Origin of the sequence: Paenibacillus sp. UNC451MF, from assembly GCF_000686845.1 — a bacterium.
Classification (GTDB): Bacteria; Bacillota; Bacilli; order Paenibacillales; family NBRC-103111; genus Paenibacillus_S.
Window position 1 is genome coordinate 346,029 of record NZ_JMLS01000004.1, and the last position, 53,754, is coordinate 399,782.

Annotated in this window: 46 protein-coding genes (1 of these 46 cut by a window edge); 8 read left to right on the forward strand and 38 right to left on the reverse strand. The window is 44.6% G+C overall.

Features of this window, described 5'->3' with window-relative positions; all coding sequences use genetic code 11:
* The 18 genes from BP97_RS0109085 to BP97_RS0109170 all read right to left on the reverse strand — a co-directional run.
* On the reverse strand, positions 1–68 hold the beginning of the coding sequence (locus BP97_RS0109085) for a cache domain-containing sensor histidine kinase (protein ID WP_028548827.1). Its footprint begins 1,696 nt before the window's first position; only the first 68 of its 1,764 coding nucleotides appear in the window; the start codon lies at positions 66–68; its stop codon lies beyond the left edge, outside the window.
* Positions 65–1,675: a response regulator transcription factor gene (locus BP97_RS0109090; RefSeq protein ID WP_028548828.1), complete on the reverse strand. Its 1,611-nt coding sequence runs from the start codon at positions 1,673–1,675 to the stop codon at positions 65–67. The genes BP97_RS0109085 and BP97_RS0109090 overlap by 4 nt, the downstream gene beginning before the upstream one ends.
* A 185-nt stretch (positions 1,676–1,860) precedes the next feature.
* Positions 1,861–2,892: an ABC transporter substrate-binding protein gene (locus tag BP97_RS0109095; RefSeq protein ID WP_028548829.1), complete on the reverse strand. Its 1,032-nt coding sequence runs from the start codon at positions 2,890–2,892 to the stop codon at positions 1,861–1,863.
* A gap of 70 nt (positions 2,893–2,962) precedes the next feature.
* A complete protein-coding gene (locus BP97_RS0109100; RefSeq protein WP_028548830.1) occupies positions 2,963–3,955 on the reverse strand; it encodes an ABC transporter permease in 993 nt (330 codons plus the stop codon).
* Between the two features lie 11 nt (positions 3,956–3,966).
* Positions 3,967–5,469 (reverse strand): sugar ABC transporter ATP-binding protein, encoded by a 1,503-nt coding sequence (locus BP97_RS0109105; RefSeq protein ID WP_028548831.1) that lies wholly within the window; start codon positions 5,467–5,469, stop codon positions 3,967–3,969.
* 193 nt (positions 5,470–5,662) lie between these two features.
* The gene (locus BP97_RS0109110; protein WP_028548832.1) at positions 5,663–6,379 is read right to left on the reverse strand and encodes a glycerophosphodiester phosphodiesterase; all 717 of its coding nucleotides are present in this window, start codon (positions 6,377–6,379) and stop codon (positions 5,663–5,665) included.
* A 14-nt stretch (positions 6,380–6,393) separates the two neighbouring features.
* Positions 6,394–7,524 carry a hypothetical protein gene (locus BP97_RS0109115; RefSeq protein ID WP_051620462.1) on the reverse strand — a complete coding sequence of 377 codons (1,131 nt, stop codon included), beginning with the start codon at positions 7,522–7,524 and terminating at the stop codon, positions 6,394–6,396.
* A 42-nt stretch (positions 7,525–7,566) separates the two neighbouring features.
* Positions 7,567–8,397, reverse strand: coding sequence for a carbohydrate ABC transporter permease (locus BP97_RS0109120; protein WP_028548834.1), 831 nt, complete (start codon positions 8,395–8,397; stop codon positions 7,567–7,569).
* 11 nt (positions 8,398–8,408) lie between these two features.
* The gene (locus tag BP97_RS0109125) at positions 8,409–9,299 is read right to left on the reverse strand and encodes a carbohydrate ABC transporter permease (RefSeq protein ID WP_051620477.1); all 891 of its coding nucleotides are present in this window, start codon (positions 9,297–9,299) and stop codon (positions 8,409–8,411) included.
* Positions 9,300–9,379: 80 nt separating this feature from the next.
* Positions 9,380–10,693 carry an ABC transporter substrate-binding protein gene (locus tag BP97_RS0109130; RefSeq protein WP_028548836.1) on the reverse strand — a complete coding sequence of 438 codons (1,314 nt, stop codon included), beginning with the start codon at positions 10,691–10,693 and terminating at the stop codon, positions 9,380–9,382.
* A gap of 363 nt (positions 10,694–11,056) precedes the next feature.
* Positions 11,057–11,818, reverse strand: coding sequence for an MgtC/SapB family protein (locus tag BP97_RS0109135; protein WP_028548837.1), 762 nt, complete (start codon positions 11,816–11,818; stop codon positions 11,057–11,059).
* 16 nt (positions 11,819–11,834) lie between these two features.
* A complete protein-coding gene (locus BP97_RS0109140) occupies positions 11,835–13,529 on the reverse strand; it encodes a glycerol-3-phosphate dehydrogenase/oxidase (RefSeq protein ID WP_028548838.1) in 1,695 nt (564 codons plus the stop codon).
* Between the two features lie 166 nt (positions 13,530–13,695).
* The gene (locus BP97_RS0109145; RefSeq protein ID WP_028548839.1) at positions 13,696–14,250 is read right to left on the reverse strand and encodes a glycerol-3-phosphate responsive antiterminator; all 555 of its coding nucleotides are present in this window, start codon (positions 14,248–14,250) and stop codon (positions 13,696–13,698) included.
* Positions 14,251–14,295: 45 nt separating this feature from the next.
* A complete protein-coding gene (locus BP97_RS0109150) occupies positions 14,296–15,066 on the reverse strand; it encodes an HAD-IIA family hydrolase (protein WP_028548840.1) in 771 nt (256 codons plus the stop codon).
* Between the two features lie 243 nt (positions 15,067–15,309).
* The gene (locus BP97_RS35705) at positions 15,310–16,320 is read right to left on the reverse strand and encodes a serine hydrolase domain-containing protein (protein ID WP_051620463.1); all 1,011 of its coding nucleotides are present in this window, start codon (positions 16,318–16,320) and stop codon (positions 15,310–15,312) included.
* A 5-nt stretch (positions 16,321–16,325) separates the two neighbouring features.
* Entirely contained in the window at positions 16,326–17,516 is a 1,191-nt protein-coding gene (gene alr / locus BP97_RS35710; protein ID WP_051620464.1) for an alanine racemase, read from the reverse strand.
* 42 nt (positions 17,517–17,558) lie between these two features.
* Positions 17,559–18,671, reverse strand: a complete 1,113-nt coding sequence (ald, locus tag BP97_RS0109165; protein WP_028548841.1) for an alanine dehydrogenase — start codon at positions 18,669–18,671, stop codon at positions 17,559–17,561.
* A 115-nt stretch (positions 18,672–18,786) separates the two neighbouring features.
* Positions 18,787–20,028 (reverse strand): PucR family transcriptional regulator, encoded by a 1,242-nt coding sequence (locus tag BP97_RS0109170; RefSeq protein WP_028548842.1) that lies wholly within the window; start codon positions 20,026–20,028, stop codon positions 18,787–18,789.
* A 190-nt stretch (positions 20,029–20,218) separates the two neighbouring features.
* Here BP97_RS0109170 and BP97_RS0109175 point away from each other — a divergent pair, with 190 nt between their 5' ends.
* Positions 20,219–20,956: a metallophosphoesterase family protein gene (locus BP97_RS0109175; RefSeq protein WP_028548843.1), complete on the forward strand. Its 738-nt coding sequence runs from the start codon at positions 20,219–20,221 to the stop codon at positions 20,954–20,956.
* A gap of 119 nt (positions 20,957–21,075) precedes the next feature.
* Here the strand turns inward: BP97_RS0109175 and BP97_RS0109180 are convergent, their stop codons facing one another.
* The 3 genes from BP97_RS0109180 to BP97_RS0109190 form a co-directional block, all read right to left on the reverse strand.
* Entirely contained in the window at positions 21,076–21,372 is a 297-nt protein-coding gene (locus tag BP97_RS0109180; RefSeq protein ID WP_051620465.1) for a hypothetical protein, read from the reverse strand.
* Positions 21,373–21,591: 219 nt separating this feature from the next.
* Positions 21,592–23,400 carry a glycoside hydrolase family 35 protein gene (locus tag BP97_RS0109185; RefSeq protein WP_028548845.1) on the reverse strand — a complete coding sequence of 603 codons (1,809 nt, stop codon included), beginning with the start codon at positions 23,398–23,400 and terminating at the stop codon, positions 21,592–21,594.
* 14 nt (positions 23,401–23,414) lie between these two features.
* On the reverse strand, positions 23,415–25,871 hold the full coding sequence (locus BP97_RS0109190) for a S9 family peptidase (RefSeq protein ID WP_028548846.1): 2,457 nt from the start codon (positions 25,869–25,871) through the stop codon (positions 23,415–23,417).
* A gap of 166 nt (positions 25,872–26,037) precedes the next feature.
* Here BP97_RS0109190 and BP97_RS35715 point away from each other — a divergent pair, with 166 nt between their 5' ends.
* Both BP97_RS35715 and BP97_RS0109200 read left to right on the forward strand, forming a co-directional pair.
* Positions 26,038–26,508: a MarR family winged helix-turn-helix transcriptional regulator gene (locus tag BP97_RS35715; protein ID WP_036745653.1), complete on the forward strand. Its 471-nt coding sequence runs from the start codon at positions 26,038–26,040 to the stop codon at positions 26,506–26,508.
* Positions 26,509–26,531: 23 nt separating this feature from the next.
* Entirely contained in the window at positions 26,532–27,791 is a 1,260-nt protein-coding gene (locus BP97_RS0109200; protein ID WP_028548847.1) for an MFS transporter, read from the forward strand.
* Between the two features lie 62 nt (positions 27,792–27,853).
* On the opposite strand, the gene BP97_RS0109205 is transcribed toward BP97_RS0109200, so the two are convergent.
* The 5 genes from BP97_RS0109205 to BP97_RS0109225 form a co-directional block, all read right to left on the reverse strand.
* Complete coding sequence (locus BP97_RS0109205) at positions 27,854–28,303, reverse strand: OsmC family protein (protein WP_028548848.1); 450 nt, start codon at positions 28,301–28,303, stop codon at positions 27,854–27,856.
* A 27-nt stretch (positions 28,304–28,330) separates the two neighbouring features.
* Positions 28,331–29,077 carry an ABC transporter permease gene (locus BP97_RS0109210; protein WP_028548849.1) on the reverse strand — a complete coding sequence of 249 codons (747 nt, stop codon included), beginning with the start codon at positions 29,075–29,077 and terminating at the stop codon, positions 28,331–28,333.
* A gap of 42 nt (positions 29,078–29,119) precedes the next feature.
* On the reverse strand, positions 29,120–30,133 hold the full coding sequence (locus tag BP97_RS0109215) for an ABC transporter substrate-binding protein (RefSeq protein WP_028548850.1): 1,014 nt from the start codon (positions 30,131–30,133) through the stop codon (positions 29,120–29,122).
* Positions 30,133–30,933, reverse strand: a complete 801-nt coding sequence (locus BP97_RS0109220; RefSeq protein ID WP_156043178.1) for an ABC transporter ATP-binding protein — start codon at positions 30,931–30,933, stop codon at positions 30,133–30,135. The genes BP97_RS0109215 and BP97_RS0109220 overlap by 1 nt, the downstream gene beginning before the upstream one ends.
* 189 nt (positions 30,934–31,122) lie before the next feature.
* A complete protein-coding gene (locus tag BP97_RS0109225) occupies positions 31,123–32,640 on the reverse strand; it encodes a LysM peptidoglycan-binding domain-containing protein (RefSeq protein WP_156043179.1) in 1,518 nt (505 codons plus the stop codon).
* A 199-nt stretch (positions 32,641–32,839) separates the two neighbouring features.
* On the opposite strand from BP97_RS0109225, the gene BP97_RS35720 reads away from it, so the two are divergent.
* A complete protein-coding gene (locus BP97_RS35720; protein ID WP_051620466.1) occupies positions 32,840–34,111 on the forward strand; it encodes an alpha-L-fucosidase in 1,272 nt (423 codons plus the stop codon).
* A 91-nt stretch (positions 34,112–34,202) separates the two neighbouring features.
* On the opposite strand, the gene BP97_RS0109235 is transcribed toward BP97_RS35720, so the two are convergent.
* The 7 genes from BP97_RS0109235 to BP97_RS35735 form a co-directional block, all read right to left on the reverse strand.
* The gene (locus BP97_RS0109235; protein ID WP_028548853.1) at positions 34,203–35,207 is read right to left on the reverse strand and encodes a nucleotidyltransferase domain-containing protein; all 1,005 of its coding nucleotides are present in this window, start codon (positions 35,205–35,207) and stop codon (positions 34,203–34,205) included.
* A 213-nt stretch (positions 35,208–35,420) separates the two neighbouring features.
* Positions 35,421–36,377, reverse strand: coding sequence for a D-2-hydroxyacid dehydrogenase family protein (locus BP97_RS0109240; RefSeq protein ID WP_028548854.1), 957 nt, complete (start codon positions 36,375–36,377; stop codon positions 35,421–35,423).
* 569 nt (positions 36,378–36,946) lie between these two features.
* Entirely contained in the window at positions 36,947–37,303 is a 357-nt protein-coding gene (locus BP97_RS35725; protein WP_231506255.1) for an NUDIX hydrolase, read from the reverse strand.
* Positions 37,304–37,570: 267 nt separating this feature from the next.
* Positions 37,571–38,464 (reverse strand): MORN repeat-containing protein, encoded by an 894-nt coding sequence (locus BP97_RS38755; RefSeq protein ID WP_051620467.1) that lies wholly within the window; start codon positions 38,462–38,464, stop codon positions 37,571–37,573.
* A gap of 320 nt (positions 38,465–38,784) precedes the next feature.
* Positions 38,785–39,897: an ATP-binding protein gene (locus tag BP97_RS0109265; RefSeq protein WP_331281305.1), complete on the reverse strand. Its 1,113-nt coding sequence runs from the start codon at positions 39,895–39,897 to the stop codon at positions 38,785–38,787.
* Positions 39,898–40,044: 147 nt separating this feature from the next.
* Entirely contained in the window at positions 40,045–41,604 is a 1,560-nt protein-coding gene (gene spoVB, locus BP97_RS0109270; RefSeq protein ID WP_028548857.1) for a stage V sporulation protein B, read from the reverse strand.
* A 159-nt stretch (positions 41,605–41,763) separates the two neighbouring features.
* Entirely contained in the window at positions 41,764–43,941 is a 2,178-nt protein-coding gene (locus BP97_RS35735) for a glycosyl hydrolase family 95 catalytic domain-containing protein (RefSeq protein WP_051620468.1), read from the reverse strand.
* A gap of 205 nt (positions 43,942–44,146) precedes the next feature.
* Here BP97_RS35735 and BP97_RS0109280 point away from each other — a divergent pair, with 205 nt between their 5' ends.
* Both BP97_RS0109280 and BP97_RS0109285 read left to right on the forward strand, forming a co-directional pair.
* Positions 44,147–44,557, forward strand: coding sequence for a MarR family winged helix-turn-helix transcriptional regulator (locus BP97_RS0109280; RefSeq protein ID WP_028548858.1), 411 nt, complete (start codon positions 44,147–44,149; stop codon positions 44,555–44,557).
* A 103-nt stretch (positions 44,558–44,660) separates the two neighbouring features.
* The gene (locus BP97_RS0109285) at positions 44,661–45,500 is read left to right on the forward strand and encodes an SDR family oxidoreductase (RefSeq protein ID WP_028548859.1); all 840 of its coding nucleotides are present in this window, start codon (positions 44,661–44,663) and stop codon (positions 45,498–45,500) included.
* 45 nt (positions 45,501–45,545) lie between these two features.
* Here the strand turns inward: BP97_RS0109285 and BP97_RS0109290 are convergent, their stop codons facing one another.
* From BP97_RS0109290 to BP97_RS0109305, 4 genes are all read right to left on the reverse strand, one after another.
* Positions 45,546–46,529 (reverse strand): nucleotidyltransferase family protein, encoded by a 984-nt coding sequence (locus tag BP97_RS0109290; RefSeq protein WP_028548860.1) that lies wholly within the window; start codon positions 46,527–46,529, stop codon positions 45,546–45,548.
* Entirely contained in the window at positions 46,516–47,322 is an 807-nt protein-coding gene (locus tag BP97_RS35740; protein WP_331281306.1) for an SDR family oxidoreductase, read from the reverse strand. The genes BP97_RS0109290 and BP97_RS35740 overlap by 14 nt, the downstream gene beginning before the upstream one ends.
* Positions 47,323–47,760: 438 nt before the next feature.
* Positions 47,761–48,402: a Type 1 glutamine amidotransferase-like domain-containing protein gene (locus tag BP97_RS0109300; RefSeq protein WP_028548861.1), complete on the reverse strand. Its 642-nt coding sequence runs from the start codon at positions 48,400–48,402 to the stop codon at positions 47,761–47,763.
* The gene (locus BP97_RS0109305) at positions 48,399–48,926 is read right to left on the reverse strand and encodes a DUF6886 family protein (RefSeq protein ID WP_028548862.1); all 528 of its coding nucleotides are present in this window, start codon (positions 48,924–48,926) and stop codon (positions 48,399–48,401) included. The genes BP97_RS0109300 and BP97_RS0109305 overlap by 4 nt, the downstream gene beginning before the upstream one ends.
* A 220-nt stretch (positions 48,927–49,146) precedes the next feature.
* Here BP97_RS0109305 and BP97_RS35745 point away from each other — a divergent pair, with 220 nt between their 5' ends.
* Positions 49,147–50,193: a ParB/RepB/Spo0J family partition protein gene (locus BP97_RS35745; protein ID WP_036745654.1), complete on the forward strand. Its 1,047-nt coding sequence runs from the start codon at positions 49,147–49,149 to the stop codon at positions 50,191–50,193.
* A 312-nt stretch (positions 50,194–50,505) separates the two neighbouring features.
* On the opposite strand, the gene BP97_RS0109315 is transcribed toward BP97_RS35745, so the two are convergent.
* Positions 50,506–51,552, reverse strand: coding sequence for a hypothetical protein (locus BP97_RS0109315; RefSeq protein WP_028548863.1), 1,047 nt, complete (start codon positions 51,550–51,552; stop codon positions 50,506–50,508).
* 286 nt (positions 51,553–51,838) lie between these two features.
* Between BP97_RS0109315 and BP97_RS35750 the strand changes: the two genes are divergently transcribed.
* A complete protein-coding gene (locus BP97_RS35750) occupies positions 51,839–53,572 on the forward strand; it encodes a hypothetical protein (protein ID WP_051620469.1) in 1,734 nt (577 codons plus the stop codon).
* The last annotated feature ends 182 nt before the right edge of the window (positions 53,573–53,754 follow it).

Sequence of the window (53,754 nt, forward strand, 5' to 3'; positions counted from 1 at the left end):
AGGCAGGAAAAAGCGAGGGCAATATTCGTATGAATACTCTTAAACCGAAACAAACGGCGAAAAGTCATATGCTGCCGCTCCCTTTCCTGGCTCGATATTCCTTGGGCGTCATTCCAGTATTTCGCTTGAAGATGACGCTGAAATATTGCGGGTCGCTGTAGCCTACTCTAGCGGCGATGTCATAGGTCTTCAGCTGGGTAATGCTGAGCAGCTCTTTCGCTTTCTCCAGTCGGGTTCGAGTTAAATATTCAACGAAGGTTTCTCCGGTATGGAGCTTGAACTGAGCACTGAAATAACTCATGCTCATATAAATATGATTGCATACATGCTGAAGAGAAAAGCTCTCGTCGTTGTAATGGTCCCGGATAAAGGTTTCGGCTTGCTTCATCTGCGATTGGGTCACATCCGTTCTTTTAGCGGCAAGATAGCATATGATCTGCTCACACTGATGCTCGAGCCACGTTTGTACCTCATTCAATGTTTTCATAGATGTAAGCTTGGAAAACGGGTTGTCCGCGAACAGATCTGAATGGTCGAATCCAGCCTCCGATACCATGTTCATTAAAGCCACTAACAGCTTGTAAAAGGTTCCATAGCATTGATCGATCGAAGACACCGACTTGCGTAGATCGTCGATTCCTTCCTTTAAATATTGTGCTGCCTTCGGTACGCTTCCTGTCTTCATTGCAGATAACAGCTTCTTCTCCCACTCATTGTACTTAATACTGTTGAAGCTTTTGCCGAATTCAAGGTCGCTGATAGAAATAATCTGGCTCTTGCCGAGCAGAAACCGGTAATCCAATGCTGAGTTTGCTTCTTGAAACGATTGAGATAACTGCTGCAGCTCGGGATACGTTCTGCCAATCCCCATAGAAAAAGACATATTCAGCACCTTTTCCACACTATGCTTGGCATGACCGGTCAACTTCTGTACGATTAGCGGAATCAATCCAGGATCTCCTGAATAGAGAATGGCGATTTTCTCGTCTCGCGTCCGAAATACGATACCTCCCTCCTGCTCAAATATTTCCTGAATAATATTAAAAGCCGCAAAACGCAGCAGCTCTATTTCTGACTCTTGATCTTCATACGAATCCCGCTTAAAATCATCGATGTCTCCTACAATGGCCGTATAGGCAGGACCTGGCAGTGAGAGGCAAAAATATCGAAATTTCCGTTCGATTTCTTCCTTCTTCATCCGTGAAACGGCCATGCGCTCGAGAAAGCGTTCCTTCAGCAAGGGCAAGCTTTGGTTAAGCTGGAGCTTCAGCTGACTGAGGTCTTCTCTTTTTGCTCGTGCATCATCGAGCTCCTGCTTCATTTTCAATAAAAAGGCTGTGAATTCCTGTGAGTTAACCGGCTTCAGCAAGTAATCCTTCACCTTTAGCTTAATCGCCTGCTTGGCATATTCAAAATCCTCGTAGCCCGTTACAATGACTACGACTACGTCCCGATATTGCTCAGCAATTCGTTCGGCAAGTTCCAGACCATCCATAAACGGCATACAAATGTCCGTAATGACAATGTCCGGCTGCAGCTGCTCCATTGATTCCAGTGCATCACGTCCATTGACGAAATCGCCAACCAATTCAAATCCGCAGGAGGTCCAGTTCGTTTTGCGCTTGATCCCTTCCCTAACCTCATCTTCATCGTCAATAAGGATGATTTTATACATTCGGATGCGCTACCTCTCTTTAGTCTGCTTCTGCCAGAAAAAGGCTTGTTACTTCATTGTATACAGACCTCGATTCGCTCAGCAACAAAAAAGTTCCAATTCGGAGAAACGAAGGAAGAGAGGCTGCCCCTTGCGGAACAGCCCCTTCTATTATTTGAACAATGCATCCTGAGTGTAGGGTCCGATCAATTATAAAGCAATGGTTTGATTTGATCCGAATCAATATTTGTCTTATCGTACCAGTGGAAGCCCGTATCGATATTTTTCTTCACACTTTCTCCCTTAATAGCTTGAACCGCAGCTTTTACAGACCAATAGCCAATACCGATAGGGTCCTGAGTAATAGCGCCGGCCATTTTGCCACTGCGGATCGCATCGATCTGCTGCTTGCCTGAATCGTATCCAATGATGACGATTTTCCCTTCTTTTTTCAGCTCAGTCACTCCATTCAGCACCCCGATGGCTGATCCTTCGTTAGCACCGAAGAATCCTTTGACATTCGGATGTGCCTGAATAATCGCTTTGGTCAAATCGGTCGATTTCAGCTGGTCTCCGCCGCCGTATTGAATGTCGACAATTTTGATTTTCGGATATTTCTCTTTGATCTGATTGACAAAGCCGTCCCTTCTATCAATCCCTGTACGGCTTGTTTGGTCATGTACAACCAAAGCAATTTCACCCTCATTGCCGATTAGCGAAGCCATCTTATCAGCTGCCAATGCAGCAGCCGCTTTATTATCTGTGGCTGCGGTCGTAACCGGGATATCACTATCCACCCCGGAGTCGAAGCCTACGACAGGGATGTTGGCTGCCTTTGCTTTTTGCAGTAGAGGAAGCGCTGCTTTACTGTCTAAAGCGGCGAAAGCGATCGCTTTCGGATTTTTGCCTAGTGCGGCCTGGAGCATCTCAATCTGTTTGTCTACCTGAGTTTCGGTTTCCGGTCCTTCGAAGGTAATTTCAACCTGAAACTCCTTGGCTGCTTTCTCAGCCCCTTGCTTGACCGCCTGCCAGAACTGATGCTGAAACCCTTTGGAAATAAGGGGAATGTACACTTTATCCGATTTCTTAGGATCTGGTGCAGGTGTAGCTGCTGTTGTATTATCTTTCGGTTTCTCGGTCGGTGCTGAGGCAGGCGTATTTGTACCGCAAGCTCCGAGTAATGTAGTAGTCAGCAGCATGAGGGCCGCCGTAAGGATCAGCTTTTTTCCTTTTTTCATACTCATTTCTCCCCTTACTATTAAATGGATTGTATGTGACTCCATGACTGGAGACGATACCGATATCAAGTCATTTTTTACGGCGCCTCAAAATGTCCGCATACACGGCCAACATAACGACCAATCCTACAATGACCGTCTGCCATTCCTGTGGAACCGATAAAATACGCAGTCCATTCGTTAATACACTCATGATTAGAGCGCCGATTACGGTTCCCAAAATGGACCCATGCCCACCGCTCAGCGATGTTCCTCCTATCACTACGGCTGCAATCGCTTCCAATTCATAGCCTTGCCCCAGAGCCGGTTGGGCTGAGTTTAAACGTGATGCCATCATAATTCCCGCAATCCCACTGAATACCCCTGTCAGCGTGTAGATGAGCACCTTCCAAAAGTGAACGTTAACCCCAGATAAACGGGTCGCCTCTTCGTTACTCCCAAGAGCAAAGTTAAATCGGCCGATAATCGTTCGGGTTAGAATAAGACTCGCCACTATCGCAGCAGCGAAAAAAATAAGCACAGCATTAGGGATATCCCACCCCGGTATAATCGATCCGATAACTGAACTCATAGAAATTTTGGTAAAGGCAGGCATATCGTTAAAATAAATGGGCTTTGTACCCGAAATCACAAGCGATAGTCCCTTAGTGATCATCATCATCGCTAATGTTGCAATGAACGGCGGAATCTTCATTTTGGCAACCGCCAAACCGCTAATAAGACCACATAGCGCTCCTGTAGCTATCCCGCCAATAACACCCATTGGTAAAGGTAAATGCCATATCGTGATAATAACTCCAGTCATTACCGCTGAAAAAGTCATTACAGTGCCCACCGCCAGATCTATACCTCCGGTAATGATGACGAAGGTAGACCCTAGAGCTAGTATTCCTATAACGGCTGTCGACAGCATGATGCCAACAATGTTATCAAATTGAAAAAAGTTGCTGGATGATATCGAGAAAAAGATAACCAATACAATCAGACTGGCAAAAGCCAGCAATTTTTGTGTCGCACCGGTTTTAACCGTCGTCTGTTTTTTACGGACTGCCGTCATTTCCATCTTGCTTCCCCCTATTCGTTGCGCATCGTAGCATATCTCATAATCCTTTCCTGAGTTGCTTGTTCACTGTCAAGCTCACCCGTTATACGTCCCTCACACATGATCACAATGCGATGGCTCATCCTAAGAATTTCCGGAAGATCTGAGGAGATCATTATGATCGATTTGCCCTGTTCGGCGAGTTGATCCAGTAGTTTATAGATCTCCGTCTTCGCGCCAACATCAACTCCCCGAGTAGGTTCGTCAAAAATTAAGATATCGCAATCGCGAAGAAGCCATTTGCTAATAACCACCTTTTGTTGATTGCCACCCGAAAGAAACTTCACTTTTTGATCTATTCCAGGTGTTTTGATCTTCATGGATTCAACGTATTGCGTTGAGGCATTCATGATTTGATAATCGTTCAACCAGCCTACTGCATGATTAAATTTCTCTAATGATCCGATAGTAATATTCGTCTGAACATCCATGTCTACCATGAGTCCGAATTGCTTGCGGTCTTCCGACAAATATCCTATCCCATGGCGAACTGCATGGTGCGGCTGCTTGATTCGAACTTTCTGACCGTGAATGCGAATCTCACCAGAATCAATAGGATCTGCTCCGAATATGGCCCTGGCCACTTCCGTACGACCCGCTCCCATTAAACCGGCGAACCCTAGAATCTCCCCTTTTCGCAGGGAAAAAGTCACATCCTTGATCGTTCCTTTTCGATTCAGTTTACTGACCTCCAGCACCGTTTCTTGATTAACACTGCCAATCGATGGTTTTGCAGTTTGGTATAGCTCCCTGCCGACCATCATTGCTATTATGCGATCCGTCGTTACCTCTTGAGTCGGAACCGTATCAATATAGCAGCCGTCCCTCATGACCGTGATCCGATCCGTGATCCGCTTGAGTTCCTCCATCCGATGTGAGATATACACAATGCCCACACCATTTGCTTTAAGCTCGCCAATAATCCTGAACAAGTCATTAATCTCACTATCCGTCAATGCAGCAGTCGGCTCATCCATAATGAGCACTTGCGATTGGAACGAAAGCGCTTTGGCTATCTCCACCATTTGCTGTTGAGCAACGGTCAGCTCGGACACTAAAGTTCGCGGGTCCAATTGCAGCTTGATCCGGTTAAATAAGAGCTGCGCTTGATCATTCAGTAATTTTTCATTTAGGAACAGCTTGAGTATTTTCCCCGGCTCTCTGCCTATAAAAATGTTTTGGGCTATGGTTAGATGTGGCATTAGATTCAGCTCTTGATGAATCATACTGATCCCCAATTGCTGTGCGGTTCTTGTATTGGGAATGTGGATCTCCTTACCTTTATAGCGAAGAATTCCCGCATCCTTCTGATAAACCCCTGTAAGCACTTTCATTAATGTCGATTTACCAGCCCCATTTTCGCCTACCAAAGCATGAACTTCACCCGGCATTAAAGTGAACTTACATTGATTCAGAGCGTGTACACCTGGAAAATGCTTGTCGATTCCTTCCAATTCAACTAGAGGCTCAATCATTACAGCCACCACCAACACCTCGAATCCCTTATTAACTATGAGTTCATTGTATAACCGGACCAAGGCGAAAAGAATGGAGTAATCTCTTGAAAAAGGTTTAAAATCTTACGATCTACACCTGCCTGAACGCAAAAAAAGGCCATTTCGCAAACAACGATAAGTTGCTTACAAAACAGCCCTGTCTAATACATTTTTATTTAGACGCCGTCTCCAGAAAACACGCTTTCCACTTTTCCAGCTCGTTGGTGCATACCCAAACACCAGGGTACTGCTTACGTATTTGACGCATATCTGCTTCAGCATCAATGGTCCAAGCAATAAGCTGAATGCCTTTCTCTTCGCACAAACGTACATAATCATCGGTTAAATAAATATATTTGACAGAGATGTACTTAGCGTCGATCTCCTTGGCAAAGTCGAAAATCGAAGGTGTCGCACCATATATGACGAGCCCCACCTCGATATCCTTGGATAGTTGACGCATCCGTTGAATGGAATAGTGATCGAACGAGGTTACAAATACTTGATCCTGAACATCGCAAGCGTTAATCACTTCAAGTACTTTTTCTTCGATTCCAGTGTACAAGCTGCCGCTTTGCTTCAGCTCAATGTCCACTCTGGCTCTTCCTTTAGCCAAGCTTAACACCTGTTCCAAAGTCGGAATGGATTGTTCAGCGTTCGTCCGCAGCTTCTGAAGCTCTTCCCACGTATAGTCGAGAACGAGCCCTTTCCCATTGGTCGTACGGTTTACTGTAGGATCGTGAATGACGACCGGAACACCATCCTTCGTCAAATTCACATCTAACTCCAAATGGCTGTAAGATAGATCCAATGCAGCTTGAAATGAAACAAGCGTATTCTCCGGGTATTTCTTAGGGTACCCGCGATGTGCCAATCCGACGATACTCATGTTCATCCTCCTGTTTAATCGGTCATTGTCAACAGTTGAATACGATCCAGCGCATAGCTGGATGAAGCCTTGTACGTGCTCGCACCGGACTCGAACAATAGGTATAGCGTCTCTTTCGAATAAACGACTCCTTCAGACATCGGTGGAATCGGCATCGTTTCCGGCTTGTTCTTTGAATCCAGGAACCATACAGGTACGGATTCAGTGCCGATAACCACTTTAGTGTGAGGCTGTTCAGCCAGCACATTTTTTTGTTGGATTAATGCACTAGCGGCATTGCGTCCAGATGATTGACTCAGCAATATCTTATTCTTTAAGACCGCCATCCCTTGAACGCTGTCCGGTATGGATAAAATATAATCCGGTACTACTGGCGTATTGGCTTTCGCTGCCTTATTGGCAGGAAGCAAATCAGTCTGTGGATCCAGCTTGAAGCCTACGGTCCATGCTTTATATTCCTTATCATCACGATTGTTCATATAATGCGATTTTTCCGTTGGATAATCCTTGCCATTGGCATATTCGCCCACCCACAGAACGCCATCACTATATGTAGTGAAGGATGCCCTTGTGTCCGTACGAATAGAGCCTTTGAATGTAAGCTTCGTATCATTCCCGGCATTAATCACGTCTTCTAGATTAAGCTGATAGACAAGATTGTCCGATGAAATCCATACATGGCTTTTGCTGACCGTAACGCCCCCGGCATGACCAGTGTAAGGCTTGTCGGCCTCCTTGTAAAGCTCCATTACTTTCACCATCGACCCGGTACCGGCATCCACTACCGACAACAGGCTAGGAAGGCCACCTTCTCTGTAATGACTGATGAGAATCCAATTTTTTTCTTCAATAAATCCGATTCCCTGAGGAACCGCTTTTTGCATTAAAGCCGGAACGATCGGCCCCTGCTTTGCTGCCTGCAAGAAAGGCTTAATTTCCGGAAAATCTATACGGATTTTAATGCCAGCTTCTTCCTGTGTTATTTTTCCGTTGTTCGCTGCGGTTTTTTCGTCCGGCTTTTTCGAATCTACGGATACCGCTTGTTCTGGTGCTTTCTTGGCATTACCTGCTGCTGACGACTGACAGCCGGCTGCTGTCAAACATAGCATACCGGATAGTACAATCATAACTGCTTTATGCTTCAAAATGACAGCCTCCTTGTTCCCCTCTGCGGGATACGATCCCCATTACTTAAAGGTCGAATTGGCCATGGCCGCCACAATATATTTTTGAGCGAAGATGAACACCAACACGATCGGCAAAATGACAACTACACTTGCTGCCATCAACAGATGGAAGTTTAATGCTTCGTTACCTGCGATTGAATCCCTCATCATGGCGATACCGACTGTCAGCACACGCATTTGATTAGAGTTTGTCATAACCAGAGGCCAGAAGTATGAGTTCCAGCTATGGATAAAGCTGATAACCAGTAATGTTATCACCGTAGGAAAAGCCATTGGCGTCAGAATACGGTAAAGAATTTGTACACGGTTCGCTCCATCCACCTTGGCCGCCTCGATAACATCATTGTTGATGGATTTGAACGTTTGACGCAGCAGGAATATTCCATAAGCCGAGGCTGCGTGTGGAATGATTAACGCATAAAAAGTGTTGATCCACCCCAGTTTGGACATCATGACATACACAGGTACAAATGTTACTTGATCCGGTACGATCAGCGCAGCCAGTACAAGGATAAACAGCTTTTCTCTTCCTGCAAAAGTCCCTTTGGCAAAAGCATAGGCTGCCATAAGTCCAATGTTGATTTGAAGGAAGATAATCCCTGCCGTCTGAATCAAGGTATTGGAAGCAAACCTCCAAAACGGGATGGCGTTAAAAGCTTGAAAGAAGTTTTGCCACATCAATTTCTCCGGCCAAAACGTCGGTACCGCAAGTCGAAGCTCATGTGGTGACTTCAAAGCAGTAACCAGCATCCAGTAAACCGGAAAAAAGATAAGAATCGTAATGAGAATTGCCACAGTATAACGGGTGGTTACCCCTAGTGATTTCGTCATTGATCTATAACCTACCCTTCATAATGAACTTTCTTCTTGGAGACATACATCTGCACCATAGTCAACAGTACGATGATGATGAAGAAAATGATGACCAGCGCAGACGCTCTACCTGTTTTGAATTCAGAGAAAGCCATCGTGTAAATCCAGTAAACCATCGCTTTGGTCGATTCCAAAGGTCCACCATTGGTCATAATATCAACGGATTGGAACACCTGCATCGAAGAAATAAAGTTGGTGACGACAAGAAACAGTGTAATCGGAGACAGCAGCGGAAGCGTAATATTCCAGAACTGCGTCCATTTGCTGGCTCCATCAATACTTGAAGCTTCGTAGTACTCAACCGGAATACCGCGTAATCCAGCGATAAAGATAATCATTGCAAAGCCTACGCCCTTCCACACCGATACGGTAATAAGAACCCACAGCGCGGTTTTCGGATTTTGCAGCCATTGCACCTTTTCTACTCCTAATAGCTCTAACAGCTCGTTCATCAAGCCATACTGTGAGTTAAAGATCCAAAGAAAGATCATAGACACAATAACCATGGAAATGTAGTGCGGCATGAAAATCAGCATTCTCAAGAAGTTGAAGAAACGGGATGATACATTAAATAATAGCGCTAACAAAAGCCCGATTCCCAAGGTCAATACAACATCTAAGACCGTGTACGTAAACGTTATTCTTAGTACGTTGTAAAATGTTTCATTAGTAAGAAGCTTCTCATAATTATCGAACCCTACAAATTGCTTTACAGGCTTCGTCATATTCCAGTTAGTAAAGCTTAAATAGAACGAGTTCAATAGCGGATAATAAATGAATATAACCAGAAACGCCAAAGCTGGCAGGGCGAAGGAAAAATCCTTCAACCCCTCCAGTAGACGATAAGTGGAGCGCTTCATACCCGGTTTGGCAACCGTTTGAACCCTCGTGTTTACATTTGTGCTTTCTGTTTCTTTCATTGTGCTGCTCCTTTCGGGGCTTACTTATAATCAGCTATAATTTCGTTAATGCCTTTAACCGAATCTTTCAACAAAGGTACAGGATCTTCGTTATTTAACACCATTTTACCTACGATTTCTTTATACTTTTCGCTGAATTCAGGGTAAGCAGGGTGTTGAATCCGTGGAGCTACGTTGTCGAAGTTTTCGAATACAGCTTTGTATTGCGGCCATTTTTCGAAATATTTCTTACCTTCATCTGTATTAACTACTGATTTATGAGTTGGCAAGTATCCTGTGAAGTCAGCCCATTTAACGTTGTTTTCAGCAGAAACCATAAACTTCAAGAATTTCCAGCCAGCTTCTTTTTGTTTCGCGTTTGCACCATTCATAAGCACAATTCCTGCGCCGCCGATATGAGATTTTCTCTCTTTATCACCAGGAATAAAGGAGACACCCACTTCAAACTTGGCATTTTGCACATAAGTTTTAATGATTGCAGAGGAGTGCTGAACCATACCTACTTTACCTTCAAGGAACATTTGTCTCATAACGTCGGATGCGCCTTTACCGTAACCCATTTGCATTGAACCGTCTTTAATCCATTTTTGGAAGTTTTGAGCCCAACGAAGGCTATCCGGTTGGTCGAAGCCCGATTTGTTGTCTTTAGTCAAAATGGTCCCGCCGCCGTTGGAGATCCAAGGATCGTAATACCATGTATCCCAACCGGGAACTGAGAACGCATACCGTGTCGTTTTACCGTTTTCCTTGACTGTCAGTTTCTTGTTGAACTCCTCGATTTCGCTCCAGGTTTGAGGAGGCTTAACACCCAATTGATCGAACATCGTTTTGTTGTATACCATAACGCTTGTACTTACGATTAGCGGGAACCCATACTGCTTATCTTTAAAGGCATAGGCTTGCAGCATACCCTTGGAAAAGTCGTTCAAGTCAACGCTGTCACGCTTGATATAAGGACCCAAGTCAGCAAATACGCCACCATCTGCAAAGTTAGGCAATGCTGATACTTCGACATTCGTTACGGCAGGAACATCGTTCGCAGCAACCGCTGCTTGCAATTTTTTATGAAGATCCGTATAGCCGCCTTGGAACACTGGCTCGACGGTAATGTTCGGATATTTTTTATTAAACTCGCTGATCATGTAATTCACACCGGCCATTTGTTCATCGGAGTGAGAATGCCAATATTGTATCGTAATCGGGGAATTATCCTCCGCTGCTGCCTTTGCATCTTCGATTTTATCGCTCGCACCTGTATTGGAATTGGAGCACCCGATGACAGAACCGAACAGCGCTGCCATGACCGTCAAAGATAACCATTTCTTATGTTTCATTCTTAATACCCCTCTCAGTTTTCATTACTTTTTATTTATGAAAAGGCTTACAACAGGTCTCAGTACCAACTAGCGATGCGGGTCTCTCCTCCAAAAAATAGGAAAATGCAGACAAAAAAAGACCATCAAGAATATCAAGAGACACTTGCTGTACGTATACATACAGGCAAGATTATTGTCCCTTGGATTATCTCATGATCTCCGCACCCAAGTGAGTATGATGTATGATACTGTGTAACAACCTCTTACAAAAAAAAGTATGCCATACGCTATAAAGCTTGTCAATCCTTTGAAATGTTAATAAATTATTAATGATACCACTAATCCAGATGACTTACAAGAATATTCTCCCTTAACATCCAATTACATCATTTGAGTTCTTGTAGCTTCTAAATTTCCCGCTATTTTCCAAGGCGAAGCCTCGAGGGAAATAATCTCACCCTCACTTAGTGCCGAGATGGTCTGGATGGCTAACATCAGCTTTTCTGAGCTTGTAGTTTTCACACTGAATTTGAGCTCCATGATAGGGATGGAGCCATCTTCAGTTTGCTGAGGCTCCTCGGATTTCATTTTGACCGTAACGATCTGAATGCCTTGTTCACCGAATACCGTAGAAATTTTCCCCATAACACCCGGTCGATCAAATACTTTGATGATCACCTCCTGGTTTCTACGATGGCGCATTAAATGTCTCTCCCATTTGTTCAAAGCGAATAGACTTAGAAATACCATAACAGTAGCCAGTGCAGCACAATAATAAAATCCTGCACCTACACAGAGTCCTATTGCAGCCACGACCCAGATTGACGCTGCAGTGGTCAGACCGGATATGGTTGATCCGGTACGCAATATTGCCCCTGCTCCCAAGAAACCGATACCGCTTATAACTTGAGCCGCCAACCGGGCAGGGTCCATCCTAACATTCGGCTCAACAGCAAATTCTCCGAATCCATAGATGGACAGCAGCATGATAGCTGCAGCTCCGATACAGACGAGGATATGGGTGCGAAGCCCCGCAGCATGATTGCTCCACTCCCTCTCGAATCCGATCAAGCCTCCCATTCCAGCAGCAGCAAGAATGCGCAAAGTAAGGTCGAAATGTGAGATATACCAAATACTGTTCATGTTTCGACTCCTTCTCCTACGACGAAGCTTTCTGCATTAGCTTGTCGCTTGTCGGCAGCTCGTGAATGGTATGAAACATTTGATTCAGGAGCTCCAACTGCATATCCTGCTGTCGAGAGTCCAGACCCAGTAAATCACTGATCATCTTCTCGACCATATTCCGGTATTTCTCCGCCTTGGAGAGCTGAAAGTAAGACCATCCCGACCGTAAGCGCAGAAAGTCGGATGCGGTTACGGTCATCTCCTGCTCCACGGAATAAGACAATTGGGCATAGAGCCATTGCAGATTAGCCGGAACGTTATACTTTTTGGCGTCTGGCAAATACTTGAGTATCTTCATCGCATTCGAGCCATAAGTATCGATCCACTCCTGCATAGTCGACCCGCTTACCCCTTGCGTCACTCCCGCCCTTAGCATTTCCTGCTTCCACTCAGCAAAACTCAAACCATCCTTCTTTTCTCCGCCTGTGATCGTAATTTGATCCGTCGAACAAACAGGGTAGACCTTGCCATTCTCCTTGCTCAAATGATCGGCAACCAGATCGACAACCTTCTCTGCCATCTTGCGGAACCCAGTTAGCTTCCCTCCGGCTATCGTGATCAGCTTGCTGTCCGAGACAAAGATTTCGTCTTTTCTCGAAAGCTCTGACGGCCCCTTGCCTTCCTCATAAATAAGAGGTCTAAGCCCTGCCCAATGTGATTTAATGTCTTGTTGGGTAAGCTTGATAGCCGGAAACATCGCGTTGACAGCACGTATGAGATAATCCCGGTCTTCTTGCGTCGTTCTAGGCTGGTCGATAGAATCGGAGTAAGCCGTATCGGTCGTACCAACATATGTGATGTCTCCACGAGGAATGACAAATACCATCCTACCATCGGGTGTATCGAAATAGGCGGACTGATGCACCGGTAACCGGTGATAATCGACAACCAAATGCACCCCTTTGGTCAAGAACAATCGCTTACCCTTCAGCGAGCCATCCATGTCGCGCACTTGATCGGCCCACGGACCTGCCGCATTCACGATGTGCTTCGCCCGGATACTGACCCGTTTACCGCTTATTCTGTCATGTACCTCGACGCCCGCCACACGGCCGTTTTCATAGATGAACTTCTTAGCTTCTGTATAATTGACAGCTAACGCACCGCGGTTTGAAGCCGTTTTCATTATATCCAGCGTCAAGCGCGCATCATCCGTGCGGTATTCGTAATACAATCCTCCGCCCTTCAAGCCTTCTTTTTTTAGCAGAGGCTCCTTCTCCATAACTTCTTTCTTGTTCAGCATTTTCCTTCGTTCTTTTCGGGCAACTCCAGCCAGCCAGTCATAAATATACAAACCAATGGAGGACGCCAAATACCCATAAGTGCCTCCTTTATATACAGGCAGCAGCATGGGAGCTGGAATAACGAGATGCGGAGCATTTTTGTATAAAATAGCCCGTTCCCTGCCGACCTCCTGCACCAGCTTAAAGTCACCTTGTTTGAGATATCTTAATCCGCCATGAATCAGCTTCGTTGATCGGCTGCTTGTACCCGAACCGAAGTCGTTCTTCTCAAGCACACCCACCTTAATTCCGCGTGTGATAGCATCCAATGCAATTCCCGCACCGGTAATGCCACCTCCGACGACGAGCAAATCCAACTCAGCTTCTGCCATCGACTGTAATACAGCCGTTCTGTTTGTTGCCGAAAAGGATTCATGATTGTTCAATAATTTCACCTCCAGTGATACTTACAATCTTATGGGTAAAAAGAAAAACCCCATGAAAAAGAACAACCGGAATCATCACGGTCGCACTTTTCCAAAGAGGTTTCTCCTTTGTCTCATCCCACTTTGAATTGGCTGCAATTGATTATTTAATTAACCATTCAATCAGCTACCATAAATTTGAGGTACCGGCTGACACCGCTAACGCTCCGGCTCTTAACGCCTCATCAATCTCCTCTTGGTTGCCAACCAGGCCACCGGCAATGATTGGCAGCGGTGTCATGTTCGTCATCTCTCGGATAATACGGGGCATTATGCCCGGCATAACCTCTATCGCATCCGGTTGACTTTGCTCTACGGCTTTAATGCCTCTAGCCACTGCGCTACGGTCTATCAGGAAAATACGCTGTATGGCCATTAATTTCAAATCCTTGGCTACCCGAATCAAGTTGCTTTTAGTAGAAATGATGCCAGTCGGTTTAATGTTTAGCGCCATATAGGTAACCCCGCTCTTATCGGGGGATATGCCGTCAATAAATTCCATATGAGGAAACACGTGCTTACCCGACGCTTTCACTCTGTCCACCAGATCTTTGATGTTGAAGATGGAGCCAGTCAGCAAAAAAATAATGTTCGCTTGACTTTTCAGAGCGAGTTCTAAGTCTTCTTCTCGCTGTACGGCCGCAATAGTTTGATGTTCGACCAAATCGACGATCGGATACATTCGTCTCCCCCTTTCTACAGGTGAAACCATTATATCATGATTCGTCTAGAGGCGGACGATTTCTTTGATGCTTGGTATCACATGCTTAGGCTTATACTGTGATGCTGCAGCCATTTCGGCTGTTGCCACCCCGGTTAATACTAGTACCGATTCCATACCGGCATCGTTACCCATTTTAATATCCGTTTCCAGACGGTCTCCAATCATGTAGCAGTCCTCATATTGTAAGCCCAAATGCTCTACTGCCGCCTCCGCCGCAATGAGAGACGGTTTGCCTACAACCAGGTCGATCGACTTACCTGTCGCCGCTTCCAATGCTGCAATAAAGGTTCCGGTATCGGGAATTTGTCCGCTATCGAGGGGACAGGTAGCATCCGGATTGGAAGCAATAATCTTGGAACCGCTTACTGCTGCTTGGTATACAATGTTCAGCTTATCGTAGGTGAATTGACGATCCCAGGACAACACCACATAATCAGGCTTGACGCTATCCTCTGTGATTGGAATTCCATGCTCCCTCAGCTCATCATGAATCGGCTGTTCGCCAATCACGTACACCTTGTCTTCAGGCTGAAGCTTTCCTTTCAAATAACGGGCGACTATCAAAGATGAATTCAAAACATCCTCAACCTCTGTCGGTATTCCCATCTTTGTCAGCTTATCGGAATACGATTGTCTTGTCGCAATCGGTTTATTAGATAAGAAGACCACCTTATCTCCCCGTTCCCTTAAAGCTTGAATCGTTTCAGCAGCACCCTCGATCATCTTGTCACCCAAATAAACGGTACCATCCAGATCAAAAATATACCCCTTCATCTCATCTTCCTCGCTTTTAAAAAGATAAAAAGCTTTCTCCGGTATCCGCGCGGAAAGTACGATTCGAATCGTTCATACAATAACAAAAAACCCCTATCAACAGTAAACACACCCCTCCTCTTAGAAGGGCATGATTACGGATAAGGGTTTCTCCATCTACTCGAACCTACCGTATATCAATGCATTGAATTGAATTATAAGACCGCTTTATTCATTTGTCAATGATTATTTATTTGAGCAAATTCAAAGGCATTCCTTAAGAAGTGCTTCTGTTCGATCCAAAATTCGTTCTTCTTTGGAGTAGTCTTGATTAGAGAGCATAATAACGACCTGTTTCTGCTCTGGATACTGCCTGAATTTGCACCAATAACCGGGCAGCCAGCCACCATGGCCTCTGCTTGTGCCGTATAGGGACCATCCGTATCCGTAATGCCTTGTTGTATCCACAAAAGCATGAGGCATGAACATCGGTCGGAGCAGCTCCTCGGAAAGCAATTGACCTGGATACAATGCTTGATCCCATTTCAGCAAATCTTCCGCCGTAGAATACATATGGCCTGAGCCGCTGAAGTTACCAAGCTCAAAGAATCGGGCTTTAACTTGTGTCCCCTGCTCATTGAGCGAATAACCGTCTGCCCGTCCGTGCACGATACTTCCTGAACATCCAAAACCTGTTGAATGCATTCCAAGAGGCACTAATAGCTGTTGAGCGATGAAGTCGGAGTAACTTATACCTGTAACGGACTCGATGAGTACTCCTAACAAATTGTAGCCTGTGTTGCAGTATGACCACTTTGTACCCGGTTCAAATTCCTGGGGAGCATGCTGAATCAGCTTCAATATATCAAGGCCTTCGTATAATGACTTCTCCTGCCCGCCTACAAATTGAGGCAGCTTCTCAAAGTCACGAATGCCCGAAGTATGTGTTAACAAGTGATGAACCGTAATACGGGAGTCAAGCCCCTGCCCTGCACATTCGGGGAGATATTCAAGTGCTTGCTCATGAACATGAATAAGTCCCTGTTCAGCCAACATAAGTACAGCTACTGCGGTGATAGGCTTCGTAATCGAAGCAATTTGAAATTTGGTATCCATGCGATTCGGTACTTCATGCTCACAGTTAGCTAATCCATACGCTTTCGCAAAACGAATATGCCCCTCTTGGGCTACAAGGATCGTACCACTGAATTGCTGCGCTTCGGCATAAGCATCAAATTGCTCAACAAGCTTGCTCTCCAATAACTGATCGGTCAACGGGTTCACTCCCATTCTCTACAGGATATACTATCTAAAGTAGGGTTAGAATAGCTGACAATACGCCCTTGGCGAAGATATAGCCTTGGGACTCTCTTACCAACCATGCATACGATCTCATAATTAATGGATTGAAGTAAATCAGCCACTTCATCTATAGAGATATATGCCTCTCCCGTCCCTCCGTATAATATCACTTCATCACCTACCCGGACATCCTCGATATCTGTTACATCGAGCATAGTCTGATCCATACAAATCCTGCCTGCGACGGCAGCCCTCCGTCCATTTACGACAGCTGAGCCCACATTGGATAAAGCTCTAGAAAAACCGTCGGCATAGCCGATAGGAATGGTTGCTATAACGCTCTCCCGCTCCGAGCTGAAAGTCCCCCCGTATCCAATCGGCTGTTGAGCAGCCATTTTTTTGACTGAGGCGACAGACGTTATTAATTGAAAAGCCTGCTTAAGGCCTAAAGCAGCATTATTCATACCGGGAGATGGCAACAAGCCGTACAGACTGATGCCAATTCGAACCATATCCATATGCATATGTGGAAAGCGCTGAGCAGCAGCACTATTGCAGCAATGCTTTATAGGGATATGAAATCCTTCTCGTTCCAATTGGCTAAGTATCGTTGTAAAAGCTTCAAACTGAGTTTGCGTATAGGAAATATCGTCATGATCCGCTTGTGCAAAATGAGTAAATATACCTTCTATGAGGACGAATGGACTTTGGCTCGCTTTAAGCATCAGTGCCGCCGCTTCGCTCACATCCTTCAAACCGAGGCGTGACATGCCCGTATCCATTTTTATATGGATTATTGTGATCTTATTCAAGCGATTAGAGCAATCTATAATATGATTCAGCACCTCTTCTGTAAAGACAGTTAAAGCGATTCGTTGAAGAATCGCCATTTCGACTGCGCGCGGTGGAGTATACCCCAGCACAAGAATCGGACTATCGATTCCCGCTCTACGAAGCTGGATCGCTTCATCAACGATAGCGACACCCAAATAATCTGCGCCTGCTTCAATAGCGGCTTTGGCAGTTTCCACTGCACCGTGACCGTATCCGTCCGCTTTGACAACTGCCATTAGCCTGCACGATGAGCCAATGCTTTGTTTAAACCAAGATGCGTTGGATGCTATTGCATCCAGCGATACTTCAACCCGCGTATCCCGATAGCTATACATAACCCCTCGTTCTCCCTCATCTTCCGGTAAGTCCACTAAGGACTATATAGCATTGGCTACGGGAACATAGTCATATCGAAGATCTTTGGCTACGGTCCGATGCGTAACGCATCCTCCCAAAATATTAACCCCGCTGCCAAGAGCCGCATTATCGAGAATCGCCTGTTTCACCCCGTTATTAGCCATTTGCACCACATAAGGCAGAGTAACGTTTGTCAATGCGAACGTAGAGGTTCTCGGAACGGCTCCTGGCATGTTCGCTACCGCATAGTGCTGTACTCCATGCTTGATGTATACAGGATCGTCATGTGTCGTTGTCCGATCGGCCGTTTCCACGATGCCGCCTTGATCGATAGCGATGTCGACAATGACTGAGCCTTGTCCCATCGTCCTCACCATCTGTTCTGTGATAAGCTTCGGCGCTTTAGCTCCAGGGATCAGAACCGCTCCGATGACTAAATCAGACTGTTCAACTGCTTCGGCAATATTAGCTGGATTGGACATTAAAGTCTGAATACGCGGACCAAATAAATCGTCCAAGTAACGAAGTCGTTCCGAATTCAAGTCGATGACCGTAACATCCGCCCCTAACCCGACAGCGATTTGTGCGGCATGAACTCCTGCGACTCCCCCACCTACTATCGTGACTTTGCCTTTCTTAACTCCTGGCACGCCACTTAATAACAGGCCTTTGCCACCATGAGGCTTTTCTAGAAATTGCGCTCCGATTTGTGCAGACATCCGGCCTGCGATTTCACTCATTGGTACTAACAAAGGGAGTGTCCTGCCTATCTGCACCGTTTCGTAAGCAACTGCAGTAACTCCTTTGCTCACTAGCTCCATAGCTAGTCCCGGTTCCGCTGCAAGATGCAAGTAAGTAAATAAGACAAGACCGGGCCGGAAATAACGGTATTCCTCTGGGAGAGGCTCCTTTACCTTGAGAATCATATCGGCTGCCGCCCATACATCCTCGGCTCGTTCAAGGAGTCTAGCACCGGAAGCTTCATACTGCTCATTTAAGATACCGCTTCCAATTCCAGCATCCTTCTCTATCCAAACCTCGTGGCCGCTTCGCACCAGCTCCGCAGTTCCTGCAGGTGTAATGGCGACGCGGTTCTCATTATTTTTAATTTCTTTTGGTATGCCGATTCTCATGTTAAGTCCTCCCCAAATATGTTTCTATTGAGGATTATAGTACGGTTAACAAGCTTTGACTTTGTATAAAAATGAGAAAATTTGCTTTAGCTTTTGTATTCATCCAACAAATGGATTACTTTGAAAGCTTCATCAGCCTAAGATCAAGATACAAAGAGACTTTGTGGTCCATATTCTTCATATCGATTCCGCCTATTTCTGCAATACGCTTTAAACGATAGTTCAAAGTATTGATATGAATATGCAGCGCATCGGCTGTATCCTTCAAGCTGCTGTCATGATTCAGAAAAACATCCAAGGTTTCAATCAAACAGCTGTTATGCTCGCTATCATACCCATGGAGCTTACGCAGACTGTTATTTTCGTATAGAGGGGCTCCATCTGTATGGAGCATCATCGGTAAATACCGGTAAAATCCAAGCTCCCGATGCTGATGAACCTCCTGCAATGCGTCAGGAAATCGCTTCTTCAGTTCTAATACCGATACAGCTTCCTGCCAAGCTTTTTCAACTACAGTGAAATCCTCATATTCATTTCCGCTAGCTCCATCGATGGGAGCGATACCGAATCTTTCCTTCATTTGTTTCATAAATTCACGTATAAATCCGGAGCTTGAATAGTCGCGCTCTGCTTCCGATCGGGAAAATCTCCATGATGTCAACAAGATAAGCTGGAATCCATCAACAACATGAAGCACAATTTTTACAGATTGTGTAGTCGTAATCATGTATTGTATGCGTTGAAGCAAAGAGTCTGTAATTTCCTGTTGAAATTGAAACACTGTCACTTGAAACGAGGATGGAAGTGAAATATTAAACAGCTTTGCTTGTTCTTTAATGGCGCCGGGGGACTTCAAATGTCCAGTCAACAGCTGCCAGAATAAATTTTGCTGCCCCTCTTCCTCTTTGCGCTTCTGAATTTGCAGCTGCAGCATCAGATGCTTGGAGGCTTGAGCCGCTCTTTTCAATAAAGCGAACTCGTGGGGTCCTAACGGTTCGTTCTCTTCCATGGCCCATATATAGCCGAGAATTTCGTTATGCTTACGGATGGCAATAGCAATTCGATCACCTAACCCCACATCGTGCACTGCCTCAATTTTGACGGGTTCCTCACATTCCATCAGCTTCTGTATGACTCCGTTTCTCCACAATGCACTGATAACCTGCTCAGGTACACGTCGGCCGACGATCGTCGCGATGCGAGCCTGATCGGTATAGGGACTGTGAGAGCTGTATGCAATAAGCTGATGGTTCGCATTCTCTATCGTAATCGGACAATGAAGAGTATCACAAATCATGTCCGCCAAGCTGGTAAAACTATCAAAATGTCGGTCAAAAGGGTCTTTCTCCATTGGCATACGGCTTCTTGCTCCCCGGACATCGTATTAGAAAATTTCTTCCTCATTGTAAAGCACCTTCCCTTTTGTAATCAATAGAAAGAAATATATTGAGAAGTTGAGGATAGGGATATATAGTTAATTTCCATAAAGGAAAGTGTAAATACAAGTGATATCATCAACTGAGCTGCTAAGAAAGGAATGATACTCCTTGAACAGAACATTAGTTATTAGCGATATTCACGGCTGCAATGCATCGTTTAACGAATTATTGCAGACCATCGGATACAATTCGGGACAAGACAAGCTTATACTTCTCGGCGATTTCGTTGACCGCGGTCCTAATAGTAAAGAAGTGGTCGAACAAGTGATAGAAATGGTAGAAGCTGGACAAGCCATCGCTCTGCGTGGAAACCACGATCAACGTTTTCTTGAAGTCATGGCCAATGAGGCAAATGAGCACGCTACCCAGCGTTTTTTTGAGTATGGCGGACATCAGACATTGAGCAGTTACTGCAGTGAAACCCTGTTATGGAATGGTTCCTACGATGAGCGCAGACTGGAAGCGGCAAGAGCCTATATTCAAGATACGTTTGGACATCACCTCGACTTTATAAATCAGCTCCCTTACTATTACGAAGATGAACATCATATTTATGTTCATGCCGGTATTAATCCAGAATATACGAATTGGAAGGAGCAGCCTCTGCTTGATTTCCTATGGATTCGTGACCCATTCTACAGTAAACCTACGATCGTGGAGAAAACCGTCGTATTTGGTCATACAAGGGCAATTAACATGCATGATACGGCTCATATCTGGTTCGGAGGAGATAAAATAGGCATAGACGGAGGCTGTGCTTATGGTATGCAGCTAAACTGCCTTGAGATATTGGAGGGTAAAGAATACCGTACGTACCATGTTAGTTCGGTTGAATCAAAGTCCTGACGGTGTAAGGAAAACTTCAAACTCTTCACGAAGTGGGAAACTTAGACGAATTAAACAAGCTGACGCCAATTGAAGAACGGCGCCAGCTTGCGGTGTGTAGAGATTTTGCCATTAAACTTCTAGTAATCCATGCCTCGACTTAAACCGGCCATAATTGTCCCCAAGAAAAGGAAAGCAATGAGGATATAAATAACAATACCGATAGCAGCCCAAAGAAGACTGGCTTTAGCATAGTTTGCTTTAGAAGGATTCGTACCGCCTCCAAAAGCCCAAACAAATAACATAATGATGTTCACAAGTGGGATGATCATAATTAAGATCGTCAGCATCCAATCCTTTACTGATATAGCGGGTGCCACTTGTTGCTGGTATCCTGGTGTAGGATAACCAAGATTCTGGTTTACATTCGGTTCCACGTGAGTTCCCCTTAAATAACTATTTTGAGCAATAAAAAAAGCTCCATACCCTATAGTAGGGATAGTTGCTTCATGATTAAGTATTCATAATTACATGCTCAATAACTACATTTTATGGCATAATGTGCTAAATATCAACAAGAAATGTTGAAATGATTTCCATTTCATGATAAACCCTGCCGCAATGGCAGGGTTTTAGTCTTTTGTAAATGGCTGTTGCTACACTTCCTCCGTATCGCTGAAGCTAATAATTTCCTGCTCCACTGCAGTTGTTGAACCTAGATCGGGGAGATCCTCCAAGCTCACAACGGGATCGATTGCTCCGTGCAGTTCGAAGATAACAATCTCATTCGTTCCTGATCGAAGAAGCGGTCCTGGTACGTATAAAGTTTTCTGAGGCCCTCGCTCCCAATATCTCCCCAGGTTGAACCCGTTCACATAGGCGACACCTTTCTTCCAACCATCGAGCCGTAAAAATGTATCCGCAGCGGCATCGACTTCAAAGGTGCCTCTATAAAAAGCAGGTTCGTTTGATATCACATTCATTTTTCCAATTGGTGCATAGTCCAGCTCCACTGGCTTTGATAGCGGAAGTGGATACATGTCCCAGCCGAATAAAAATTGGTTATCGAGACGCACACCCTCTGTAATTCCCTTATAGTCCTTAAGCAGAGGCCCGTAGTTAATACGGCCCATATTTTCCACCAGAATTGTCAGTCGTGCTCCTGATTCAGGCACATGGACACGAATCGGCTGCGGATTCCATCTCTCCACGGAACCGATATAGCTCCCATCCATAAACACCTGAGCACGATCATGCACATCTTGCAAATGCAGGTCCTGTCCATGACGTGGTCCTGATACCCATGTGGAATAAACAATAAATCCATAGTTCTGCCCTAGCTTCTCCATTGGCAGTGGATTGATTCCAGACGATTTACTCGTCAGCGAATCCAATTGCTGGAGCAGCATCGCGCATTCGGTTAACCTTACTTCTCCATACCGTTTCCTAAGGATAGGCTCAGGCAGAGAAATTGGCGGAATATCCACATATTTCTGAAGAACCTCACGTACAGCATAATATTTCTCCGTCGGCTCTCCTGACTCGCTAAGCGGCGAGTCGTAATCATAACTTGTAACGGTTGGTTCATAGGTCTTGATATGATTAGCGCCGTTATAGAAGCCAAAATTAGTACCGCCATGGAACATGTAAAAGTTCACGGATGCATCTGCTGACAGCATTTCATCCAATACCGCAGCAACATCTGCCGCATCTCGAGTATGGTGCTTCTCCATCCAGTGATCGAACCACCCGTTCCAATACTCCATGCACATCAGGGGTTCATCTGCACGGTACTCGCGAAATTTAGCGAACGATTCCATCGCTTTAGAGCCAAAGTTTACGGTTGCTAGTACATCAGGCAGCGTACCGCCTTGCAGCATGGAGTCCGTTGGTCCATCAGAAGTAAATAACAGAACATCAACGCCTCTAGAAATCAATCCCTGACGCAGATATTCCAAATAAGCCTTGTCATTGCCATAGCTTCCATACTCGTTCTCAATCTGTACCGCAATGATCGGACCTCCGTTCGAGCATAAGAGAGGCGTCAGCTTAGGAATAAGAACGTCATAATACGCATCCACTTTACTTAAATACAGGGGATCCGAGCAGCGCAAACGTATGTCACTATAACGGAGCAGCCAAGCAGGGAGCCCTCCGAACTCCCACTCGGCGCAAATATACGGGCTCGGTCTAACGATAACGTGCAAGCCAAGATCTCCAGCTACTTGAATAAATTGAACCAGATCGGCCAATCCTTCAAAGCAAAACTGCCCTTCTTCCGGTTCATGAACGTTCCATGCAACATAAGTTTCGACCGTATTAAATCCGCATGCCTTTAATTTTAACAGCCGGTCCTTCCAGTACTCTGGGACGACACGAAAATAATGGATTGCTCCAGAAATGATACGGATTGGCTCTCCATTGAGCATAAATTGATTACCGACAGCTTCAAAACGTACAGTCATCCCATCAGCCCCTTTTATTTGCTAAGATGAATATTCAAGAATTTAAGAAGTGCATTGTAAAAATCTATCTGATTTTCAAATTTATAAAATCCGTGTCCTTCATCCTGTTTGATCATATAATTGGAGTCGATACCACGCTGGCGAAGGGCCATGACCATTTGATCGGACTCCTTCTTGTTCACTCTAGGGTCATTGACACCCTGAGCAAATAAAATCGGAGCTTGAATTTTATCCACATGAAGAAGCGGTGAATTTGCTTCCATCATTTCTTTGTCTTTATTAGGATCCCCTACCTGCTGGTACATGATCTGACGATCCGGTTCCCAGTAAGCCGGCATGGAATTAAGGAAAGTAAATAAGCTGGACGGTCCCATGTAATCGACTCCTGCAGCATACAATTGGGGTGTATACGTCACACCTGCAAGTGCGGCATAACCTCCATAGGATGCGCCGTAAATCGCAATTCGTTTAGGATCGGCAATTCCCAAATTTATCAACCATTGAACTCCATCGGTAATATCATTTTGCATCGCCTGACCCCATTGCTTATTCCCGGCGTTCAGGAATTGTTTACCATAGCCCGTCGACCCGCGGAAATTCATTTGCAGGACAGCATAGCCACGGTTCGCCAGCAGTTGGACCTCCGGATCAAATCCCCATGAATCCCGTGACCAAGGTCCACCATGAGGGAGAACTACAACAGGTAAATTTTGAAGTCCTACATTCTTCGGCATGGTTAAATAGCCATGAATCGTTAACCCGTCGCGAGAATTGTATGAAATAGGCTTCATTTCAGCCATATCTTCTTCCTTAATCCACGGCTTAATGTCAGCATACTTCTCCAGTTGCTTCGTTTTTCGGTCGTAAAAATAGTAAGCCCCCGGCGATTTATCACTGTATGATCGCAGTGTAACTTTGGTCTCGGGTAACGGATTGCCGACAATGGCGAATTGCTGATTTGACGGCAATTGGCTCTCTATTTCTTTTCTCAGCTGCTCGTATTCTTTGTCTAGATATGCATAGTATACTTTATCCGTTTCATACTTGACCGCAAGAATAGCCCGCTTCTTATAAGATACGATGATATCTTTTATATCGGCATCAGGGTTTTCGTAGATCGTGTCCCCTATGGTTTTCGTGTTCAGGTTGTATTTGACAAGAGCAAGCTTATCACGACCGATGTTGGATAAAGCGTATAGCTGGGTATTATCAAAAGAGAACATGATCGGGTTGAATTCATCACCGAACTTCACGGTTAATATAGGTTCAAACTTCTGTGACGTTGAGTCGCGGTATAATATCTTCTTGTCGATTCCATCCGTAGCAACAGCAAGTCTGACATCTCCATACAAATCCGTCATCCAGCGTGTAACATTGCCGGGATTACCCTCCATTATCTGGAATTCACCCGTCTTGACATTAAGAGTAAACAAGTCGAACAGCTCTCGGTTTCGCTTGTTCATAGAAATTAAAATATCATTGGGATGAGAAGGATCATAGGACATATTCTCCAAGTACTCCGCCCGCACGTTATCAAACGGCGTTAAGTCTTTATCCGAAGATCCGTCGGCATTAATCGAATGAAGGTGGTAATCCTCGTCACCGCCTTTATTCGTCATATACAAAATCGTATCGTTATTAAACCATGTGAAGTCTACGATACTTCGATCTTTTATATCGGTGATCTTAACTGCATCCTTCTTGTCCTGATTTTTCTTGTAAACAAATATTTGCTGCTGGTTATCGTTCTGCTTCAGGAATGCCGTATATTTTCCGTCAGGAGATACTTCGTAACTGCCCAAGTCTGAGCCCCGCAAAAAATCTTCTAACGGAACCTGGCCAGACTCGGTTTCCCCTATCATAATCGCCCGGTAGAGAAACAGCGCCAGCTGTGCGCGAGTGACTTTATCCTTGGGCATAAACTCGACTTGATTCGTAAGGAAGTACTGTTTTAAACGTATGACATCGTTATAATGACTATCACTCAAGATACCTTCGTCCTTGAACAAGACGTTCATGCCGTTATCTTTCAGTTGAAAAGCCCGTACCAGCAAGCTGGCCATCTGTTCCCTCGTCAAGGGCGCATTCGGTGAGAATAGTCCTTGGTCACCTTGAATGATCTTTTTCTCGGCTAACACATTGATGGCAACAGCAAATTCGCTTTTCTCAGGAACATCCGTAAATCCTTTCAGTGAAGCGGGATAACCCAGCTTCAAAGCTTTGCTTAACCATTGTGCCGTAACCCCCCTGGTTACTTCATCATCAGGCTTAAATAACCCATCGGTGTTTCCTTGAATAATCCCTCTTTGAGACAGCATCGCGATCTCTTTACTAGCATAGTGGTCCTTTGGTACATCCCGATACCCTTGAATCGGCCCTTCCTTTTCGGAAGCGCTTGCAATCGTCACGATATTCGATAACAACGCGACAACAAGCAGTACGTAGAACAATTTTAGCAGTGGGCTCTTCATTAACAATCTCCTCTATATGGTATAAAATAGTCACATCGCCAATAATATATCATTCAAGCTATCGTATGGTAAATAGATGATTTTAAAGTTGCATTTACAACGAATATATTAATCGTTATAATAGTGGCGCATGCAACTATTAATCGAGAATAGGAGTCTACCACTGATGGATTATAAAAGCACAATTCCCCGCTGGGTCTCGCTATTGTATCGATATGGTCATATGTACATAGGTGACCGGTTAAAGCACCTGGATATTGGCCGGGGGCAGCACATTTTTCTAAACACACTTTATAGAGAGGATGGCCTCAGTCAAGAGGAGCTCTCCAATCACCTCAAAATCGATAAAGGAACTACTGCCAAAGCTTTGAAAAAGCTGGAAGAGCAAGGCTATGTCATTAGAAAAGTAAGAGATGAGGACAAGCGGACCTATCAAGTTTTTTTAACGAAAAAGGCACTGCTTATTAAAGACGAAGTCAGGTCAGTCCTAACCGATTGGCGAAATCATATATCACATGGATTAACGGAGGAGGAGAAGCAAATGGCGCTGATTTTGCTGGAAAAAATGGGCACAAACGCAGCGCGTATTCATGAGATCGACGAGGAACAAATGAACAACATCAAAGAAAATGCTTAAAGTCGTCTAGGAAGGTGAACGCTGTGAACATCAAAGCGATGGGCCAACGGGTGATAAATAATCACTTTCATGCCCTTACGCATCAAAATTACCGATATTTCTGGTTTGGCCAGTGCATTTCATTAGTCGGGACATGGATGCAAAATATCGGGCAATCGTGGCTCGTATTAACGTTAACGGGCTCTCCTCTGTTACTAGGCCTGGTCGGAAGCATTCAGTTTTTGCCGATCACCTGTTTTTCATTGTTTGCGGGAGCAATCATTGACAAGTTTCCTAAGAAACAAATCTTACTTGTTACCCAGACAATCTCCATGATTCTCGCTTTTGTATTATCGTATCTCGTATTCACCCATAAAGTGCAATACGGACATGTGCTCGTCCTTGCTTTTATTCTAGGCTTGACCAACACGTTCGATATGCCGACAAGACAATCATTCAACATTGAAATAGTCGGCAAGGAAGACTTGATGAATGCAATCGCGCTGAACTCGACTACATTTAATCTGGCTCGTATTTTAGGCCCCTCCATTGGGGCGGCTATGATGGCTTTGCTTGGGCCTGCATGGTGTTTCTTATTAAACGGGATAAGCTTCATAGCCGTTATTTACGGACTGCTGCAAATCAAAACAATCCCTTACGTTCGCCAAAAGAAGAAGAATGTCAGCATATTTAAAGAAATTAAAGATGGTATGGTCTACATATCTCAAGATAAACGTCTAGCACAAACTCTGCTGCTTGTTACGATTATTGGAACGTTCGCTTACAATTTCGCCATTCTTATTCCGGTCTTTACAAAGGGCGTTCTGCATATGGAGGAAAGAACGTACGGAATGCTGATGTCCTGCCTTGGAGTAGGATCGCTCATCGGGGCATTGACCGTGTCGCTGAGAAGTAAAAGCGGGCCGAAAATGAAGGTTATCGCTATCGCTTCCATTCTTATAGGAATTTTCTTATGTATTACCGGATGGACAACTTCACCTTACTTAACAGGTTTTTTTCTTGCATGTACCGGTGTGTTTAACATATTGTTCGCAACCAATTGCAATTCTTCCCTGCAGATTTATTCTAAAGATGAATACAGAGCGAGGGTCATGAGCGTATATTCGCTTGTCTTTGCAGGCTCTACACCAGTTGGCAACCTGTTTGCAGGTTACATGGCGGACCGGTTTGGTGCCGATGGAGCATTTATCGCATGCGGACTTCTATGTATCGTACCTTGTTCAATAATCTTATTCTTATTCCGTAAGAAAAAATCAGAACAGGCAGAGACTCCTGCTGCATAGTAAAAAAGAGCTGCTTCCTCTCATCTTGGTGTACAAGATTTGAGGAACAGCTCTTTTTCTCATTAGGAACAGCAGCTTCCATCAGCCAAGTGACAAACCGCAGGTGCCGCTTCAACCTCCCCGGTCGCTTCGATATACTCAATTTCAATATGAGAGCTTACTGTGCGAAGCAGCTTGCAGTTCTTTCTAACATGCGTTAACAGCTCCGACTTTTGCTTCTCCGTTATTTGACCTTTTATCGTCACCTGAAACTCGATTCTAGAGATATCTCCCTGCTCATTCATCGTATCTTCAGCAGTTACATGAATATCATCCACCGACCAGCCCTTGTCTTCTACATAACGGGTCATCGTAGTAACCGAGCAAGCGGAAAGTCCGATGAGCCACAGCTCGGTCGGACGAAACCCAGTATTATCGCCGCCCCTATCCAGACCTTGATCAATCGTAACGGTGCGAGTTTGAGCAGTAGCCAGCTGAAGAAAACGGCGCAAGCGTTGTAACTGAATCCTCATATAGTTCAACCCCTTTTGACGATTATATTATGCTCTTGGCGCCCAGCTTGCGAATCGTTTCTTAAGAGGATGCAGCAGAACCAGCTCGAAGAACATGGCCAATATCCCAATGGTAATAATCCCGACCATTACAAGCGGTGAATTCCCGATCTGTCCGCTAGAGGAAATCAGCCACCCAAGTCCTGCATTGCCACCGATCATTTCAGCAGCAACAAGCGAACGCCATGCAATCCCGAAGCCAACGACCATACCTGTAAATGCAGATGGCATAACCTCTGGCAAATAAACATGCCATGCTAGTTGGAATCGGTTAGCGCCCAAGGTTTGCGCTGCTCGAATATGGGAAACCTTGATCTGCTCCATCCCTTGGATCACATTAACCACAATCGGGAAAAACGCAGCGATCACAATAACAGCGATCATCGGGGCATTCCCAAGATCCAGCAGCAGTATAAGCAATGGAGCCCATGCCATAGGCGGTGTTGCTTGAAACAACATGACCATCGGAGTTAAAAATTGACGAAACTGCTTGCTGATACCAGCCAATAATCCGACTACAAAGGCACATACCGACGCGATAGCAAATCCGACGAACAAGCGGTATAAGCTGATCCCGATATGATGATAGAAATCCGCTGACACCAGCTGCTTTTTCAATTCAGTAAAGGTTTTAAGCGGACCTGGAAAAACTAGAGCCGGATAATGACTTGCTGCAAGTACCCACACAAGAATAATAAAAGGAACGGCAAAAATGCCATAATGTATTTTTTTCATGTTGATCTGTTTAACCCCCTACCTGTCCTTCGAAGGTTCAGGTTATTTAATCCAAGACCGATCCATTATCGTTTTCACGTCTAACGGCTGATCAATGGACTTCAATTTGAGGCTGTTATCCGCGACTTCCTGGTAAAATTTCATATCGTTATCCGTAAATTTGGTTTCAAACTTGTTACGTTTCAATGCTTGTGCCATAACTTCGCCAGGACTGTAGGTTTTGCCGTTAGCGCTGATCTCTGGTACGTTAAATGCTTTTGCTAACAATTCAGCGTTATCCTTGCTGTTCTTGTTCAACTCATCTACGGAAGCGATATGCCCTTGAAGGAATTTGTCCGCCGCATCCTTATGATCCTTCAGGAATGAGTCCGAAGCCAGAATAACAAACGCAGGATCTGGAACTTCTTTCACGACTTTCAATCCGCGAAGCTCTGCAAACGTAAGGAATGGCTCACCGGCAACAGCTGCATCGATCGTTCCGCTATTGATAGCCTGCTCCATGTTGCCCATTTCGAGTTGAACCAGCGATGTCGTCTGCTCAGTTAGTTGCCCTTCTGGTAAAATCATAGCGCGAATCAAATAATCGACACCGCTTCCTTTTACTAAGGTTCCGAGCTTCTTGCCTTTGAGATCGGCAGGTTGTTTGATCCCGGAGGAATCCTTCGTCAACAAGCCAAATTTACCGTCATCGACTTTAGCAATCACTTTGAATTGCGCGCCGCGCGAGCCCCAGTTCACCGCTGCCGGCATCCCTGCATAAGCCACATCCAGCTTGCCGGAGGACAATGCCTTGTACAAATCCGGACCATTCGCAAAGGAGAAAAATTCCGCTTTCAATCCCTGCTTGTCAATCAGTCCCTTTTCTTTAGCTACAATCGCCGGTGCGGCAGCTATCAAATTAACGTATCCTATTTTAATTCCTTCTGCTTTGCCCTGCGCCGCATCTTTGCCTGCATCCGCAGTCGGCTTCTGTCCTGCTCCCGATCCACAAGCTGCAACTAGCACCGCAGTCATCAGTACCGTACTGACCAGCCCCAAAAACTTTCTCTTTTTCATTATATTCCTGCTCCTTCATGCTCGTATTGAACGACAAAATCATTGCGCAAATCCAGCATCAGCTGTTTTTTATACTCATTAAATAAGGACGATACGCGAATTTCCGGAATTCTTGGACGCCCTAAGGCAATTTTCATCACTCTTTGAAGCTGGCCATTATCTTGAAACACGGCAATTCGATCCGACAAATAAACGGCTTCATCAATGCTGTGAGTGACAAGAATAACCGTCATACCGGTTTCCTTCTGAATCCGCAGCAGCTCTTCTTGAAGCTGCTCTCTAGTCTGCTCATCCAAGGCACTGAACGGTTCATCCATAAGCAATATGTTAGGCTGAGTGACCAACGTCCGTGCTATCGCCACACGCTGCTTCATCCCGCCGGATAGGTCATTGACGCTTTTATGCTCATTGCCCGCCAAGCCAACCATATGAATCGCTTCTTTACTGCGCTTCTCTCTCTCCTGTTTATCCATGCCGGACATTTTCAAGCCGAAGGCTACATTATCCAGAACATTTAACCATGGGAACAGTGCCAAGTCTTGAAATACAAAGCCGCGGTCCGGACCAGGATGAACGACTTGCTTGCCCATCACGCTTATTTTTCCGCTGCTCGGATGCAAATAGCCTGCAATGGCGTTGAGCAATGTACTTTTGCCGCACCCGCTTTTGCCGATGATACTAATAAACTCTCCTTTATGAATGGAAAGAGAAATACCGTTAAGAATGCTTTTCTTACCTTGATAATTGACTGATACATCATCGATCTCGAGGATTAAAGACTCTGACTGCATTTCTGTCATGATTCCCGCCCTTTAATTCATAGTATAATAGTATGTTTTATCACATTAAAGTACCATTGGCCGAACGATACGTCAAGTGAACACTTATTGAAAACCTTGATCTATAAGCAAAAAACCGCTCAACCAGACTCTCCTGCGCATCCTTAACTCGCATGGAAAGAACATGACTAAGCGGCTGTTACTTTAGTTCTACATGACACTTTTTCTTATTACAAAATTATCCCTCATCATGGTCCAAATTGCCGGGTCTTCCATGCCTAACCTCCACAAGGCGATCCCACGGATTCCAAGCTGGTTGGCAAGCTCCATCTTCGCTTTAATGCTAGCCGCATTTTCAAACCATACCTCATGCTCGTTGCCGGACTCATCCGTGTAAGCAAACATCGGGGTCTGAGTCTTCTCGTCGAAAATGATTTCCTTATTGTATTTCTTCGCCAGGTCCATAGCCATCTGGTAGGTGGCATACGTATTCCGCTTCGTAGTTAGATTGAAATCGAAGCCGAACACCGATACCGCAGCTGTAATTTTATAACCTGGCATTTTCGTTAATGCATAATCGACAACCGTCTTCATCCATCCGATAGAGACAACAGGACCAGGTCCGCTGCCGGGCCAGCCATGCTCATTGTAGAGCATCAGCACCAGCTCATCGACAACCTCACCCAGAACGGAATAATTAAACGGAGCAGAGAATGGGTTCGTCGGCTCATCCGACTCTCTCGACGGCACATCAACGGAAAAATAGTAGCCTCTTGCTCTCATTGCAGCGCCTAGCTCCCGATAAAATGCTGACAGCTTCTCACGATCCTCATAGCGTACATCTTCAAAATCAATATTAACCCCATCAAAGTCGTAGCTCTGAATAAGCTTGACAATACTGGATATAAAAGCGGTGCGGTTTTCCTGAGTATCCAGCATGCCGTGAATAACCTCTTTATTCGCGTTTTGATTTCCTCGCTCATATAACAAATTGTGTACGGTAGGCAGCATTTTAATATTATGCCGATGCCCAAAGCTGACAACGTCCCTCATATATTCATCGGTGAACGTTGCTGGAAACTTCTCAATCTCCATAGGGTTTTGCCTGTTGATGCGGAAATGGAACATCCCGACATTAGACAAATTTGCCGTTTGTGCCGCAAACACATCGTAAGAGCTCGGAAGTGTCGGTCCTTCCTCTTCCGTATAAAATCCGAATATTTCTTGTACCGGTCTCTTCCCGTCATGCGGCACTATGGTGACATTGGCTCGGTTCACCCAACCAAGACGCCCGTTATACAAGCGCACTTGTATCCAATCGCCGATTATGCCGGTTACAGGAATTCTGGCAGTTCTGTCCATTTGAGCCAAAACCGGAGCCTGAGCACTGGCATAGCTGCGAATGTTGGCAGTTTCCGTTCGGACAATCACTTCCGTATAAATCGGGATGCGCAATCTTTGACCGATAGACAAATTCATGGAAGCATGTTGATTTAACCTCATAATAGCTTCTACGGTCGTATTGAACATTTTGGCAATGCTGTATATCGAATCGTGGGCTTTCACTACATAAGTAACCGGTCCGGAAACTGGAATGGAAAGACGTTGTCCTACATTAAGTGCAGGTGATGTCAGATGGTTCGCCTTCATCAAAGCTTCTACCGTGACTCCGAAGCGTTGGGCAATTGTATACAATGAATCTCCTTGCTGAACCACATAAGTAATCACTGGGTATGCTCCTTTTATGCATCTTGTTACCCCTATGCTATTCAAAACGCCCATAAGATGAGATCGATTCCAGCTATTTTTTTCAAAAAAATTTCTTAGGATTATGCACATCTGCACTAGGATCATGCATCCTCAAACGAGTTGGAGGCTAGTACAATCAGAGAAGTGAATATTCGCAAGATGGAGGATGGATGACATTATGAATAACAACGAAAGAATGCAGTGGTTCCGCGCCGCCAAGCTGGGTTTGTTCGTACATTGGGGTCCCTATTCGTTATTGGGACGCTGTGAATGGGCTTTCCGCCTGGATGGATACAAGGTAAAAGAATATGCCAAACTGGCTGAACAATTTACAGGAGAAGGCTTCAATGCTGATCAAATTTGTGCTACCGCAGTGGAAGCGGGGATGAAATATATCGTCCTTACCGCAAGACATCATGACGGGTATTGTCTTTATGACAGTCAAGCAAGTGACTTCACCTCAGTAAAAGGGACACCCCAGCGCGATTTTATTGAAGAATATACGGAAGCGGCGCGTCGTGCCGGTTTGAAGGTTGGCTTGTATTATTCCTTGGTCGATTGGCGCTATAAAGGCGCTTGGGACCATGATGCTTATCCAGGTTCGGTCACAGCGATGGTCGAGCAAGCCCATGCACAAGTCAGAGAGCTTATGACCCACTATGGCAAGATCGACCTGCTCTGGTATGACGGAGCGACAGTAACCACATGGGAGTGGAGAGAAAATGAAAGCATAGCTGAGTTTTGGCGCAGTCAGGAGCTTAACGCCATGGTGCGAGAACTGCAGCCGCATATCATTATTAATAACCGCTCCGGTACACAAGAAGATTATGTGACCCCTGAACGCAAGATAGAAGCGTCTAAAGAAGGACTTCCATGGGAAAGCTGCTTGAGCATCTGTCCTTTGAGCTGGAGCTACGTTCCATACAGCCCGAATCGTAAATCTGCTGCCGCCATCGTTCGTGACATTATCGAAATTGCTTCCGGAGGTGGCAATCTTCTGCTGAATACCGGACCTAACCCAGACGGCTCGCTCAACCAAGAAGAGGTAGACCGAATTATGGAAGCAGGAAAATGGGTCAAGCGCAATGCAGAGATGGTGTATCACGCGAGAAGAAGCAGTCTGAATGAATTCGGACCGCATGGCCCGAACGGATGCTTAGGACGCTGGATCGGTACAGATGATCCTACGGTGCATTATCTTGCAGCACTCGGTTGGTCCGGTAAGGAATTCTGGAGCGTGCGCATTGAAGGGAAGGTGCAATCCATATCTGTGCTTGCAACCGGCGAGAGCATCTCTTTCCGCCAAGAACCGTTCGGTCGTCTCATTCTTCAGGACTTGCCGGATATGCCGACAGAGCCACTTTTTACCGTCTTTAAAGTGAAATTTGCGGCTCCACCCAAAGCTCAAGAGGATTATTCCAGAGCAGAATGGATTGAGAGTGATTTGTAATTCAATAAAACTGTCTTTAGATCTAAAGGTATAAAAAGGGCTATCGCTTTTGCTGACTGAATGGTCGCAAAGCAATAGCCCATTTGGCTCTTTATACGAGAATTGAAGAATCCGGTCTTAATGCTCCTCTTGATTCCTCGAACATCGAGATCCAATCCTTCACATCCTCCAAAGTCATGGTGTCCATATCCAGGAAATGATGAAGCTCCGGAAACTGTTCCGCGAACTCTGGCTGATCATAAAGATCCTCCGGATGGCTGTCATGGCCATGCATGCGGTGAACGCAGTATTTATAAACGTATACAATACTCTGATTGTGCCCCCATTCCAAATTCCCATCTACAGCATTCTTAAGAAATACGGAGGAATTGCTGCCCCAAGAAGCCCCTGATAATTTAAAAATATCTGGCTGAGCGCTCCATAATCCTTCCTTTAGTCGGTTGCCTGGTTGATCCAAGCAAAATGCCCGGATAAAGGCATCGTACAGCTTCGTATGCCCGATAATACGCGAGTTTTTACGTAGGAAGTATACTGTCCGGTTCTGGCTTCGCGGAAAAATATGATGGTGCCAGTAGTAAGCAAGCAATAAGAAATTCAATCCGATTCGCAGGTGGGCTGCTGCAGTTTTGTAGTTTCCAATTGCTATATGCTCCTTAGCCTTTAGCAGTTTGGTATCGGCTTGCTTTAATGCCTCTTCTTCTTTAAATTGGGTTATATTCTCATGAAACAAATATTGATCGTAAAGCTTCTTGAAAGGCCTCAATATATGTTCAGGATCATGAATGACCTTGCATTTATATATTTGGATAGGGAATCCGAGGAGTGACTGATCGGGCTCGTCAAACTGCTCCGTGAACTCCTTCATCCGGCTTTTTGTAATTTGAATGATTTCTACACCCATATTGTCTAAATAGTTAAAATGCTGGAATTCCTCAAGACGGCTCTCAACAACAATACATAACTCCAGATCAGAATGCTTCCACATCTGCCCTCTTCCGATGCTTCCCCCTAGCGCAACTCCTACAATATCAGGGTTGTTGCAAAATGGTTCCGCTATACGATAAGCAGTCTCAACCATCCGACGTTTCCAATCCATCCCTTTACACACCTTCCTTAGGTATTCAGCCAAGTAGCTAATGCACAATTCCTCGCTCATGACCTTGATTCGGTATATACCTTCGTCGTCTTTCTTCAGCTAGGGAGTAAAGGGGTATATACTGCCATTATATCGAATTAAGATATCAAATATATGTTCAAAATTATGAATATCTTAGCTTACGGCTACAAAAAAAACGCCTTGCGGCGTTGCTTATAATGTACGAATCGGCACACCGTTCAAATAAGCATGAATATCTTCCACTGCATCCCGGTAAAAGGTTTGGTAATTCCCCTGAGATACATACCCAAGGTGAGGAGTCGTCAGAACATTGGGAAGCGATCTGAAGATGCTGTCCTCAGGTAATGGTTCAATTTCATAAACATCTATACCCGCGCCTGCAATCCCGTTATTTTGAAGAGCTTCGACAAGTGCCGGTTGATCTACTATCGACGCACGAGACGTATTGATCAAATATGCAGTCGGTCTCATTCGCCGCAGCTCTTCTGCTCCGATCAACCCTTTTGTCCGTTCGCTTAATACTAGGTGGATGGAAACATAATCGCTTGTCTCCAACAGCTCCTCCTTGGAGCTAGCCAACTGTACCCCTAACTCATCAGCCCGCTCCTGGGTTAGATTCTGGCTCCAAGCGATCACTTCCATGCCAAATGCTTGCCCGATACGCGCTACTCGACTTCCTATTTTACCAAGTCCGAGCAATCCAAGTCTTTTACCTCCCAGATCCATCCCTATCGTGCTTTGCCATGGACCATTTGCTCGAAGCGCATTGAATTCTTGAGTAATATTTCTAGCTAACCCCAAAATTAATGCCCACGTCAGCTCTGTTGTCGGCTCTGATTTTCCAGCTGTTCCACAAACGACCACACCATGGGAGGCAGCCGCCGCCAGATCTACGGACGCATTGCGCATCCCTGTCGTTACAAGCAGCTTTAGTCGAGGCAAACGATCCAGCAATGATTTTCGAAAAGGAGTGCGCTCCCTCATAATGACCACGATTTCGCAATCATGAATTGCCTTGACCACTTCATCCTCATTATCTAAATGCTCGGTGAATACTTTCATATCGACCCTATCGTACAGCGAAGACCAATCCGCCATATTCAATGCGGCTTGCTGATAATCATCCAATATTGCGCAGCGAAGTTTCATTGTTATCCAACTCCTCACCATGTAATTATTAGTAAAGTTTTCATTTAAGTTAAACTAGTGCTGTACTACAATTGTTAGTAATATCAATTAGTATACTATAAAAATTGGAGGAGTAGATTTGTCGAGCAGATATATGCTTTGGTTTTTCAGCCTAATGGTTTCCTATGTTGGATTTTATGTGATAGAGCATCTATTTACGATACCGCCTCATAAAGTCTCAGGTAACGGAAATCCAGGTTTATTGGTGATTTTCCTGCTGTTTCCTTTTTTTGCTGCGAGTTTATATCTTACTTTTATCCTGATAAAAGCTATTTTTAGCACCGGTTTAAATATAAAAAGAATTGCCATCATCAGTTCGATAGCAATTCTTATCTGCATTATCTTGACAGGTCTCATCATCCATTACACCAACGCACTAGTACACTCTCTTGGAGGTACACCTACGAGTCCGGATTCCAGAATTTATCGTTTTGGTTGGTTCAATCAGTATACGAATAGCTTATATTTCAACACGTACACGTTTTTATTAATCCATATATTGAGTGTCCTAGCCGGATTGCTTACTTGTATCAGAAAACCTTCGGATCTATGAGCGATCCCCATTGAATGAAAGGCGTCTGGTCATCGGACAACGTTAATGTCCCCATTATCACATTATTCTCGTTCGGATGAAGTGAGTAATGCTCCAGCATCTCTTTAATTAAAGTTGACGTGCGCAGCTGCTTCAATTCGTTTTGGGGTATCCAAAACAGTTCCCCCTCGTCAGAGACAATAAAGTTTGGATGCTTTGTCTCACCAAAATAAACAAACTGCTGCCTTAGTTCACCTTCCCTCATTTCTATTAAGACATATTTTAACCTGAAATTGATGATCTCGTCCTCAGAAAATCCGGTTTCTTCCTTAATCTCTCTATAGCTTGCTTTCATTGGAGAGTTGAGCTCTCCTTGCTCCAAATGTCCTCCAATACCGCCCCAAAATTCAAAAGCAAACAGCTTACTTCCAGCCTTTTCATCATTAATACACGATTTTCATGCAATAAAAATGCCGTTGCCATTTGTCTGACTTCCATGTATGAATTGTTCCCTTCATATTGTTAATTTGGATTGCAGAGTCTGCCTGTCCTCAGAACCTTTATCATCCTAGAGTATTTGACCGATATGTTTAAGATAAATGGAAACTTTGAATATAACCGTTTATTCCTTTAATTGATCTTGGTTGATGACCAACTCTCCATTGGTCCACAAGCCTCTTCTAACGGTCCCGTCTGAACGGGTTTGTACTCCGTAGCCATGTTCTAAATTGTACTCCCAATGCCCCTCGAATTTGGCTCCGTCTTTCCATTTGTAAGTGCCCTTTCCATGGAATAAGCCATCTTTCCAATCTCCTTGATATGAATCTCCATTGGCAAAATGCTTCACACCAACTCCATGCTCCACATCTCGGCTCCATTGTCCCAAGTAGCGGGTTCCATCCGGCCAGCAATAGACACCTTCGCCATGCTTCAATCCATTCCATATTTGTCCTTGATAACTTTCTTGATCATTTATTTCTACATGCTGCTCATTTTCGATTCGCTCCCTCCAAACCGTTGCATATTCCCGATCATCGATCCCAAGGATTTGACCTTTCATATCGTAATATTCTTGCTGCTTTATACTGGCAAGGCTGAAATTCTGGGGTTCCATGTACAATGGATTGGCCACATACCGATCGTCAATATAGGTTTTATAAAACCATTCCGTCAAATCGTACATACGGAATAAAAGTCGTTTTACTTCCAGAAGATCAAGAAGCAGTTCACTCTCTCTTGGATCGAAATATTCCAACTGCTTTAGCAGGGAGACAAACGGAGGAGGGATAATTTCGTTGCAGATCAACGTCTCCAGTAAAGTCATAGGTTCATCCGAAGTTGCTGATAATTCCTCCATGATTATTATTTGGGTTACGAAGCTTCGACCCAGCCGTTGAAGTGAGTTAAGTGATAGAAGAGGATTGCTGTCTACAAATTGCTCGGCATTGGCTGCTAAAGCATACAGCTCCGGAAGCTTCTCTTGCATAAAATCAAAATTTGATTTTGATTTATTCACCGTGCACCTGCCTCTTTTTCAAATATTCTTTATATGTATTCTTGCTGATCCATAATTTCCCTTTTAATTCTTCTGCAACACAAGTAAAAACTATATTTGGGCGAAGAGTCCAAACACACGATACGGGACAGTCATACATTAGTCATATGACCCATTGAAGGAGGTTGATGATATGAGCGACGGAATCGGTTTTGGTTCCTCTTCCTCGATATTAGTTCTATTTATACTTTTAATCATAGTCGGTGGCGCCCTTCTGTTCTTTTAATTCGGGGTTTATCTGCATTGAAAAAGGAGCTGCAGCAGCAGCTCCTCGTCTTTAATTAGTTTATAGGATGAACACGGATGTGCAGGTTAGGATAAGCCTTCGAAACCTCTGACGCTCTTTTTTCTAATTGTTGTATCTCGAAAGGAATATTGAACAGCTCATGTTCCGGTTCCAAAGTAATGCTCGTTCCTGTCTCCTTAGTAGAGCCCACGCTCATTACTCCCGTTTGCGGAATGCCATGCTTATAATCCTGTCTGAAAATGCTCCCTTCTCTTCTTATTTCAACAGATAGCTTGTGGGACAAGGCGTTGACGACAGCTACGCTAATTCCTTTCTCACCACCAGGGGCAAAAAACGGTGCACTCAAGCTCGGCCTCTGTATATCGGTTAATACCGTCTGAACGTTAGGCTTACTGCTATTGGAGAGTACGCTCACTGGTATGCCCCGGCCGTTATCAGCTACTGTAACCATTGAACCGGCATGCACAATAATGTCTACTTCCGTACAGTAACCAGCTTGGTGCTCTAAAATACTGTTTTCCAATAATGCCCACACCAATACATGAGGGTCGTAGGATTGTACATCTTTCCCTAAATATCTTTCAGCATGCTCTCTGGCTTCTACCATATCTAAGTAGCCGCTCGTATCTGCAAGTTCGTTGGCGGCAGCCAATAGCAATAGCACGGGAAGCACTCGATGAGGAGGCAAGCTGTAATCCCCTCCCCGTTCTTCTTGAATGAGAAGGTCAGAGCCAATTAGCGCCTTCATGTGATGATACAGCTGTCCCGTGGTCCCCATGTGGAGCTGTTCAACGAGATCGTTCCCTGAAGCTGGTCCTTTTAGAACTGATCTCAAAATATCCAAGCGCTGCTTGTTGCCGAGAGCCGACAAAATCTTGGCCAATTTCTCCCCATCTTGGGTTAATAGTGCACTTACCTGCTGCTCATGAGCTTCCCATTTATATTTCAGTGTTTCATTGCGATACTGACCTGAGTAGTAAATCATGCCTTCACTAGAGGTACCTTCATTATCCTGCTCGTTGCTTATGGTTCCCATCCGTCCTGTTTCACCGATGCTAAGCTGCTGACGGACAAGCTTTTGCAAATCATTCATTTGTTGTTTCAACTCATCCAATTCAAGTAATACATCGCGAGTCAAACCAACCACCTCCGAAAATTTAATTGTGAAGTTACGTTATTACGTTATTACGTAATTTAATAATAACATTTATATATTATTTTGTAAATACTTCTAAATGGCCGCTTTCCCCAAAAAATAACCCTCGATCCACTAAGGAACCCGAGGGTATTTCAGCTACATTTTAGTAAAAAAACCTTTGGTTGAACTGCTTCGATCCATTAATTTCAAAGTATTAGTTGCCATGAGGGATAGGACGTACATCAGAAGAGAGATAAGAATAGATCCTGTAACCACCCAAGGAAGAGGATATCCAGCATGATTCATGAAAACATAAGCCCCTTGCCCCCCGATAGCCATAATCGTTAAGCATAGCGCAGTTTTTATGTAATGCCGGATATCCAAGGAAATCCCGATAAAAGTAGAGATGGATAAAAAGTTAAGCATTGTGATAATACAAATCCCAAAGTTGATGCCGGTAGCAACTCCGTATATCCCCCACTCCGAGCCAAAGATATACATCGCTATCGCTTGCAGTAATGTGCTCATTATAAAATTCCACATCACCGTCTTGACTTTTCCGATCCCCAGCAATACGGCATGAAACGGTTCTTCAAAATAGTGAAGCAGGAAAAAAGGCGCCAATAGCTTCAGCAAATTCCCGGCTTCCGGTGCATGGTACATAACGGTAGTCAACGGAACCGCCCACATATACAGTACAAGCGTACAAGGCGCTCCAATCATGAAAGCAAGTCGGATCGCTTGATCGATTCTCTGATGAATCAGCTTCCGATTATACGTTGCATGGGCTTCACTTATTGAAGGCATAAGCGCAGCAGATAATGAATGCATGATGAAGGTCGGGAACATTAGCAATGGAAATGCGTAACCGGCAAGTAAACCGTATTGTTTAGTCGCAAGAGCTGTTCCTACTCCTGCTACCGCCAAGCTTTTGATAACAAGTGCAGGCTTAATCGCTCTGTAAATCGAATGAATGAAGCCTTGTCCTGTCGTTGGCAGCCCGATATTTAGCAACTCATATAAGGTTTGTTTTTTACTTGGGATTTCTTGAGACGATGACTGCCTGCTGCGTATTTTCTTTTTGTGCAGTGAATACATGATCATTAAGTAAACTAATCCGCCGCCTTCTCCAAGGACGGTGCAGATCATTGCTCCCGCCGCCGCATATTCGATTCCGTAAGGCAGCAGCATTTGGACAACTCCAACCAGCAAAGAAATATGCACGATGTTTTCGATAACGTCCGAGATGGCAATAGGCTTCATGTTCTGCTTACCGCGAAAGTATCCTTTAAGGACCGAGGATATGGCTACAAGAGGGGTGATGGGAATAATAGCCAGCATTGCATAATAAGCTCTTTGGTCCGCCAGAATCAGGGACGCGATAGGCTTGGCGCCAAAGAAGCTCCCGAGCGTTAACACAACACTAAGCGTTACCGTTAAGCTTAACGATACTTTCAGAATTCTTTTTATCTTTGCCTCGTCATCCTGGGCCTCTGCTTCAGCTACCAGCTTGGAGATGGCAACCGGCAGTCCAAGACTCGTTAACGTGATCATCATGGGTACGAGTGGATGAGCCATCATTAATAGTCCGATACCTTCTGGTCCTAAATAACGAGCTAGAATGATGCTGTTAATAAATCCTAATATTCTGGTTATAAAAGCGGCTGCAGTGAGAATAAATGTACCACGTACAAATGACGAGTCCTTTTTGTCCATGTCGCCTTCCTCTCCATATCTATATACTTAAATTGATATATATTCGGAAAGGATAGCTTGTATGCGAACAAGCCGTTATACGATGGTAACCTGTTTTAACGGGTACATAATGAAAAAAAATAAACCCGCAGTATCTGCGGGTTATATGCATTATCTATACTAAGATTTAACGGAACCGAAGGAGTTGATTGAAGTCTCCTGAGCCGGAACCGGAGCTACCCATAGTACTGGCTTTTCGCCTTGCGGATAAAGGACAACATGTTCTCCTTGCTTCAAATCGATCTCAATAGAGCCGTCTTCCAATCGATTTATGGTATACTCTTTAGTTCCTGATGCTTCTATTGGACCTGTGATATCCGTTTGGAGGCGCAAAGGCTCTCCTGCCTCACTATAGACCACAATAAATTGTGTCACCCCTTCCTTCCGTACCGCACTGATCCGGAAGCCACCTTCTGCGCGCATATCATGGAAAGCTGCATCCTGCCAATGCTTGGGCACCGCAGGGAATACACGAACCTTATCCCCCCAGCTTTGCAGCAGCAAATCATGAATCGAAGCTGCTGCCGAGAGTGGAGTTTCAATAACTGGGCCCGACTCCATATACATCGTATTTGGCTTCAAATATTGCTTCATAAAATCATTCAGGCACTGTACTGCTTCATCCGCCCTTCCCATACTTGAATAAATGGAGGAAGCTCCCGTATAGGAATAGCCTTGCAGTGCACCCTTGAATCCGATCCAATGATGGAGCGACTTTAAGATGATGTCCCGATGCTCCTCCTGTTCCCAACTCATCAGGTAGAGCGGGTAAATCATAAAGAGATGAGAATAATGACGGTGCGATATGGCAAGCGGCACATCTTTGCCGATCATAAACCCGGTTTCATCCTGTGGATAATCCGCCAATCTCTCAAGAACATCTCTCCATCTCGGAATGAGCGGATCGTCTAGTTCAAGTCTTTGACAAATAAATTGCAAAGTCTGGGATCCCCAGCGAAGCAAAGACAAATCGTAATTGCAATCTTCCGCTTTATCCGGGTATTCCGGAGAGATAGCTAGTGGAAGGTGCAGCCTTCCATCCTCTCCTTCTTCTAACAAGTGAAGGTAATAATTAATACTTCTTCGAAGAAGCGGATATACTTTGTCCCGCAGCATCGTTTCGTCCATACTATAACGGTAGTGCAACCAGTAATTATGGCAAATCCACGGTAAATTGCCCAGCTCTTCTCCCGCATTTCGAATGCCATCGTAGCTCGAAGAACGACCTATAGCGGCTGAATCGTGTCGGTATGGTTCAGGCACATTCCCAATCAAATTGTCCAGATTGTTCTCCAAAAACCGGGTAAGCGATTCCCCCAGGTGAAGCCTTCCCGAAGCATATACAGGCCAATAAGTGAGCTGTACGTTCAGATTCCACCATATTGCCGGCCATGGCGTTTCAATATAAAACCACGGTCCCATTAAGTCCAGCAGCGGACGGTCCGAACGTGTCCCGGATGCCAGCTTGTACATCTGAATCCAGTACAGGCTCTCAAGACGTGTGTCCGGTATGGAGAGGAAGCTCTCAGGATAATAACGATGCCACCAGGCGCGATGACTCTCAATCAGTGCTTCAAGCCCCGTCTTATCGGCTGTCTCAACAGCCTTAATAGCTTCTTCACGGCCTCCTAACTCAGGGAATGAAGAACCTACACTAAGGTATAATACCCGGCTCCCATTGTCAGCATTAAGGGCAGATTTCCAGGCTGTTGCAAATTCTCCGCCTGCTGTAAGTGATTGAACAGTAACTTCGACCCCATTCACATAACTTGTCACATGCGGCGGATTGTTATCTATAATCGTTTCTTTGCGCTTAACTTGTCTCGGATTGATGGGTCTTTCAGGAATGAAGCTCCACGAGCATTCATTTTCTCCCTTATCCGCTCGCCACTCCACTACAATCACATGTTGGTCGGTATGAACGAACGATCTCCATTCAATTTTGCCATTATCCGTTTGAATAGTTCCAGTAGCTTCGGCGTTCCATAAGATCATGCGAACTGAGCTATCTTGAATTCGACCTACCGTCTTTAGCACCAGCTTGCCGATAGGCAGTCTGTGTTTTCCGTAAATCGCCGAACCGGTCTCCTGCCTCTCTGTCACATCACTTCTACCAATATCCCACTGAACTTCATTATCCTTCTGACTGTATAACATCGCTCCAAGCAAACCATTTCCTATAAAAGCGCCGCTCTCCCATTCGGATGGAAGTGAGTTCCATACCAGATCATGTCGCGACAAAAAAGATTCCCATTCCCTAGGCTCCATGGTTTGAAGCGCTAATTGCTGTTGCAGCATTTTCCTGTCCCTCCTATGAAAAATAAAAGTTACCCGCTTCTATTCTAAAGCTTGGATATGATTAAGAAATGGTCGATCCAAAGCTTTATTTGCATAATGCTAACGTCTTGCATTCATTGTGCGGCTAAATCATAGGATAAGCTTGCCAAAACGCGCTGAGAAGTTGATATAATAGTTAAACAACAAGACATAAGGGTGGATTTATATGGAAGATGATCAGTTTATTACATACAAGTTCAGGGAGATCAAAAATCTGCTTTCTTCTTTTTTAACACAAGTTCTTCCTGACTATCATATTTCTCCGATCATGATGTATTCTTTAGAATTTCTTCGCAAGCATCCGGATTCCAAGGCAGTAGATATCGCCAATGAATTTGGTCTGACGCGTGGAGCTGTTACACAGCTTCTGGATAAGCTGGAGCAAGAAGATCTCGTTGTCCGCAAACCGCATCCAACAAGCCGAAGAAGCTTGCAAATTCAAATTACACCCAAAGGGAATGAATTGATTAAAAATATTTTAAACGCCTACAATAACAAGATAGAACGTTTATTCGCTCATTATTCTCCAGAAGAACTTTCATCATTGAGATTGTTATTGGAAAAATTGCCACTTTAAATCCCTTCGCCAGAAGCAAAGGGATTATTCTTGACTACTTTGTTTAGATAATATACTGTTTAGTAATTAAACAATATGTCATCTAAACATAAGGAGTGTTATTATGAATAAGATTATAGCTATTACAGGCGCATCTTCGGGAATTGGGTTGGCAACTGCTTTAAAATTAGAGCAAGAGGGCTGGATTGTGTACGCAGGAACTCGTCATGTAGAACGTGATCGAGAACAATTCGCTAACCACCAGCATCTTCATTTTCTAGAGATGGAGGTCACTCGTCCTGAATCCCTTGAGCAAGCTTTTTCCGTCATCGAACAAAGCCATGGACACTTGGATGTGTTGTTTTGTAATGCGGGCTATGGTTTTCTAAGATCATTAGGCCAAGCAACCATGGAAGAAGTACAAGATATATTTAATACCAATGTGTATGGGGTTATGCATTCCATTCGTGCCGCGCTTCCGCTTTTACAAAAAGCAGAAAATGGCCATATTATTGCTACTTCAAGTGTAGGAGGATTAGTCGGACAGCCATTAAATGAGATTTACTGTGCTAGCAAGTTTGCTGTGGAAGGGCTATTGGAAAGTATGGCTACGTACTACAAGCCCTTGTTTAATATTGAGATAACCTTGCTTGAGCCTGGCGCTATCGCCACTAACTTCGTTAAGACCGTTCTGGATCACGTTGAGAAGACCGGCGGTGTATTAGACGATGAATATAAACCCATTATCGATGCGTACTTACACAGCTTCAGCACTCGAAACACAGCACCGCAAACTTCTGAATCGGTAGCTGAAGTTGTCTTTAATCTGATACATTCGGAAACCAAACCGTTGAGAATCCGTACATCCGAAGCTGCCGAAGCCTTCGTAAGCCATAAGGTAAGCACTGATCCTACGGGTTTAGATGGGGTTTTAAAAATAAGAAAGATGCAATTGAATATGTAGTAGACAGGAGCGCTATCTGCCAAGATAGCGTTTTCTAATTACCCATTAAATCGCTTGAAATGACTTGCTTACCAAATCATCACTTAATTGGAGCAGCGTGAAGACCTGTTCTTCCTCTAATGCAGCAAAACCCATCTGTGTCAGATCATGGTGGAGCTTGGGCGGCAGTGCTTTGGCATGCTCCTCAAAGGATATTCCGTTTGCAAACTCCAAGAACAGCATGAGTAACTCTCCAGATAATTGCCACAGCAAATTATTTAACTGCTTCGACTGGTATAATCTTTGAGCCTTGCGAAGCGTCAATAAATCTTGGAGGCTAGACAAAGAAAATCCCTGAGCTTCTGACGGATGACCTTCCCTTAGAAATTGTCTATATCGTTCCACAATCCTCAGTACGCTCCCGATTCCACCCTCAAGCAAATGGCTTGAAAACGGAAGTATGCGGATGTACTCTTCATAATTCCTTGTTTCTAATTGGGTTACTGGAATTAACACCCCTGTAGACAGCTTATTATGTACGAACCACAAGTGCATAAATGCAGCATCTGCCCATGCAGAGGCTGCTCCCAGCCTAGCGGATACGTTTTTTTGTCTCTTTAGACTATCTATTGCCCATTTTTTGCGGTCATTGACGATCTCTATAGCCTTAGCAGCTGTTCGTTCTTTTCCTGAATCGGAAAAATAAAAAGTCTTCGCTTCATTCAACGTGTCGGTGAATTCATGTTTGGGATCGTATACAGGTACCGTCTCCAGTATAAATCGATGTTGCCATGGGTCATCCCTTATTTGTTGAACCGTCGGTAGTTGATCCGTCACAAAAAGCTGAATGATCTCGCCCTGAAACACATAAATTTGGTCATAGCTCTCGCATCCATTAGCAGCATAGACCGTTAGGTCCAAATCGCTAAACGAATCCGCATCTCCTCTACCTACAGAGCCTCCTACGGAAGCTGCCCTAACATTCGGAAGCTCAAGTTCCTCGACCACAAGTTTGGCTAATCGGATAAATTGCTCACTACGCTGATTCAACCCATCGCTCCTTCTCATCGGCCGGTATATCCGCCCTCAGATCGAATGATTTGACCAGTAACCCATTGAGATTGATCTCTGCCAAGAAGGTAACCAGCTCAGCTGCATCCTCCGGTCTGCCAATGCGTCCCATGGGAAATCGCGGAAGAAGCGTCTTCTTTATCTCCTCCGTCATCCATCCAGAATCCGTTGGGCCCGGGTCCACACAGTTGACCGTAATTCCTAGTGGCGCGAGCCCCACCGACAACGGCTCAGTCCATGTGATAACCGCTCCCTTGGTCGCAGTATAAGCCAAATTATTCGGATCGGGTCCTTTGGACACCAGATTAATAATACGTCCCTTTGCTGAGGCGGCATGCTTCTGCTCAAAGCGTTTTGCAAACTCCGTACTTAACAAAAATGTTCCCCGTACATTGACCGCGTAATGCCGATCAAGCATCGAAGCATTCAGATCCAGATATGTGCTCGGTGCACAGTGACAAGCATTATTAACTAGAATCGTTGGTACCCCTATCGCTTCCTCTGTGTGATCCAATATAATAGAAGGGCCTTCCGGATCGGATAAATTGGCTTCCATATGCCCGACCCTGACTCCATGAGTCTGCAGTTCCTCACTTAGCATATTGGGCCAATCGGCATCAACCCCACATCCTTCCTCCGAATCATAAGGAGTCCAATGTGTAAAGAAGATATCCGCGCCTTCCATTGCTAAAGCTCGGCATATTGCAGTGCCAATTCCGCTTCTGCGGCTCACTCCAGTTACAACAGCTAATTTGCCTTTGAGATTTAACATGATACCTCCAAGCTAGGAATTTGTCGTTCATTCTTACTTATTGTCAGGGTGCTAGTCAAAGTTAGTACTTGTGCACGAAGGTACCTGCTCTCCGATCATTACATAGGAACCATCACAGCCCCAAAAATTTGTAATAGTGGCTATTTCTCATTCCTATTGTACAGGAGTGCTCTCCCCGCCTTAGCGAGTTTGGATTTGAAATTCAAAAGACAATGTAATTCTCAGCCTCGTTCTTGGAATGGTTTCATTTGGTGTTATTGTCATTGGCGGAGCTGTACTCTCTCCATTGCTATTTGATGCCGGTAAGGTTAGGAGTCTGCTGCATGTTTGGCATATTGACTATAGCTATACTGGCGAGGCTTTATTGCGCAAAAGCTAGGTATGAAAAGAAGAGCCGTAGGGGTCGCATCCTTTTTTTATTAAGGTTGCTCATTAAGTTCATCCTGAACTCACATAGCTCATTGTATCCCCCTGTATAATAAGAGCTTCACCATCCTTGATTCTTTCATAGCGCCTATTTTTGCTGAGCTCAAGCTGTTGAAGCTTTTGCTCAAAATCATGATTATCCGCGATAAATCGATTGTAATGAGGTACGATTGCCAATGGGGTCAATCCTATTCCACTGTAATCCGTGAGCTCCTCCAGATCCATATTCTCATAGCCAATAATTTGGTTTAACTCATTCACATGCTCCAAAGTGTCCGCAAGTACCATAGCTCCGGCACTGACGCCTATGATTAGCCTGTGCTGTTGGGCCAGTTGTCTCATCAGTTCCACCGCATTTCTACGCTTCATTTGCAGCATGAGATAAAACGGATTGCCGCCATTAAGATGAATAACATCATAATTCGAAAGCACATGCGGGTCATCGAACTCTATATCCAATAAATCGCAGCAAGCGACACCCAGTCGTCGAAGACAAACTTGATCGGATAAAGCCGTTTGGCTTTTATGTTTTTTGGAGGATGCCGTGGTAATGATGCAGGATTTCAATTTTGCGGGAGGTGAATCGAGCATGGCTAAGATTTGTTCTTCTATGGCGCTGCTGCTAATTCCGTCTGAGGTTAATAGGAGCTTCATATTACCTCCTTGTTTATGTGTTCCTTAGCGTATTTCATACGGATCATAGAAAAATTAACCGTCGATTGGAGAATAGCCTCTCTTAAAGGCATTAATGAGGGGGTCAACCTTAATTCTATGCCAGTATCGCATATGACGGATAACAAATCCCCTACGGGCTCAACGGAGACTGGTTTTACCTCATGGACGGAAGTATAATAACCGGCGTTTAAATCATATATCTCAAAATCCTTATCGTTAAAAGTATACCGGTACAGTCGAGCTGCGCGAATTTGATCTAGCCAGCCAGCTTCCACTACCATAACACGTTGGACTGCCGAATGCCCGAAAAACCGCAGATTATCTTCATCCGACGTACGCTCATACGGCCAAATACATACCCTTGGGCAGTCTCTTGGAAAATAGTAATGAGGAGCGTGAAACTCGTCAATCGTCCATACTTGAGCAGGCTCATCCGGACGAGAATCCATCCTTCTGGGAGTAAACATCCGGATGTCCGGTTCTTCGCTAAAATGATAAAGCAAGCAATTGACCTCCTGTCTGTCTTTCTTTCGTTCAACCGTGGATGACTTACAAAAATCATATGGCATTTTTCGGGAAAAGTATAGACTATTTGTTTATCTCTTGATAAAGTTAGATGTACTGCGATTCAACGTTTTGACATGTAACCGTACAGGCTTGTCAACAACCGCCATGATGTTTGGTGGTTTTTCTATATTTTTATGAAAGGATAGGAGCAAGCAAATGGATATTATTGAAATTTCAACACATTTAATAGATGAAGACACGGACCAACCGAGATACCAGTTCGATGAAGATGCGCTGCAGGAATTAATGAAAAGTATTGAGGAACTCGGTTTGCTTTCTCCCATCAAGGTAAGATCCGCCAAAGATGCACGCTATAAAATTATATACGGCAACCGGCGCTACAAAGCTTGCAAAACACTGGGCCGTCCGACCATTCCTTGTATCGTATCCGATATTACGGACGAAACGGAAATTTATTTGGAGCAAATCGCAGAAAATTTGACGAGAGAAGGATTCTCACCGATCGAAGAAGCAGAAGCGTTTAACAAGCTTTTGAATGATCCGAAGTTCAGCAGCTCGACCAAGTTTCTATCCAGCAGACTGGGCAAACCGGAATCCTATATTAAAAACAAATGTGAGCTGCTCAAGTTCAGCAATGCCGTCAAAAAGATTATCGTAGCAGGCACCGAAATCAAAAAAGATCGGCTAACGGAAGATCAACTGCTCCCACTTAAGGATTTGCCCTTGGAGCATCGTGATTCGCTCGCTTTGATCGTAGCGCGTGACGAGATGCCTGTGAGTGATGTCAAAAAGATCGCCCGTTTATTTAAAGATAAAACGATCTCGGCAAATACGAAAGACAAGCTATTATATAAATCGGGCCATGAGCTGCTGGAAACCTGGTCGACATTTGAACAAAATAAAGCAGAACGGGCTAAAAAATCAGAACCTAAAGAACCAAAGGAAACGGTGAAAAAGGAAAAACCGGTGATAATCGATCAAGATCCGATTGCAACATCACCAGCGGCTACCGCACCTGCCAAAGCTCCAATCGAAGGCAAGCTACAGCGCCTGCTCGATTTTCTTCCAGCCCACGCTCCTCAGCCTACGGATATTCATAATATCCAAGATACCGATAGAGCGAGCTTAACGCAAGAAATGGATAAGCTCATTGAGCAGCTAGAAATGCAGCTTGCAGAGTGGAGAAATATAAAAGATAGCATGAAATCAGAAACCATTCCCTCGGTTGGAATGACTCAATAAATTCATTTAGGCTGTTCTCATAAATTGGAGAAGCAGCCTATTTTTATTACTGGTTATTCGTTCCATCTGATCATCATTAATCACTTGTTTCATAAGCTCCTAGCGGCACATCGGACAATATTGATACCTAAGGCGCGGCAATACGATATCTGGATAGATCACTGTATAACCTCCTTATTTCAAGGACGTTATTCGTCCCACATGGACTTATTACGTCCTTAAATTTTTACATCCATAATCTGTAAATACAATATGCTTATATAAACAGCCATTCTAAATAAGCTTCTTTAGAATGAGAATAATGAGAATGCTCTAAGTGGTCTTAAGCAGCCTACTATTCAGCCCGGTTCTTACGCTCATACCCCAGCCAAACACAACTTCCGTACTAGTAATTTCCGCTCGTATCGTATTAGTTCCCTCCCGCCACCTCACCCCAACACTTGCCAAATCAGGGCGTATTCGTCCGTCGCTGGCAGGCGGATCCCATTTCCAATCTCCTTGATATACTTCTTCGTCATTTATCCATAAACGAAGCCTGTCACTAAAGCCAAAAGTAAGTAACGATTCTATATTGTCAGACAAGATCAATTTACACTCGGCACGTACTGTAAGGCCATTTCCTGACGAAAAAAGGCGATTCAAGTTGAGCGTACCGTTCTCTTCAACGTTGGCTCTGATCCAAAGGGATTCCTCTTCTGCTTGTCCTCCTTCGGAATAAGGCTTAGAGACTAGCCATTCCGTTACGAACGTTTCCTCGGCCAACTGCTTTAAAGATTCTGCGCTTGGTTTAGCTGCCACAGCTGGTATCTCTTCTACCGAAAGATTACGAATGTACCCAGGGAGATAACCCCATACCCCAATTCTTCCCTCTGAACTTCCATGCTGAAGATTGGAAATCACCAACTGCGGTGTTGCCGTGTCTCCAACCCAGACAGCTGCATGACTGGGATGTATATCTAAAGCTAGCTTTACCCACTCTCCACGTCTAAAAGGTGCCGGTGACTGATAGCGTGGACCGTTATAAATTTGCCAAGTTGTTGAGCCGTTCATCATCGGATCGTATTGAATTTCTCCCGGTGTTTCTTCAGTGCCTGGCGATACGTACACCATTTCATAGTTCAATGCATCTTTTGCCCCAAATACTAATCCGATATAGCCTATTGGTCCAGGACAAGCAATTTCAGCCTGCAACCGATAACAATCGACTTTTAGCTCTTCACGAAGCAGTACAGGAACTGCTCGTTCATTGTGGTTAAAATACAGAGCATCCTTGGTTCGCCATTGTCCGGGACATGCGCTCGAATTACCTACATCAAAACAATCCAAATCATCAAATAGGTTCCAATACAGCTTAGACATGTAAACACCTCTTTTGAAATTAGTGGAGAAAGGAAAACCAAAAAGCTTATCTTTTATGGATATTTATTCCATTTTATAATACAGAACATATGTTCCTTTGTCAATGTAGTGTTTGTCTACTAAATCTATTAAAGCTCTTAATTTGCTTAGTTGCTCTTCGACGGGACATCAAGTATATTGAATATGTTTGGTAATTTTTCACTATTTATTTCAAAGATTAGTGACCGCTGGAGCGAAAACAGTACGAGCATCTACGAAATAAATCGGCCTCCTGGAGGTAGATTATATGATTCTATTGAAAAGTAAACGTCTTCAATTTCCCGCAATGCTGATTCTGCTCCTTACTCTTACTGCCTCTTACGGTGCTCCAAGCTTTTCGGCCGGCACTGAAGCAACCTCAAGCTGGGTATTCTATGGTCAAGACGGTAAACTGGTCTATAAAAAAGACGAATCGGGCAATCGAATAATGGATTTTTCTTCCGCAGGCTATATGGGGGGCGGCGTTGCATTTCCGGAGGTTCCGGTAGTGAAAACCATACAGCCTTCCGGCGGCGATGATACATCCGTCATACAGAATGCCATAAACGAAGTTGCAGCAATGCCGCTTAAAGACGGATTTCGAGGCGCGCTTCTGCTAGGGCCTGGTACGTTTATAACGACCAAGCAAATAAATATGAAGACCAGCGGTGTCATCGTCCGTGGGAGTGGCTCAGGTAATGGAGGAACTGTCATTCAAATGAATGGTGCCCCATTCCTGTTATTTAATATCGCCGGTACCGGTTCGCATACACCGAGCGTAGGCGTTAACATCGCTGACCCCTATGTTCCATCGGGCACTGATACCCTAACAGTCAGCAGCGCTTCCGGCTTCAAGGAAGGAGATAATGTGCTGATTAGCCGCACCGCGACTAAAGACTGGATTCATTTCATGGGAATGGATACATTGGTCCGTGACGGCAAGCCCCAAACTTGGATAGCACCTGGAAGCAAAATCACGACTGACCGAGTTATCAAGTCCATCTCCGGAAATCAAATTACACTCGACGCACCATTGACTGATTCTTTCGATTCCAAATATATTGGCAGCCCTGTAGGAACCGTCGCCAAATATACCTTTCCAGGCCGGATATCCCAAGTGGGACTGGAACACCTTAAAATCCAGGCTCCTGCAGTAGTCGAAAGATACAGAGCCGTTTATATGAATGCGATTACTGACTCCTGGGTTCGTGATATAGTCGTTCAAGACGGTATCGACAACTTTACGATAGATAAAGCGTCCAAGCAGATTACAGTCGATAACGTCACTATAAATCACACGATCTCCTCTACGGACTCTGCTGCACCTGCCAGCTTCACATGCACGGGAACTCAAATATTGTTCAATAAGAATCAAGCCAATGATCTTCAGAACAAAGGTAAAGGTTCCTGGGCTTTCGTAACGCAGAATCAAGGCTCCGGTCCTATCGTGATATTGAATTTTACATCTACCGAAAAAAATGGCATTGCCCCTCATCAACGTTGGACAACTGGAATCCTTGTAGATAACAGCCGCTTTTCGAATCCGTCCAATGATGCCCAAGGCATCGTATTTATGAACCGGACGACAGCAGGATCAGGTCATGGCTGGCCAATGGGCTGGTCCGTAGCATGGAACGTGGAATCCCCGCAAATCCTCGTATCCCAGGCTCCTGGAACGTTGAACTGGTGTATCGGTTGTGTCGGCAAAAAGATATCCTCCAAAGATCCCGAAGGCCAGTATGACTCATGGGGAGCCAAAGTAAATCCGGAAAGCTTGTATCTTGCTCAACTGAAAGAGAGGCTTGGGCCTAATGCACTGGCTAATATCGGCTATGCGCCTCCAACTGTACAGACGGATAAGAAAGATCAGCTAAAAGCGGATGAAAATCCATTAAAAGGTCAGTTGTGGTGGATTTTATCGGGGTTAGGGTTTATCGTGGCTGTTATTGGGTGGATTGTTTATTCTATTTTCCGCAAGGAAAAACCACATTCTATGAAATAAAAAAAAGCCGTGATACGGCTTTTCAGATTGTAGAGAAACCCATGTTTTTTTAAAACGTTGGGTTTCTTTCTGTATTTAGAGGCTATTTTGAGAAGGCCGGATGGGAGGCTAGGCCTCTTTCGCCTTCCGCTCCAGATGGAATGCAATCTTTTTCATGTTTTGTACGGCTGCTGTCATAAGCG

Bases quoted from the DNA above. Each gene is read 5' to 3' on its own strand.
- BP97_RS0109090 (WP_028548828.1), bottom strand. From the start codon at position 1,675: ATGTATAAAATCATCCTTATTGACGATGAAGATGAGGTTAGGGAAGGG.
- BP97_RS0109095 (WP_028548829.1), bottom strand. From the start codon at position 2,892: ATGAAAAAAGGAAAAAAGCTGATCCTTACGGCGGCCCTCATGCTGCTG.
- BP97_RS0109100 (WP_028548830.1), bottom strand. From the start codon at position 3,955: ATGGAAATGACGGCAGTCCGTAAAAAACAGACGACGGTTAAAACCGGT.
- BP97_RS0109105 (WP_028548831.1), bottom strand. From the start codon at position 5,469: ATGATTGAGCCTCTAGTTGAATTGGAAGGAATCGACAAGCATTTTCCA.
- BP97_RS0109110 (WP_028548832.1), bottom strand. From the start codon at position 6,379: ATGAGTATCGTCGGATTGGCACATCGCGGGTACCCTAAGAAATACCCG.
- BP97_RS0109120 (WP_028548834.1), bottom strand. From the start codon at position 8,397: ATGACGAAATCACTAGGGGTAACCACCCGTTATACTGTGGCAATTCTC.
- BP97_RS0109125 (WP_051620477.1), bottom strand. From the start codon at position 9,299: ATGAAGCGCTCCACTTATCGTCTACTGGAGGGGTTGAAGGATTTTTCC.
- BP97_RS0109130 (WP_028548836.1), bottom strand. From the start codon at position 10,693: ATGAAACATAAGAAATGGTTATCTTTGACGGTCATGGCAGCGCTGTTC.
- BP97_RS0109135 (WP_028548837.1), bottom strand. From the start codon at position 11,818: ATGAACAGTATTTGGTATATCTCACATTTCGACCTTACTTTGCGCATT.
- BP97_RS0109145 (WP_028548839.1), bottom strand. From the start codon at position 14,250: ATGTATCCGATCGTCGATTTGGTCGAACATCAAACTATTGCGGCCGTA.
- BP97_RS0109150 (WP_028548840.1), bottom strand. From the start codon at position 15,066: ATGAAGGGGTATATTTTTGATCTGGATGGTACCGTTTATTTGGGTGAC.
- alr (WP_051620464.1), bottom strand. From the start codon at position 17,516: ATGTATAGCTATCGGGATACGCGGGTTGAAGTATCGCTGGATGCAATA.
- ald (WP_028548841.1), bottom strand. From the start codon at position 18,671: ATGAGAATCGGCATACCAAAAGAAATTAAAAATAATGAGAACCGCGTC.
- BP97_RS0109170 (WP_028548842.1), bottom strand. From the start codon at position 20,028: ATGCCAATGGAGAAAGACCCTTTTGACCGACATTTTGATAGTTTTACC.
- BP97_RS0109185 (WP_028548845.1), bottom strand. From the start codon at position 23,400: ATGACTGTACGTTTTGAAGCTGTCGGTAATCAATTTATGCTCAATGGA.
- BP97_RS0109190 (WP_028548846.1), bottom strand. From the start codon at position 25,871: ATGAAGAGCCCACTGCTAAAATTGTTCTACGTACTGCTTGTTGTCGCG.
- BP97_RS35715 (WP_036745653.1), top strand. From the start codon at position 26,038: ATGGATTATAAAAGCACAATTCCCCGCTGGGTCTCGCTATTGTATCGA.
- BP97_RS0109205 (WP_028548848.1), bottom strand. From the start codon at position 28,303: ATGAGGATTCAGTTACAACGCTTGCGCCGTTTTCTTCAGCTGGCTACT.
- BP97_RS0109210 (WP_028548849.1), bottom strand. From the start codon at position 29,077: ATGAAAAAAATACATTATGGCATTTTTGCCGTTCCTTTTATTATTCTT.
- BP97_RS0109215 (WP_028548850.1), bottom strand. From the start codon at position 30,133: ATGAAAAAGAGAAAGTTTTTGGGGCTGGTCAGTACGGTACTGATGACT.
- BP97_RS0109220 (WP_156043178.1), bottom strand. From the start codon at position 30,933: ATGACAGAAATGCAGTCAGAGTCTTTAATCCTCGAGATCGATGATGTA.
- BP97_RS35720 (WP_051620466.1), top strand. From the start codon at position 32,840: ATGAATAACAACGAAAGAATGCAGTGGTTCCGCGCCGCCAAGCTGGGT.
- BP97_RS0109235 (WP_028548853.1), bottom strand. From the start codon at position 35,207: ATGGATTGGAAACGTCGGATGGTTGAGACTGCTTATCGTATAGCGGAA.
- BP97_RS0109240 (WP_028548854.1), bottom strand. From the start codon at position 36,377: ATGAAACTTCGCTGCGCAATATTGGATGATTATCAGCAAGCCGCATTG.
- BP97_RS35725 (WP_231506255.1), bottom strand. From the start codon at position 37,303: ATGAAAGCAAGCTATAGAGAGATTAAGGAAGAAACCGGATTTTCTGAG.
- spoVB (WP_028548857.1), bottom strand. From the start codon at position 41,604: ATGGACAAAAAGGACTCGTCATTTGTACGTGGTACATTTATTCTCACT.
- BP97_RS35735 (WP_051620468.1), bottom strand. From the start codon at position 43,941: ATGCTGCAACAGCAATTAGCGCTTCAAACCATGGAGCCTAGGGAATGG.
- BP97_RS0109280 (WP_028548858.1), top strand. From the start codon at position 44,147: ATGGAAGATGATCAGTTTATTACATACAAGTTCAGGGAGATCAAAAAT.
- BP97_RS0109285 (WP_028548859.1), top strand. From the start codon at position 44,661: ATGAATAAGATTATAGCTATTACAGGCGCATCTTCGGGAATTGGGTTG.
- BP97_RS35740 (WP_331281306.1), bottom strand. From the start codon at position 47,322: ATGTTAAATCTCAAAGGCAAATTAGCTGTTGTAACTGGAGTGAGCCGC.
- BP97_RS0109300 (WP_028548861.1), bottom strand. From the start codon at position 48,402: ATGAAGCTCCTATTAACCTCAGACGGAATTAGCAGCAGCGCCATAGAA.
- BP97_RS35745 (WP_036745654.1), top strand. From the start codon at position 49,147: ATGGATATTATTGAAATTTCAACACATTTAATAGATGAAGACACGGAC.
- BP97_RS0109315 (WP_028548863.1), bottom strand. From the start codon at position 51,552: ATGTCTAAGCTGTATTGGAACCTATTTGATGATTTGGATTGTTTTGAT.
- BP97_RS35750 (WP_051620469.1), top strand. From the start codon at position 51,839: ATGATTCTATTGAAAAGTAAACGTCTTCAATTTCCCGCAATGCTGATT.